Below are 53,267 nucleotides of genomic sequence, written 5' to 3'. Positions count from 1 at the left end.
TGGTCTCGGCGCCCAGCTGGATCAGCTGGCGCACCAGTTCGGGCTTCACGGTCAGGCCGGTCTGCGCGGCGTTGATGTAGTAGTAGAAGGCGCCGCCGAAGACGATGTCGCCGGTGATCTTGCCGAAGCTGGGCGTATCCACTTCGACGTCGCGCTGGTAGATGAAGGCCGGCACGTTGTTGAAGCTCACCTTGCCGGCGCGCTTGCCGTCCCATTCGACGAAGGCTTCGATGAAGCCGGCCGGGGCGTCGAAGCAGATGCGGGTGACCGGCGACACCGGTTCCACGTAACCCATCTCGACCAGCACCTTGCCCAGGGCGATGATGCCGTGGCCGCACATGTCGCTGTAGCCTTCGTTGTGGATGAAGATGACGCCGAAGTCGGCGCCGGCGGTGACCGGCGGCAGCAGGTAGGCGCCGTACATGTCGGCGTGACCGCGCGGCTCGTTCATCAGGAACTGGCGCAGGTCGTCGCGGTTTTCCTTCAACCAGGCGCGCTGCTGCAGGATGTTGCCGGCCGGGATCTTGGGCAGGCCGGATACCAGGATGCGCAGCGGCTCGCCGCCGGTATGGGCATCGATGGTCTGGACGGTGCGGGTATAGCTGAGCATGGACTTCCTTCTACGGGTTGCGGCAGGTGGCGGCGGAGGCAAAAGAGTACCACCTTGCGGCCTTCCATCGCGCGCGGCAAAAACCGGCCCGCCGCAGGCGATGCCGACGGAAACGGGTACTGCGCGAATGGGGAACTGCGGGGAATTGAACCTGATCGGGTGCTTGCCGCCCGCCGCCCCGGCAACTGCCGGCGCGGCGGGATTCAGGCTAAGACAGGCGCGCGGCCGATCAGTAGCTGGTCAGCGGCACCGGCAGGCCGTTCTTGAAACGGTACACGGTCACCGGGGATTGCTTCAGGTCGTGGTTGGCGTCGAAGTCGTACTGGCCGGCCACACCCTTGTAGCTGATCTTGGCCAGCTCGGGGCCGAACTGCTTGGGCTCGACCGAGTTGGCCTTCTTCATCGCTTCGGCGATCAGCATCATGCCGTCGTAGAACGACACGGCGTAGGTTTCCGCAGGACGGCCGAACTTCTTCTGGTAGTCGTCGGCGAAGACCTTGCCTTCCTTGGCCTTGTCCAGCATGGTGCCGCCTTGGGTACAGTAGACGGATTCACCGATGGCGTCGCCGCCCAGGCGGCCCATTTCCGGCGAGCAGATGCCGTCGCCGCCCATCAGCACCACGTCGATGCCCAGCTGCTTCATCTGGCGCTTGATCGGGCCGCCTTGCGGCGCGTAGCCGCCGATGAACACGGCGTCGGGCTTCTTGCCCTTGATGGAGGTCAGGATGGCGGTGAAGTCGGTGGCCTTGTCGTTGGTGAAGTCCTTGCTGACCACTTCCAGGCCGTTGGCCTTGGCGACCTTGCTGAACTCTTCAGCCAGGCCCTGGCCGTAGGCGGTGCGGTCGTCGATCACCGAGACGCGCTTGAGTTTCAGTTCCTTGGCCGCGTACAGGGCCATCTTGCCGCCCAGCTGGCTGTCGCTGGCCGCAACGCGGAACAGGGTGGCAAAGCCTTGCTGGGTGATCTTCGGATTGGAAGCCACGGTGGCCACGACGATGCCGGCGTCATTGAACACGCGCGAAGCGGGGATGGTCACGCCCGAGTTGTAGGGACCGACGATGGCCTTGATGCCCTGGTCGGCCAGCTTTTGCGCGGCGGCCACACCCGACTTCGGATCGGCCTGGTCGTCTTCGGCGATGACTTCGAACTTGATCTTCTTGCCGCCCACGGTGATGGGCTGCGCATTCAGGCGCTCGACGGCCATCATCAGGCCGCCCTGGTTGTCCTTGCCGGCCGATGCCTGCGGACCGGTCAGCGGGCTGGAGAAGCCGATCTTGACCACCTGGGTTTCCTGCGCCATGGCGAAGGCGGGGATCAGCGCCAGCGAGGCGGCGATGATGTTGAGTCCGGAGACGCGCTTGAACATGGGGTGTTTCCTCTCTTCTAGAAAGTCAGACTGCGGTTGGATAAGTTAAAACTTAAAACGCTGGAAAAGCAGGATATGCCGCCGACGACGTCCTTGTGAGACGCCGGCCGCGGTTCCGTCGATGCTGTACTGACTGCGCCTTTGCAGGTACGAACATATGAAACTCGTAAAAGTGGTTCCGGAAAATGCTGCTGCGATCCGCGCAGATGCGCCGCCGTTGGCGCACCGTGCCCGCATTACGTTGTATTTTTTTATGAGGGAGGATTCTATTTTCTCTTTCCTGATATTAGGCGCGTTTATTGCCTTTATAATCAGAATTAAATTCTCTTAAAAATTATTTCGCTGAATAAAATTCAGAAACCATGGCTGCGCTCGACAAGATCAGCAAGAAAATTCTGGCGGAACTCCAAAACGACGGGCGCATCAGCAACGTCGACCTCGCCGCGCGCGTGAACCTGTCGCCCGCGGCCTGCCTGGAACGGGTGCGCAAACTGCAGGAAGCCGGCTACATCCTGGGCTTCGCCGCGCAGTTGAATCCCGAGCTGCTGGACGTGTCGCTGCTGGTGTTCATCGAGGTGGTGCTGGACCGCACCACGCCCGACGTCTTCGCCGAATTCAAGAAGAGCGTGCAGAGCATTCCCGAGATCATGGAGTGCCACATGGTGGCGGGCGGCTTCGACTACCTGGTCAAGTCGCGCGTCAAGGACATGAACGCCTATCGCGAATTCCTCGGCAAGTCGCTGCTGCAATTGAAGGGTGTGCGCGAGACCCACACCTACGCGGTGATGGAAGAAGTGAAGAACACCATCCGCCTGCCGATCCGCTGATCCGCTGCCCCTTCATGCGCCTGGCTCGCCGGCGCGCTGCCGGCGGCGATAGGCGCCCGGCCCCACCCCGCTGTATTTCTTGAACACCCGGTTGAACGCCGCCTCCGACTGGTAGCCGACAGCTTCGCCGATCTCGGCCGTCCCCATCTTGCCGTACCTCAAAAGTTTCGCCGCCTGCGCCATGCGCAGCTGCTGCAGCACCTCGCCCGGCGTGGTTGCGCCGGCCTCGCGGAACTGCCGCGCAAAGGTCGCGCGCGACATGTGGCAGGCCTCGGCCAGGCGCTCCAGCGGCCACTCCTCCTGCGGCGCCTCCAGCATGGCCTGCACCGCGCGCTGCAGGCGCGGATGCGCCAGCAGCGCCAGCAAACCCGGCTGCGGCCCTCCCTGACCCAGCCAGGCGCGAATCGCCAGTCCGAACAGCGCCGCGGCCAATCCGCTCACCACCGCCTGCGCTCCTTCGCGCAACTGCCCGCTGCCGTCGGCGCCGCCGCACTCGTCGCGCAACAGCGTGGCCAGCACGCGCAGGCCGTGGCCGTCCGGCAGTTCGGCGCCGCGCACCAGCACCACGTCGGGCAGCGCCTGCATCAGGGCGTTGGATTGCGGCGACTCGAAATGGAATTGCCCGCACAGGAAATCGGACACCGGTCGTCGGCCGCCGCCGGCCTCGTCGTTGATGTGCAGCCGCAACGAGGCGCCGGGATCGACCACGCGCACCGCCACCGCGTCCTGCGGCGGCGCGGTGTAGATGACGTGCGCCGCGCCGCGGGTAAACAGCACCAGGTCGCCGGGCTGCAATTGCATGGGTTCGCGGCCCTCGACCTCCAGCCGGGCGCGTCCCTCGAGGATGAAATGGTAAGGCGCGACGCCGAAGGCCTGCCCCTCATGCGGCAGGTTCCATGGCTCGCCGAAGCGGCAGCGGATGTCCAGCGCGGCGCGCACCGGGTGCAGGGACAACAGTCGGCTGAGGGCATCCATGGTCTGATCGCTTGAGATTTTTGAGCAATTTTAAGCGATTTAATAGCATTAATAATTTCATCGCATCGACTTACATTACAGCCATGCGCAGGACCGATCAAACGGCAATTCCGCCGCCGACGGATGCCTGCGCAATCCAGCCAAGGAGAAAGTCATGCCCCGTCTCACCACCCAGCCGATCACCGAAGCCAGCGGCCAGGCCGCCCAACTGTTCACCGCCATCAAGGCCGCCGCCGGCATGGTGCCCAACGCTTACGCCAACATGGGCATGCTGAGCCCGGTGGCGCTGGAGTCCGTACTGCACCTGGACGGCGCGCTGCGCAAGAGCAGCCTGTCGGCCCGGGAAATTGAAATCGTCAAGCTGGCGGTCAGCGAAAAGGCCGGCTGCGACTACTGCCTGGCGGCCCACACGCTGATGGGCAAGAAGGCCGGCCTGGACAACCAGGCCATGCTGGGCGCGCGCCACGGCAGCGCCGGCGGCGATGAAAAGCTGGACCTGCTGGCCGAATTCGCCCGCGGCCTGGTCGGCACCCGCGGCACCGTGTCCGCGGCGCTGGTGGAGCGCGTGCGCGCGGTCTACAGCGATGCCCAGATCGTCGACACGCTGCTGGCCATCAGCGCCATCACGCTGACCAACCTGTTCAACCGCGTCAACGACACCGTGGTGGATTTCCCGCCCGCTCCGTGATGGAAGATGACGTCCGCCGGCCGGCTCAGAAGCTGGCCAGCGGCGACAGCTCGCCGCCCTTGAAGCGCAGGATGGTCACGGTCGACTCCTTGAGGTCGCGCTGGGCGTTGAACTCGTAGCTGGCGGTGATGCCCTTGTAGCGCGTGCGCGCCAGCGCCGACATCAGCTGGCTGCCTTCCAGCGAGCCGGTGGATTTGATGGCCTGGGCCAGCAGCATCACGCCGTCGAAATAGGACGCCGCATAGACATCGGGCACGCGCCCGAACTTGCGCTGGAAGCCCGCCGCAAACACCGCGCCGTCGGCCGCCTTGGTCAGCCAGGCGCCGCCCAGCACGCAATAGGTATTGTCCTTCACCGCATCGCCCGCCACCTTCGCCACCGCGGCCGAACACAGCGCGTCGCCGCCCATCACCGGCACATCGATCTTCATCTGCCGCATCAGCTTGATCAGCCGCCCCGACTGCATCGAATAGGCGCCGATGAACACCGCCTGCGCGCCGCCGTCACGGATGCGCTGCAGGGCATCCGCCGCCACCGATTCGGCCGCCTGTTCGGGCACCAGCTCGCGCTGGAGGCTTTGCATGCCCAGCCCCTTGGCGCTCTTCTGGAACGCGTCGATCAGTCCTTGGGCGTAGGGACTGCCATCGTCGATGACGGCCACGCTGCGCAGCTTGAGGTTGCGGGAGGCGTACTGCGCCATCTTGGCGCCGATGTCGCCGTCGCTGGCGACGATGCGAAAGACGTACGGCAGCCCCGCCTGCGTGACCTTGGGATTGGACGCGGCCGTCAGCACCGGCGTCTGGGCGTCGTTGTAGGTCTTGACGACCGCCAGCGCCACGCCCGAATTGACCGGTCCCAGCAGCGCGCTGATGCCGCTGCCGGCCAGCTCGCGGGCGATCTCCAGGCCGCGCTGGGGATCCGACTGGTCGTCGCGCACCACCGTCTCGAAGCGCAGCGACTTGCCGTCGATCTCGATGCCCTGCTGGTTGAGCCGGTCCACCGCGATCTGCATGCCGTTGAGCGCATCGACGCCGATGACGGCGTTGGGGCCCGTCAGCGGACCGCTGAAGCCGATGCGCACGACCTGCACCCGCTCCGGAGCGCTGGTGACGGCGGCGCCGGCCGGCGCCGCGCCAAGCAACATGAAACCGGCCAGCGCGATGCGGCCAAAGAGAATTTTTTGCATGTTTCCGGATGACGGGGCAGGTGGGAATCCAATACTAAACCAAAACCTCAGCCTTGCGAGCGCGTCGCCGGCGCCGCCGCGCCGCCATAAAAAAACCCGGCCGCCTCCGCACGGAAGCAGGCCGGGCAAGCCGCGCTGGCGGGAAGGCAGGCCTTCCCGCTGGCACACGGTAGCGGCGGGTCAGAAGCTGGTGCGCACGCCGAGAATCAGATTGCGTCCGCCCAGCGGCACCGACTCCTTGAGCACCGAGGTGGACAGGCGGATATCCTGGTTCAGCAGGTTGCGCGCCAGCGCGAACCAGGTGAGCTTCACGCCGTTGAGCTTTTGCGTGTACGACAGGTTGGCGTCGAGCTGCGTGTAGGCCGGCGTCTCATAGCTCTCGAAAGAAGCCAGGCGGTCCTGCTTCTGCGCGCGCAGCGCCTTCATGCCGCCGGCCCAGGGGCCGGACTTGTAGCCGAGCTCGATGCCATAGCGCGTGGCCGGCTGCAGCGGCAGGTTGCCCTGGTCGTCCAGCGTGCCGCGCGAGGTGTCGGCGAAGGTACGCGCCGAGAAGCCCTCGCCGTTCCAGTTCCAGGTGAGTTCGGCCTCGGCGCCGCGGATGGTGGCGTCGCCCTGCGACCACAGGCGTTGCGTGAATTCGCCCGACGGATCGGCCGCGCCGCTGTCGTCGACCTGGCCGTTGGTGCGGCCGTAGATGTAGTTCTGCACCTTGTTGCGGAACAGGTTGCCCTTCCAGCGCCACATGCCTTCGGTCTTTTGCAGCGTCAGCTCGATGTTGTGGGAGGTCTCCTTCTTCAGCTGGCTGCTGCCGATGTCGAAGGTGGCGGTCGATTCATGCGGGCCGTTGGAATACAGCTCCTCCACCGTCGGCGCGCGCTGCGCCAGCGAGTAGGTCAGGCCCAGGCCGTAACCGGGCTGGAAGGTCCACAGCGCGCCGGCCGACCACGAGAGCAGGCTGAAGTCGCGTCCCTGCTGACCGCTGGTGCCGTCCGGACGACGACTCACGCTTTCGCCGCGCAGGCCGGCGCTGGCCAGCACCTGGCCGAACTGGCGCTCTTCCACCAGGAAGCCGGCGAAGGATTGCGAACGGGTCGGCGGCGTCAGCTCCGAGGTGCCGCTGGAGGCCGACAGCGCCGAGTAATTGCCCTGCTCGGTCTGCACGCCGAAGGTGCCGTGCCAGCCGGCAAGCGGGGCATGGGTCAGTTCCCAGCGGGTCTGCAGCACGCGGTTCTTGAACACGGTAGCGGGAGTACCGTCTTGCTGCTTTTCGGTGTGGGTGTAATCGGTGTAGCCGAACTTGAAGCGGAACTTCTCGATGCCGGCGAAGGGGTTGTTGACCAGCGTATCGATGTCGTAGCGGCTCTGGTGCAGGTCGATGAAGGACATCTCGGAGGTGGGGATGCCGTAGTGGTCGTCCAGCGTCGACGCCGACAGGCCCACGTAGCCCCAGTTAGCGACATAGGACGCGCCCACGCCGCCGCTGGTCTCGTGCGTGAACGAGTTGGGCAGGCGGCCCGAGGCGCTGGAGGCGTCGCCCTGTTTGGCATTGCCGGGGATCTTGTAGTTGTCGCTGTCGCGGTAGTTGCCGTCCACGTGCAGGCCGATCTGGCCGGCCGAGGTATCCAGCGAGAAGGAGCCGTTCTTCATGCCGTCGACCGTGCCGTAGCGGCCCTCGACGGTGCCGGTGGGCTTGCCGACCAGTTCGGTGGGAATGCGGTCATTGACCACGTTGACCAGCCCGCCGATGGCGCCCGAGCCGTACAGCAACGCCGCCGGACCGCGCAGGATCTCGATCTGGCGCGCGGTGGCGGCCTCGGTGGCGACCGCGTGGTCGTTGGAGACGGTGGAGACGTCGGACACGCCCATGCCGTTTTGCAGGATCATCACGCGCGGGCCTTCCATGCCGCGGATGATGGGACGCGAGGCGCCGGCGCCGAAGGCCGAGGCCGACACGCCCAGTTCGGACGAGAGCGTCTCGCCCAGCGAGTTGCCCAGCTTGTTCTTGAGCTCGTCGCCGGCCAGCACCTTGGCGGGCGTGAGCACCTGCACGTCTTCTTCGGATGCGAACGGGTTGGCGGTGACGACGATGGGTTGCAGCGCGGGCTGCGCCGGGGCGGCGTTGTCGCTGCCGGCGGTTGCGGTCTGGGCCGAGGCGGAGGCGGACCATGCGGCCAGCGCGGAGACGACCGCGGCGGCGATGAGTTGGCGTTGAAGTGCCATGAGAATTCCTTGGTGTGCGCGTGTTGATGCGCGAAGCGCCGCCAGCCTGCGTGGACAGGAGGGATGTCAGGCGGCGCGGGATACGCCGGCCGTCCGGACGTGCCCATGCCGCGGCGGCGCATGCCGGCCTTGAAGGCGGCGCCATGCGCGCGCGGCCGGAAGCACGAGGGACAACCGGCAACGAAAATCAGAAGTCAGGAGGGAGGGAATTCAGCGCGGCGGCGCGCGCGAGGAGAAATGGCAGTTGAGCGGCGCATCCCAGGAGGCGAAGGCCTGCCACAGCGCCAGCACGCGCACCGGCGGCATCAGCGGCAGCGGCGGGAAATCGAAATGCACGCCGGCCGACAGCGTGGCGGCGTCGTAGGCGGCGCAGGAGTGATGCAGGTCGTGCGCATGCTGGCCGGATTGCGGACCGGTCTGCTTTGCGTCGGCGACGGCGTCTTCCTGGGCGTCGCCGTAGTCGAACAGCGACTCGTCGATCAGCGAATGCACCGCGCCCGGCTGCCAGCCGGCGTGCGCGATGCCGTGCACGAAGCCCAGCATCTGCGCGAACAGCACCGACATCGCCAGCAAGGCGATGAAGATGGAGCTACGCATGGAACGCAGGATGGGCATGTGCGGTGTTCTTGTGTCGGAAGCGCCTGGCGGCATGCGCCGGCGTTCCGGAAAATCGGGGTCAAGCGGGTGATGCGGCCATGCAGGCGACCGGATCAGGCCGGGCACTGCAGAAACTGCGCGGCGGCGCCGCAGGCGCCGCCGAAAACGATGCGGTCAGTCGACCCGCGCCGACGGCCACGCTGCCGGCGCTGTTGCCCGGCCGGCCAGCGGCCCGGGCTGTTCCTGCACGGCGGGGATCAGTCGCCGTAAAGCTTTTGCTTCAACTCGCGGCGTTGCTGCGCCTCCAGCGACAGGGTCGCGGTGGGACGCGCCAGCAGACGCGGGATGCCGATGGGTTCACCGGTTTCTTCACACCAGCCGTAGTCGCCGTTGTCGATCGAGACGATGGACTGCTGAACTTTCTTCAGCAGCTTGCGTTCGCGGTCGCGGGTGCGCAGTTCGAGGGCGTGTTCTTCCTCGATCGTGGCGCGGTCGGCGGGATCGGGCACCAGCACGGTTTCGCGCAGGTGTTCGGTGGTTTCATCCGCGTTCTTGAGCAGATCCTTTTCCAGTTGCTGGAGACGGGCCTTGAAGAAAGCGAGCTGCGCTTCGTTCATGTAGTCCTTCTCATCCATCTTGAGGATTTGCTCCTCAGTCAGCAATTGTTGCGCTGCAGGGGTAGTTTTGGGAGTTTTGGTTGCCACTTCGCTTACTTTCAATACTACGGGGTTTTTCAACTAATCCATTTTCCCGGCGGATACTGATACTTCGCTGCCGGAACTGGTCGCTTGTGAATCCACTTCCCTTGCCGCGTTGGCACCTCTTCGCTTGAAGTTCGCGCGGCCGCATCGCCGACGTTGATCTTGCCTGCCGGACCAGGCTGCAGATGGCGCAGCCTTTTTCGCGGTCAAGGATTGTACACCAACGCTTCCGGATGCCAAGAGGCCATCGGGCCGGGGCCGGCGCGCCGGCGCGGGGACAGCCCGCCCTGCCGGACATCGTCGCGGCGGCTTGTAGGCTGGTGCGCTTTGCATGGAGCCGTTCATGAGATCCCCTGTGCGGGCACAGCGTTGGCGGCCGATCGGCTCAAGAATTAGGAATTGTGGTCGTTCCGAGCATCAACCTGGCCGGTTTGCCGCGTGTTTCCGGCGGCAAACCGAGTACAGTTTATACCAGAAGATCGGCCGGAAGTGGAGGCCGCAGGCTTGCCTTCGCGGCAAGGGAGGCCGCCTAGGCGTGCCTTTTCCCGCACACCGGGCAATTGCGGTCGCGCGCCACGGCGATCTGCGTCCATTCCATCTCGCGCGCATCCAGGATCAGCAGGCGCCCGGCCAGTGAACGGCCGATGCCGGCTACCAGCTTGAGCGCTTCGGCCGCCTGCATGGTGCCGATGATGCCCACCAGCGGCGAGAACACGCCCATCACCGAACATTGCACCTCCTCGAACTCGCGCTCGGGCGGGAACAGGCAGGCGTAGCAGGGGGCGTCGTCACGGCGCGTGTCGAACACGCTGACCTGGCCGTCGAAGCGGATCGCCGCGCCCGACACCAGCGGCACCCCGGCCTGGACGCAGGCGAGATTGACGGCGTGGCGGGTGGCAAAGTTGTCGCTGCAGTCCAGCACGACGTCGGCCGAGGCCACCAGCTCCTGCAGGCGCGCGCCTTCGACGCGCTCGGCCAGCGCCGTGACGGCGACGCCCGGATTGATCTGCGCCAGCGCCGCGCGGCCCGATTCGACCTTGGGCTGGCCCACGCGCGCGGTGGTGTGCATGATCTGGCGCTGCAGGTTGGTCAGATCCACCGTATCGTTGTCGACCAGCGTGATGCGGCCGATCCCGGCCGAGGCCAGGTACAGCGCGGCCGGCGAACCCAGGCCGCCGGCGCCGATCACCAGCGCGTGGGCGGCCAGCAGGCGCGACTGGCCTTCGATGTCGATCTCGTCGAGCAGGATGTGGCGCGAATAGCGCAGCAGCTGTTGGTCGTCCATGGCGGGCCTGTCGGGCTGGTTGTGTCGTCCCATGAAAAAGGGCCACTGCTTGCTGGCAGCGGCCCGGGGCGATCTGGTGCGAAGCGATTACTTGGTGTCGATCTTTTCCGGCGGCGCCTTGTTGTCCTTGCGATCGTCCTTCACCGGCGTGTCCTGCTTGCCTTCTTCGTTGCGCACTTCAGGCTTGGCGTTGGAGACCTTCACCGGCAGGCCCTTCAGGTGGTTCAGCGCCTGGGACAACTGGAAATCGTCCTTGCTGCCGAAGTCCAGCGGCTTGCGCTTCTTCTCGGCGGCGATCAGGCGTTCCTCGGCCTGCTCGTCCAGCGTCTGCGCCTTCACTTCGGCCGACTTGTCGGTGTCGTTGGTCAGGTGCTTGGACAGGTCGGCTTCGCGCAGGCGCAGGCCGTTGAGGCCATCGCCGTCCGGATACTCGTCGACCATGATGTCAGGCACGATGCCGCGCGCCTGGATCGAACGACCCTTGGGAGTGAAGTAGCGGGCGGTGGTGAGCTTGACGGCGGTGTTCTTTTCCGGCGGCAATGCGATCACCGACTGCACCGAACCCTTGCCGAAGGACTGCGTGCCCATGATGGTGGCGCGCTTGTAATCCTGCAGCGCGCCGGCCACGATTTCGGAAGCGGAGGCCGAGCCGCTGTTGATCAGCACCACCATCGGCACCTTCTTGATGGCGTCCGGCAGGCGCGACAGCGGGTCGTTCAGCGGGTTGGTGGCGTAGAACTCGCGCTTGGCGTAGAAGGTCTGCTTGGAGCTGGGGATCTGGCCGTTGGTCGAGACCACCACCGCGTCCTTGGGCAGGAAGGCGGCCGACACGCCGATGGCGCCGGGCAGCACGCCGCCCGGGTCATTGCGCAGGTCCAGCACGATGCCCTTCAGGTTCGGCTCCTGGGCGTAGATGGCGGCCAGTTTCTTGGCCATGTCGTCCACCGTCGGCTCCTGGAACTGGGTCACGCGCAGCCAGGCGTAGCCCGGTTCGATGACCTTGGACTTGACGCTCTGCACGCGGATTTCCTGGCGCGTGATGGTCAGGATGATGGGCTTGTCTTCTTCCTTGCGGGCGATGGTCAGCGTGATCTTGGTGTTGGGCTCGCCGCGCATCTTCTTGACCGCCTCGTCCAGGGTCAGGCCCTTGACCGGGGTGCTGTCCAGGCGGGTGATCAGGTCGCCGGCCTTGATGCCGGCCTTGAACGCCGGGGAATCCTCGATCGGCGAGATCACCTTGACGTAGCCGTCTTCCATGCCGACCTCGATGCCCAGGCCGACGAACTTGCCCATGGTGCCTTCACGCAGCTCCTTGTAGGCCTTCTTGTCCAGATAGGCCGAGTGCGGGTCGAGCGAGGCGACCATGCCGGAAATGGCCTCGGTCAGCAGCTTCTTGTCGTCGACCTGTTCGACGTAGTCCGACTTGATCAGGCCGAACACGTCGGCCATCTGGCGCAGCTCTTCCAGGGGCAGCGAAGCCGTCGCATTCTTCTGCGCGATGGCGTCGAACTGGATCATTGCGGTGGCGCCTGCCACCATGCCCAAACCGATCAGACTGATATTCTTGAGTTTGCTGCCCATGTGTCACCTAGTAGTTACCCACCCTTGTGGGTCGAATGCGCGGCCCTGATGCCGCATTTCAAAGTATAAACCCGATTGCTCGTTGCCGCCGCTGTTACCCGCGGTGGCGATGGCTTCGCCCGCTTTGACCACATCGCCGGCGCGCTTGAGCACCGACTGGTTGTTGCCGTAGATCGTCATGTACTGGCTGCCGTGGTCGACGATGATCAGGTTGCCGAAACCGCGCAACCAGTCCGCGAACACCACCCGTCCGGCCGCCACCGCGCGCACTTCGGCGCCTTCCGAGGCGCGGATGAACATGCCGCGCGAGGTCGGCCCGTCGCCGTGGCGGCTGCCGAATTTCGAGGTCAGGTCGCCCTTGACCGGCAGGCGCAACTGCCCGCGCAGGCTGGCGAAGGGCTTGCCGAAGTTGTCCGACTGCAGCTCCGGCAGCGTATCGTTGCGGCCCAGCGAGGCGGCCTGCGGCGGTTCGTCGTCATCGATGGCGTCGGCCGGGTCCGGCATCTTGGGCGCCGGCTTGCCGGCCTTGGCCGCCTCGGCGGCGCGCGCAGCGGCGCGGGCGCGCTGTTCAGCCAGACGCTTCTCGCGTTCGGCACGGGCTTTGGCCAATTGTTCCTGGCGCTTCTTCTCGCGCGCCTCGGCTTCCGCCTTTTTCTGCTGCTCGATGATCTGGGCCAGCTTGTCGACCAGGCTGGAGAGGCGCTGCTGGTCCTGCTCGATGCGGCCGACTTCCTTGCGCTGCGCATTGAGCTTGGTGGACAGCTGCGACAGCAGCGTCGAGCGGCGCGCCTTTTCCTTCTCCAGCACCTTCTTCTGTTCGGTTTCTTCCTGGGCGATCTCTTCCAGCTCGAACTTGGCGTTCTGGGTATCGGCCTTGTTGGCGCGGATGGCCTGCTGGTTGGCGCGCAAGGTCTCGATCAGCCGGGCCTGCGCCTGCGAGACGTAGCCCATGTACTGCAGCTCGCGGTTGATGCGGTTGGGATTGTCGCCGGAGAGCAGCAGCTTGATGCGGTCCTCGTTGCCGGCCACGTACTGCTCGCGCAGCAGCCGCGAGAGCTGCGCCTGCTGGGCGTTGACCAGGGCGGTGAGCTCGTTGAGCTGCTTGACCAGCTGCGCCAGCCGGTTCTCGGTGTCCTGCTGCTCCTGTGCCAGGTCGCGCAGCGAGCGGTTGGCCTTGGAGATCGCCTGCTCGGACACGGCCAGCGCATCGGCGGCATTGTCCTTGGCGGTTTCGGTCTGGTCGATGTCGCGCTTGAGGGTGGAGAGGCGCTGTTGCAGGTCGGCGCGCTCCTTCTCGGCGGCCTGCTTCTGCTTGGTGCGTTCGGTGATGGCCTGCGCCTGCGACCAGGCCGGCCACAGCGCCATGGCCACGCAAGCGACGAGCGCCGCCAGCAGCGGCGCCGACGCGACCGGGCGAATGCGCCCGTCCCGCGCGCCGGACAAGGATCCGGTACGCGCAAGCCGTTCGCATTCGCCTGGGAATGACAGCGGCGGCGCCATGGCCGCCTGGCGGGAGAAACGCAGTTTTATTTCGACTTCCCTTGGTTGGCCACCGCCTTCAGCGCGGCTTCGATGGCCGACTGGTCGCCCAGGTAGTAGCTCTTGATCGGCTTGAGGTCGGCGTCCAGCTCATACACCAGCGGCTGGCCGTTGGGGATGTTCAGGCCGACGATGTCGTTGTCGCTGATGCCGTCCAGGTACTTGATCAGGGCGCGCAGGCTGTTGCCGTGGGCCGAGACGATGATCTGCTTGCCGGCGCGGATGGCCGGGGCGATGGAGTCGTTCCAGGCCGGCAGCACGCGCGCCACGGTGTCCTTCAGGCATTCGGTCAGCGGCACCTGCTCGCGCGACAGGCCGGCGTAGCGGGCGTCGCCGAAGGCGTCGCGCTCGTCGCCCACCGGCAGCGGGTTGGGCGGGGTGTCGTAGCTACGGCGCCAGACCAGCACCTGCTCGTCGCCGTACTGGGCGGCGGTCTCGGCCTTGTTCAGGCCTTGCAGCGCGCCGTAGTGGCGCTCGTTCAGGCGCCAGTCGTTCTTCACCGGGACATACATCTGGTCCATCTCGTCCAGCGTGGTCCACAGGGTGCGGATGGCGCGCTTCAACACCGAGGTGTAGGCCAGGTCGAACTTGAAGCCGGCTTCCTTCAACAGCTTGCCGGCCTGGCGGGCTTCGGCCACGCCCTTCTCGGTCAGGTCGACGTCGACCCAGCCGGTGAAGCGGTTGGCCAGGTTCCAGGTCGATTCGCCGTGGCGCATGAATACGATCTTGTACATAGTGGGACTTTTCTGATGATGGATAAAGCGGGGCGCGGGCGGCGCAAACGCCAGGGCCGCGGCGGCTTCCGGACCCTTGCAGGGCAGGCGATGGCAATAATGCAAACCGCGAATGCTTCTATTTTATAATGCCGGGATTCAGTAAACTCATTGGACAGCCGTGAAATTCATCATCGACAATATTTTCCTGATCGCTCTGGCCTTGGTCTCCGGCGGCGCCCTGCTGGTTCCTTACATCCAGCAGCGCGGCAATAAGCTCACGCTGCTGCAGGCCACGCAGATGCTCAACCAGGGCAAGACCCTGGTGCTGGACGTGCGCGACGCCGACCAGTTCGCCGCCGGCCACCTGCGCGACGCCCGCAACATCCCGTTGAAGGAGTTGCCGCAACGCATCTCCGAGCTGGACAAGCTCAAGGGCCGCCCGGTGATCGTGGTCTGCCAGAACGGCACCCAGGCCAACCGCGCCGAAGCCACGCTGAAGAAGGCCGGCTTCACCGAAGTCTACGGCCTGAACGGCGGCATCGCCGCCTGGACCGGCCAGGGCCTGCCGCTGACCACCAAGGACGCAAAATGAGCGCCCCGGTCGTCATGTACTGCACCGCCGTGTGCCCGTACTGCGTGATGGCCGAGCGCCTGCTCACCAGCAAGGGCGTGGCGCAGATCGAGAAAATCCGCGTCGACCTCGAACCTCAGCAGCGCGAGCTGATGATGCAGAAAACCGGCCGCCGCACCGTGCCCCAGATCTACATCGGCGACACCCATGTCGGCGGTTTCGACGATCTGAGCGCACTGGACCGCGCCGGCAAGCTGGACCCGCTGCTGCAAGCCTGACGCCACGGCAGCAACTACAATCAACGTTTCACCGAACCTGAAAGAGATCCATGTCGGAACAGAACCAACAAGAGCAGCAACCCGTTTTCCAGATCCAGCGCGTCTACCTGAAGGACCTGTCGCTGGAACAGCCGAACTCCCCGGCCATCTTCCTGGAACAGGAAGCCCCGGCCATCGAGGTGTCGGTGGACGTCGGCGCCGAAGCGCTGGCTGAAGGCGTGTTCGAGTCGACCGTGACCATCACCGTGACCGCCAAGGTCAAGGACAAGGTGGCCTTCCTGGTCGAGGGCAAGCAAGCCGGCATCTTCGAGATCCGCAACGTGCCGGCCGAACAGCTGGACCCGCTCCTGGGCATCGGCTGCCCCAACATCATCTACCCGTACCTGCGCGCCAACATCGCCGACGCCATCACCCGCGCCGGTTTCCCGCCGGTGCACCTGGCCGAGATCAACTTCGAAGTGTTCTACCAGCAGCGCCTGCAGGCGCTGGCCGAGCAGCAAGGCGCCACCCTGGTCAACAACGGCTCGACCGCCGTCAACTGATCGCCCGCCGCATGCCTGCCGGGATGCGGGCCTGATCCGAACAGTCGGTGACAGGCCAGCCGCCCGGCGCGCGGACATCCCGCCGCGGCCCGCGCTTTGCGCGTGTGCCGCGGCGCATCCCCTCCTGCGGAGAATCCAACGATGAAACGCCTGTCCCTGATCCTTTCCGCAACCCTGTTCTGCGCCTTCATGGCCAAGGACGCCATGGCCCTCGACTTCAAGTCGGTCGGCGCCTCGCCCGTGATCATGTACGACGCACCCTCCGAGAAGGGTCGCCGCGTCTATGTCGCCCCGCGCGGCATGCCGGTGGAAGTGGTGCTGACCTACGGCGAATGGAGCAAGGTACGCGATGCCGCCGGCACGCTGTCGTGGATGCAGTCCAAGGCGCTCACGCCCAAGCGCATGCTGGTCGTGTCGGCCGCCAATGCGCGCATCTTCAACGGCGCCGATGAAAACAGCCCGGTGGTCTTCTCCGCCGACAAGAACGTGCTGCTGGAAATGCTGGAAAGCCCCAACAACGGCTGGGTGAAGGTCCGCCATCGCGACGGCCAGACCGGCTTCGCCAAGGTCGGCGACGTCTGGGGCGACTAAGCCCGCGCCGCCATCCGCATCCATCTCAGCGATCGACGCCATCCAATGAAAATCACCATCCTGGGCGCCGGCGCGTGGGGCACCGCCCTCGCCATTCCGCTGGCGCGCAAGCACGACGTCATCCTCTGGGGCCGCAACGCCGAGGCCATGCAGCAGGCCTCGCAGCAGCGCGAAAACCAGCTTTACCTGCCCGGCTTTCCGCTGCCCGCCGAACTGGCGGTGAGCGCCGACTTCGAGGCCGCGGTAGGCCACGTATGCGCCGATCCCGGCGATTCGCTGCTGATCGCGGCGTCGTCCGTGTCCGGCCTGCGCGACCTGGCGGGCCATCTCAAGGCGTATCCGATTCCGAATCTGGTCTGGCTGTGCAAGGGGCTGGAAGAAGGCACGCGCCTGCTGCCGCACCAGATCGTGCAGCAGGTGCTGGGCGCGGAGCTGCCGGCCGGCGCGCTGTCGGGCCCCTCGTTCGCCCAGGAAGTGGCGCGCGGCCTGCCGTGCGCGCTGACCATCGCCGGCGCCGACGCCACGCTGTGCGAGCGGGTGGTGGCGGCGGTCCACGGCAACAACATCCGCATCTATTCCAGCGACGACCTGGTGGGCGTAGAGATCGGCGGCGCCGTCAAGAACATCCTGGCGATCGCCACCGGCGTGGCCGACGGCCTGCAGCTGGGACTGAACGCGCGCGCCGCGCTGATCACCCGCGGCCTGGCCGAGATCACCCGACTGGGCGTGGCCCTGGGCGGCCGGCCGGAAACCTTCATGGGCCTCTCGGGCGTGGGCGACCTCATCCTGACCTGCACGGGCGATCTTTCGCGCAACCGGCGCGTGGGCCTGGGCCTGGCCAAGAACAAGAAGCTGGACGACATCGTGGCCGAGCTGGGCCATGTCGCCGAAGGGGTGCGCTGCGCCAAGGCGGTACGCGAACTGGCGCAGGAAAAGGGCATCGACATGCCGATCACCGATGCGGTGGCGGCAGCCTTGTTTGAAGGGGTGACGGTGCAGGAAATGGTATCCCGGCTGCTGTCCCGGGACCCGCGCGAAGAAACGGTCTGAGCGCCGAACCCTGCGCGCCGGCTTGCCCCGCCGGCAAGCCGATCAGAGCGATTAAAGAAATGCCGCCGTGCCCGTTGCCGGGTACGGCGGCATTGTTGCATCAGCGGGCGATGATGTCGCTTTCCATCTTGGGGCGCTTGAAGCGCTGCGGCGAACCGCCCTCGACGATGTCGTCCATCTGCTTGGAGATCTTGTCGTAACGCGAATTGCAGTCGTCATCCTGGGGCGCGGCGTCGGCGCCCTTGAGGCGCTTGGCCAGACGGGAAGCGCGCGCCTCCCCGCCCATGACGTATTGTTGGGCGGCGCGGCCGGCGTGGTTATTATTGGCGGTCTTGTTGCGTTGAATAGCTTGCATCGTATTTCCTCTTACGTCGCTTGACGCTTAAAGTCCTTCGTTCCTGAGGCGAAGAACCGGCAGCATCCCGGCACAAATGCTTAACTCCGGGCAACTGCTCCAGATACAGAAGCGTCCTTCTAAACGGACGCTTTAAGTATGTAACGCGCCAATCGCGATTTGGAATACGTGAAAAGTCAGTATTTTGTCAGCCAATTTCGAATTATTTTGATGCAGGATTTTTACGCTGCTGCGCAAAAATGGCGCAAACCCCCGCCAACACTGGCTGACAGCGCTGTCAGCAAACCCATGTTTGTGCACGTTTTCGGAACAAAATAAAAACGAAACAATTGTTGCCAAACGTATCGATCAGGCGAAATGGCGCAGAAAAACGACGCCTGGGACGAAGAATTTCTTGTTGGAAATTGCGAGAAAGTAAAAAACCGCCTCAGGCGGCCGCCGGCACCGACAGGCCGAGATCGGACGGCACCAGCGAAAACACCTTGGCGTCGCGCGGCTCGCCGTGGAACACCAGCCGGTTGCGGGCCAGGCATTCCAGCGTGGCGCCGGTCTTCTCGGCCACCCGCTGGCTGCGCAGGTTGCCGGCCTGGGCCACGATTTCCAGCCGGGTCAGCCCGGTCTTGGCGAAGGCGAAGCCCGCCGCCGCCCGCGCGGCCGTGACCGCGATGCCGCGCCCGGTGTAACCCTCGCGCACCCAGTAACCGAGGTTGGCGAGCTGGTTCAGCTGGCTGATCTGGTTCACCGCCACCGATCCCACGATGAGTCCGGTGGAGCGCTCGATCACATTGAAGTCGTAGGCGGCGTTGACGCTCCACTGCTCGATACTGCGCTGCAAGAACTGCTTGGCGTCGGCCAGCGAATAATCCTGCGTGCACCAGGCCTCCCATTCGCTGATTGCGCGCTTGGAGCGATGCACGGCGTCATACAGGGCGGCCGCCTCGCGCAGGCCCAGCGGACGCACCTCGATGTGGCGGTCGCAGTAAATGATTTGGCGGTCGCGGTCTATGTGACGGTTCATGCTCGATGGGCAGGTTGGTAGGCGCTTGCCTTCGATCTTACCTAAATTCGCCGGCCTTGGATCCGGCACGTGGCCGAATCAGGCCAGGTGCGGATGCAGCTGGGCCAGGCGCGCGATGACGGAGACGCCGTCAGGCATCTCCGGATGCACGCCGTGCTCCTGCAGCGCGATCACCTTCATGCCGGCCGCCAGGCCTGCCTGCACGCCGGGCAGGCTGTCCTCCACCACGGCGCAGCGCGAGGGCGCCACGCCCAGGCTGTCGGCGGCGAACAGGAACAGCGCCGGATCCGGCTTCCAGCGCTGCACGTCGTAGGCGCTGTAGATGCGGCCGGCGAAATACGGCAGCAGGCCGGTCACGCGCAGGCAGAGTTCGATCTTGTGATGCGGCGCGTTGGACGCCAGCGCATAGGGCACGGCCAGCGCCTGCACCATTTCCAGCGCGCCGGCGATGGGCTGCAGGCGCTGCTCCAGCATCACGGCCATGAGCGCGCGCAGCTCGGCCTCGAAACTGGCCGGCAGCGGCTTGCCGTGCAGCTCTTCGATGCGGGCCAGGCACAGCTTCATGCTCACGCCGCGAAATTGCGCCAGCGCCTGCTGCGCGGTGAGGTCGACGCCATAGGCGGCGACGTGCTCGGACCAGGCCTGGGCCGCCACCACTTCGCTGTCGACCAGGGTTCCGTCGCAATCGAAGATGACCAGGTCGATCGCGTTGCCGGGGTCTTTCATGTGTTTTCCTCTCTCAGAATGGCGCCTGCCATCCTGATGAAGGATAGGCAAGCGCGCTCAAAGTTCGCCGTAGGAATGCAGGCCGGAAAGGAACATGTTCACGCCCAGGAAGGCGAAGGTCGTCACCAGCAGGCCGACCAGCGCCCACCATGCGGCGACCTGCCCGCGCAGGCCCTTCATCAGGCGCATGTGCAGCCAGGCCGCGTAATTGAGCCAGACGATCAGCGCCCAGGTTTCCTTCGGGTCCCACGACCAGTAGCCGCCCCAGGCCTCGGCCGCCCACAGGGCGCCGAGAATGGTGGCGATGGTGAAGAAGGCGAAGCCCACGGCGATCGCCTTGTACATCACGTCGTCCAGCACTTCCAGCGAAGGCAGGCGGTCGGCCAGGATGCCCTTTTCTTTCAGCAGGTAGGCCACCGCCACCATGGCCGCCAGCGCGAAGGTGCCATAGCCGATGAAGTTGGCCGGCACGTGGATCTTCATCCACCAGCTCTGCAGCGCGGGCACCAGCGGCTGGATCTCGGCCGCATCCCGCGAGACGGTATACCACATCAGGAAACCGACCGCCGCCGAGATCACTGTCAGCACGAAGGCGCCCAGCTGGCGGGTGGCGTAGCGCTCTTCGTAATACAGGTAGAACAGCGCCGTGATCATGCAGAACAGGATGAAGACTTCGTACAGGTTGGAGATGGGGATGTGGCCGACGTCGGGGCCGATCAGGTAGGACTCGTACCAGCGCACCATCATGCCGGTGAAGCCCAGCAGCACCGCCGCCCAGCACAGGCGCGAACCGATCGCGGAGCCGGTGCCGGCGCGCGTGGCCAGGCCGCCCCAGTAGAACAGGGTGGAGAGGAAGAACAGCGCGCTCATCCACAGGATCGCCGACTGGCTGGAGAGCATGTACTTGAGGAAGAACTTCTTGTCGGCCATCTCCAGCGCGCCGCCGTACATGGCGATGGCGCCCAGCGAGAAGATCGCGATCAGCGCCATCAGCAGGCGCGCCGACTTCCAGTGCCAGCCCAGCCAGGCGAAGGTGGGCGCGGCCAGCAGCAGCACCGCCTTCTCGTAGTAGTCCATGAAGTCGCCGAAACGCGCGAACGCGTACAGCGAGCCGGCGACCAGCGCCGCCGCGTAAATCCAGTCCACCGCGCTCAGGCGGCGAAAGAAGCCCTGCTCCTGGGTATAACCTTGGGTTGCTTCCGTCAATTCCATTCCGTTCTCCACTGCGCTCCTGCTGCCATGCTAGCGGCGGCGCCGCCAGCCCATATATGCGCAGGATGATAACCGCCATATGCCGGCGGCACGGTCTCCGTCATGTATATCGATTGCCGGCTTATCGTATATTGCCGCGCCGGCTCTTGCCCGTTCAGGATGAAGCGCCGGCGGTGCCCGCCAGCCTTGCCTTCATCTGCTCGAATTCCTTGTCGAAGTCCAGCGTCTTGCGCTGGGTGCTCATGGCCATCAGCGCGCGGCTGCCGGCGCCGGCTTCGCCCGGCTTGATCCAGATCCACAGGCGGCGTTCGCGGATGTAGAGCATCGCGAACACGCCCAGCACCAGGAACAGGCAGCCAAGATAGACCACTTTCTTGCCCGGCGAACGCGTCACCTGCAGCACCGATGCCTTGATCTCCTGGAAGCTTGAGAGCTGCAGGAACACCGGCGCCGGATAGAAGGCCGAGTCGGCCAGCGCATTGATCGCCAGCTGCAGGTACTTGCCGTGCGCCTCGTCGCTCTTGACCGGCTCCAGTCCGTCCTTGACGCGCGCGGCCTGCCACAGCTCCCACATGCTGCCGTTGAGTATCTTCATGAAGATGTCGGCCGCCTTCTCCTGCTCGGCTGCGGGCAGCTTCTCGAGGAAGCGCGTCACCGCGATGAAGCCGGACACCTTGCCGTCGCCGGCGAAGATGTCCAGCCCGCGCTGGGCCGACTGCTGCAGTTGCTCGCGCAGCGCGGCCGGCGCTTCGCGGCCGCCGGCGATCGCCTGGCGCGCGTAGCGGCGCGCCGCTTCCTCGCGCAAGGCCGGATTGGCCAGCGCCGCGCGCAGGCGCATCCACTCGGCCACGCTGTCGTTGTCGTCGGCCGGAATGCGCAGGTAGCGGAACGGCTGGTCGGGTTGCTCGCGCATGCCGGCCAGGAACACGTAGGCGCCGTCGATCTGCAGCGACTGCATGTAGTTGAAGTATTCGCGCGCCTGGCCGGTCTTGTCGCGCAGCTTGTACTGCACGCTCGGGCCGACGTTCTTGAAGTCCTTGCTGTTGACGCTCTTGGCGCTGGAGCCGAGGTGCTTGTCGAGGTCGCCCATGAAGCCGCGGTTGACGGTCTTGCCGACGTTGACCGCGCGCGCGTCGCCTGCGTTGGAGGCCGCGCCGCTGCCGGCCGCGTTCATGTTCTCCACGTTGAAGGGGCGGAAGCCGCTCCACTCCACCGTGTAGTCGCCCATGCCCGGCGGCAGCGGCGTGCTGCCGCTGACTTCGCCGGCGATGTCGAAGCGGCCGTTGTCGCCGCCGCGCATCGGGTAGCCGACCAGCTTCAACTTGCTGCCGCCGTCTTCGAAGCTGGACTGGTAGATCGCCACGTTCTTGTAGATCAGCGGCTCGTTGACCTTGATGGTGGCAGCGGTTTCCTTGCCGGTTTCATGGTCGCGCACCACCACCTCGCTGGCGAACAGCTTGGGCATGCCGGTCGAGTAGAAGTCGATGATGAAGCGCTTCAGATGGATGGTGAACGGCAGGTCCTGGATCATCACGCCGTCTTGCTGCGGGATGATCGCGGTGCTGCTGGCCGAGCCCTCCGGAATCATGGTGTTGCCGCGGAAGGTCGGGTTGCCGATGCCCAGGCGATAGCGGTCGGGAATCTGCGAGATGATGCCGTTGCCGGCGAACGCGGCCTTGCCGTAGAACCATTGCTGGAAGCGGATCGGCAGGTCGGAGTCGAGCAGGCCGCCCAGGCAGATGATGACGATGGCCGCGTGCGCGAAGATGTAGCCGAACTTGTTGGCCGCGCCCTGCTTGGCCGTCAGCAGCGTGCCGCCGTCCTTGTCCAGCAGCCTGACCTTGTAGCCCTTCGCGCCCACCTGTTTGGCCAGCCGCGCGGCGGCCTGCGGCGGCGCCTCGGCGAGGCTCCATTCGAGCTTGTGGTGGAAGTTGCGCAGCGACTGCTCGCGCACGTTGTCGCGCCAGCTCTTGACGTCGCGCAGCATCTTGGGCGCGTTGCGCGCGATGCACAGCGAGGTCGACAGCACCAGGAAGCCCATGATCAGCAGGAACCACCAGGCCGAATACACCGCGTACAGCCCCAGCTTGTTGAACACCTCGAACCAGAACGGGCCGAACTGGTTCACGTAGTTGGGCATCGGCTCGTTCTGCTTCATCACCGTGCCGATCACCGAAGCGATGGCGATCAGCGTCAAGAGGCTGATGGCGAAACGCATCGATGACACCAGTTCCACCGCGTCGCCGACCCAGCGCTGCCTGGTCCTGATCTGAATCCCTTGGGTACTGCTGCCCGTCGTCATAAATCCTGCCTTATTCCTGCCTGAGCGGAGCCTGCGCGGCGCCGCTGTATGGGTTCGCCTTGCCGGTCGGCAAAGCATGGTCAACCCGGGATTTTACCGTCCCCGGCGAAAGTCCGTGATACGCGGCTGCGTAGTCGCGATATGCGCAAACGCTTATCTGGCGCGGGAGACGCGCCCAAAACGCGAACCGGGAATATTTTCGCCGGGCCATCGGCGCCCGGCCCGGTTCGGATGCCCGGCGCATTCGCCGCCCATGGTGATGCGAGCAGCGATGTCGCGCCAGGAGCTGCATCAAGCCCGGGCGAAAAATCGGCGAGGAAATCCCGGACCGGGACGCGGACGAAAAAAGAGGCGGCACGATGGCCGCCTCCCGTTGCCGGATCCGCACGCGTCCTTTTACTTCAGGCCGGCGATGTAGTCCGCCACCGCCTTGATTTCCTTGTCCGACAGGCGCTCGGCGATGGTCACCATCTGCGGGCTGTTGGCGCGGCCGCCGCCACGGAAATTGGTCAGCTGGGCCACCGTGTAATCCTGGTGCTGGCCGGCCAGGCGCGGATACTGGGCCGGAATGCCGGCGCCGTTCGGGCTGTGGCAGCCGGCGCAGGCGGGCACGTTCTTGGCCGCGATGCCGCCGCGCCAGATCTGCTTGCCCAGGTCGATGGTGTCCTTGTTCTTGGCCGCGCCCGGCTTGGGCGCCTGCGTCGCCAGGTAGGCCGCGACGTTCTTGATGTCTTCATCAGAGAGCGCCTTGGCCAGCGGCGACATCACCGGGTTGTTGCGCTCCGGCGTGCGGAAGTTCATCAGCTGCTTGGCGATGTAGGCCTCATGCTGGCCGGCCAGCCTGGGGTTCTGGGTAATGGTCGAGTTGCCGGCCGCGCCGTGGCAAGATACGCAGGCCACGATGTTGCGGGCGTTGTCGCCGTTGGTATAGAGGGTTTCACCTTTGGCCGGATCGGCCTTGGCTACTGCTTTTTTTTCTTCAGCTGCGCTTGCCAGTGTCGATACTGCCAGCAATGCAACAAACACGGTATGCAAGAGCGGGGAAAAGGCACGGTTCATTCGTCACCCTAATACTTATTGTGGAATTGGAAGATTTTGCCCGTTTGGCGGCTGGCTGCCCCCATACCAAATGCCGGTCTTTTGACCTGTCTCCAATGGCCGCCATATTTTTTGATTGCTTGGCGTCAACACGGCAATGGGTATCGGGCCATTGTACAATAGCTTTTCCGCGTTTTTCGTCCCCTCTTTCGGATTTCCCCCCACCATGTCGCAACTTTGGCAAGCCCGCTTTTTCACCACCGTCAATCACCTGCGGGACCTGCCCAAGACCACCGTGCCCGAGATCGCCTTTGCCGGCCGCTCCAACGCCGGCAAGTCCACGGCAATCAACATCCTGTGCAACCAGAAGCGCCTGGCCTTCGCCTCGAAGACCCCGGGCCGCACGCAGCACATCAATTACTTCTCGGTCGGCGGCGCCCACGTGGGCCAGCACCGCAACGACGAGGCGCGTCCGGATGAGATCCGCGCCATGGTGGTCGACCTGCCCGGCTACGGCTATGCCGAGGTATCCGGCGGCGCCAAGCACCACTGGCAGGCGCTGTTGGGCGACTATGTGCGCCACCGCCCGCAGCTGGCGGGCCTGGTGATGATCGTCGATTCGCGCCGGCCCTTCACCGACCTGGATATCCAGATGATCGAGTGGTTCGCCCCCACCGGCAAACCCATCCATTGCATCCTGAGCAAGGCCGACAAGCTCAACCGCAACGACGCCACCAATGCGCTGCGCCAGGCGCGCACCTTCCTGGCCAGCTATGTGGACGACAACGGCGAGCCCTTCCCCTTCACGGCCCAGCTGTTCTCCGCGCTCAAGCGCATCGGCCTGGACGAAGCAAACGAACGCATCCTGCAGATGGCAGGCCTGGACAAGGATCCGGTCGACACGGACGCAGAAGTCCCCGCCGACGACAACGGAGAATGACCGGGAGCAAAGCGGGAAAGCCGGAAAAAGGGTAAAACGGAGCGGCCAGAAAAAAGGCCCCGGAGAAAGGGGAACAATCTCCGGAGCCGAACGCCTTTCGCTTGCGCGATCAGCCCCGCTCAGGGAGGGAAGGGGAAGCGGGGGGCAACGAATTGCCCGAACGTAAGATAGAGTATCCCCACGGAAAGTTGCAGGCCCCTCCTCCGATATCTGCAATTTTCAGAACTTAGTGACGTTTACATAGAATTTATTCTAAGTTGACGCCAATTAGCGACACTTTGAACTGAAAGATTCTGATGCCAGTTTCCGATTCCCGCCAACACGCTTCCGCCGCCTATCCCGCCATCCGCATGCGCCGCATGCGCCGCGACGCTTTCTCGCGCGCCCTGATGGCCGAAAACGTCATCACCAGCGCCGACCTGATCTACCCGGTCTTCGTCCAGGAAGGCCAGAACCTGCGCACCGCCGTGCCTTCGCTGCCGGGCGTGGAGCGCCTGTCGCTGGACACGCTGCTGCCGGTGGCCGAGGAATGCGTGAAGCTGGGCGTGCCGGTGCTGGCGCTGTTCCCGGTGATCGATCCCAAGCTGAAGACCCCCGACGGCATCGAAGCCACCAACCCGGACGGCCTCATCCCGCGCGTGGTGCGCGCCCTGAAGGAACGCTTCCCCGAGCTGGGCGTGCTGTGCGATGTCGCGCTGGATCCCTACACCAGCCACGGCCAGGACGGCGTGCTGGACGACACCGGCTACATCCTGAACGACGAAACCATCGCACTGCTGGTCAGGCAGGCGCAAACCCAGGCCGACGCCGGCGTCGACGTGGTCGCCCCGTCCGACATGATGGACGGCCGCATCGCCGCCATCCGCGCCATGCTCGAACAGCAGGGCCACATCTACACCCGCATCATGGCCTACTCGGCCAAGTACGCCTCGGCCTTCTACGGCCCCTTCCGCGACGCGGTCGGCTCGGCCGCCAACCTGGGCAAGGGCAGCAAATCCACCTACCAGATGGATCCGGCCAACAGTGACGAAGCCCTGCGCGAAGTGGCGCTGGACCTGCAGGAAGGCGCCGACATGGTGATGGTCAAGCCGGGCATGCCGTATCTGGACATCGTGCGCCGCGTGAAGGACGAGTTCCGCGTGCCGACCTTCGCCTACCAGGTCAGCGGCGAATACGCCATGATCAAGGCCGCCGCCCAGAACGGCTGGCTGGACCACGACAAGACCATGATGGAAGCCATGATGGCCTTCAAGCGCGCCGGCGCCGACGGCGTGCTGACCTACTTCGCGCTGGACATCGCGCGCAAGCTCAAGCAGGCCTGATCCCCTGCGGCCAGCCATGAGCGCCAGCGCGCATACCGACGCCACCGACATTTTCACGCGCCACCGGCCGCGCCTGTTCGGCGTGGCCTACCGCATGCTCGGTTCGCGCAGCGATGCCGATGACGTGCTGCAGGACGCGTGGCTGCGCTGGCACGGCCAGGACGCGCAAGCGCTGGAGTCGGCCGAAGCCTGGCTGGTCACCGTGGTGACGCGCCTGTGCATCGACCGCCTGCGCCAGGCGCAGCAGGAGCGCCAGTCCTACGTCGGCCACTGGCTGCCCGAACCGCTGGTGGACCTGGCCGACACCGCGCCCGACATCGACCTGTTCGGCCACGCCCTGCTGGCGCCCTCGCCCGAGGCGCTGCTGGAGCAGCACAGCGACGTCTCGTTTGCCTACCTGCTGCTGCTCGAACGCTTGAAGCCCGAGGAGCGCGCCGCCTTCCTGCTGCGCGAGGTGTTCGACAACGACTATCCCGACATCGCCGCCATCCTGCAAAAAAGCGAAGCCGGCTGCCGCCAGCTGGTGCATCGCGCGCGCGAGCGCCTGGCCAGGCTGGAGCAATCCGACCAGCGCGGCGCCGCCCCGCGCAAACCCTTGCCGGCGGCGTCCTCCACCGTCTCGCGCGAGGCCCACGACACCCTGCTGCAGAAATTCATGCAGGCGGTGCAAAGCGGCGAACGCGAAGCCATGCTCGGCCTGCTGGCCGAAGACGCCCGCCTGATCGGCGACGGCGGCGGCAAGGTCGCCTCCTTCCCGCATCCGCTGTTCTCGGGCCAGCGCATTTCCTGGCTGTACTACGCCAACATCCGCCGCTTCGGCGAGCGCATCGCCTACCGCCCGGCATGGATCAACGGCAGCCCCGGCCTGTTGCGTTATGTGGATGGCAAGCTGGAATCGGCCCAGGTGCTGGAGACCGAGAACGGCCTCATCGCCGAGATCTACGTGGTGCGCAATCCGGACAAGCTGGCCGCGATCGCGCGCCAGACCCTGCCGCCGGCCTGAAAAAGTTTTTTTCGGTTTTTTCAGAAAACCTGTCACAAGCCGACATGGCGCTCCGTCTTATGGATGTACACCGGCCAATCGCGCCGGCGTCATCCAAACCCATAGGAGAATTGCCATGTCCGACTTCAAGCAACGCCTGCCCCACGCCAAACTGGCCGCCCCCGCCTTCAACGCCCTGCTCAAGACCAGCGAGGCCATCCACACCAGCGGCGTCGATCCCAAGCTGCTGGAACTGATCTTCCTGCGCGTGTCGCAGATCAACGGCTGCGCCTTCTGCGTGGACATGCACTCGCACGACCTGCTCAAGTCCGGCGAAGACCAGCAGCGCCTGAACACGCTGGCCGCCTGGCGCGAGATTGCCTTCTTCACCGAACAGGAACGCGCCGCGCTGAACTGGGCCGAGCGCTTCACCGACCTGCAGAAGCAGGACGGCGAAAAGGAAGACGCCGCCTTCGCCCTGATGAAGGAGCACTTCAGCGAATCCGAGATCGCCAACATCACCTTCGCGGTGGCCATCATCAACGCCTGGAACCGCCTGGGCGTGTCGATGCGGCCGCAGGTGGCGCGCCGCGCCTGAGTACCGTCCCGGCTTGATCGGGGCGCGAAGAACGACCTAAGAACGACGCCGGGTCCCGGCCTGCGCCGGGACGACAAGAAGGCGGGAACTCGAACCGATTGTGGTTCAGGTTTTCTCCTCAGCGTCGTCCCGGCGCAGGCCCGGACCCAGTGTCGTTGAGCTACCGTCAAACACCGGAAAAGGCCGTCAAGTCCTCCGCAGTAGAACGCATCAATTGCCAACGACGAACAGACGAAAAAAAAACGCACCCCGGTCACCCGGGATGCGCTGAACATGGTCCGATCCACATCAGACTTGGTGCTCAAAATCTTGCGGGCGATCGCATGTCGACCACCCGTCTTGTCGCTTCACCTGCGCATCACTTCCACAGCGCGCATTTCGATTCCGCCTTGGTCATGTACGCCTGCTCGCCGGGGATGGTCTGCACCAGCTTGTAGTAGTCCCAGGGACGCTTGGATTCGGACGGCTTCTTCACTTCCATCAGGTACATGTCGTGCACCATGCGGCCGTCCGGGCGGACCACGCCGTTGCTGGTGAAGAAGTCGTTGATCTTGTTCTTGCGCAGGTAGTCCATGACCTTGTCGGCGTCGGTGCTGCCGATCGCCTTGACCGCCTTCAGGTACTGGCCCACGGCCGAGGCGTCGCCGGCCTGGAACATGGTCGGCATCTTCTTCATCTTGCCGAAGTAGCGGTTGCCCCAGGCGCGGGTCTGGTCGTTCATGTCCCAGTACCAGCCGTCGGTCAGGTACATGCCTTGCGTGACCTGCAGGCCCAGCGCGTGGGTGTCGGTGATGAAGATCAGCAGGCCCGCCAGCTTCATCGACTTGTTCACGCCGAACTCGTTGGCCGCCTTGATGGCGTTGATGATGTCGCCGCCCGCCACCGCCAGGCCCAGGATCTGCGCCTTGGAGGATTGCGCCTGCAGCAGGAAGGACGAGAAGTCCGAAGTCGCCAGCGGCGCACGCACCTGGCCGACCACGGTGCCGCCGCCGGCCTTCACGACATCGCTGGTGTCTTTTTCAAGCGAGGTGCCGAAGGCATAGTCGGCCGTCACGAAGAACCACGACTTGCCGCCCTGCTTGGTGATGGCGGCGCCCGTGCCGCGCGCCAGCGCGGTGGTGTCGTAGGCGTACTGGATGGTGTAGGCGTTGCACTCCTCGTTGGTCTGGCGCGTGGTGCCGGCGCCGACCGAGATGAAGACCTTCTTCTTCTCGCCCGCGACCTTGCCCATGGCCAGGCTGGCGGCCGAGTTCACGCCGCCGACCAGCATGTCGACGCCGTCGCGGTCGAACCATTCGCGCGCCTTGTTGGCGGCGATGTCAGCCTTGTTCTGGTGATCGGCGAAGACGAACTCGATCTTCTTGCCGTTGATGCTGCCGCCGGCGTCGGCAATGGCCATCTTGATGGCCTCGATGCCGCCCTGGCCGTCCATGTCGGCGTAGGTGCCGGACAGGTCGGTGATGAAACCGATCTTGATGGTGTCGCCCGCGGCCTGTGCGGGCAGGGATGCGCCGAACGCGGCGCAGACGGCGGCCGACAACGCCACGCGTTTGATGATGTTCTTCAACAAGGTCTCCTCCTGTAGATGAAAGCCGCGGCATGTACCGCCAGCCCGTTTCGATTTCTTGTGGTGTTCTTGTTCGACGCCGCAATCGAGTGCGGCGAAGCTGCTGCAAGTGCTGCGTAGTCTGTTGCGGTGTTGCCGGCATGCGTCCCGGCTTTACTGCCTTGCCAGACGCATGCCTTGTTGCTTCTTCTATGTCGCCGATCAGCCGATGACGGCGCGCGTCTGTTCGCCGTCCACCAGGCGCATCAGGCCCAGCGGGTTGGCGTTCTTCAGCGGCGCCGGCAGCATCTGGTCCGGGTAGTTCTGGTAGCACACCGGGCGCAGGAAGCGCTCGATGGCCAGCGTGCCCACCGAGGTGCCGCGCGCGTCCGAGGTGGCCGGATACGGGCCGCCGTGGACCATCGCATCGCACACCTCGACGCCGGTCGGGTAGCCGTTCAACAGCAGGCGGCCGGCCTTCTGTTCCAGGATCGCGATCAGGTCTTCATTGCCCTGCAGGTCGCCGATCTCGGCTTGCAGCGTGGCGGTCAGCTGGCCGTGCATGTTGGCGGCGAAGTCCAGCAGCTGCTCGCGGCTTTCCAGTTCGACGATCACGGTCGAGGGGCCGAACACTTCTTCTTCCAGCGGCGCTTCTTTCGAGAACAGCAGCGAGGCGTCGGCCTTGAACAGGTGCGGCACCGCCTGGGTGTAGCTGCTGCCGCCGGTGGAGATCACCTTCACGCCGGGCAGCTGGGTCAGGCGCGCCACGCCGCTGTTGTAGTGCGACAGGCCGCCGCTGTTCAACATGGTGGCCGGATTGGTGCCGCCGAAGGCCGCCGACAGTTGCTCGATGAAGGCGGACAGCTCGGGCGACTTCACGCCCATCAAGAGGCCTGGGCTGGTGCACAGCTGGCCGACGCCGACCGTGACCGAGCCGGCCAGGTCCTTGGCGATCGCCTCGCCGCGCACCTTCAGCGCTTCGGGCATCAGGATGATGGGGTTGATGCTCGACATTTCGGCGAACACCGGGATCGGCTGCGGACGCGCCGCCGCCATGTCGCACAGCGCGCGGCCGCCGCGCAGCGAACCGGTGAAGCCGACCGCCTGGATGCCGGCGCTCTTGACCAGCTGGGCGCCGACGCGGTCGCCGTAGATCATGTTGAAGGTACCGGCCGGCATGCCGGTCTTTTTCACTGCGCGCTCGATGGCGTCGGCCACCAGTTCGGAAGTCACCAGGTGGCCGGTGTGGGCCTTGAACACCACCGGGCAGCCGGCGGCCAGCGCGGCTGCGGTATCGCCGCCAGCCACCGAGAAGGCCAGCGGGAAGTTGCTGGCGCCGAACACGGCCACCGGGCCCACGCCGATCTTGTACTGGCGCACGTCCGGACGCGGCAGCGGCTTGCGTTCCGGCAGCGCGGTGTCGATGCGTGCGCCGTAGAAATCGCCGCGGCGCAGGACCTTGGCGAACAGGCGCATCTGGCCGCTGGTGCGGGCGCGCTCGCCGGACAGGCGAGGCGTGGCCGGCAGCGCGGTCTCGCGCGAGACGGCGGCGAGGAAGTCGTCACCCAGCGCGTCGATCTCGTCGGCGATGGCTTCCAGGAAGGCGGCGCGCTGCTCCGAGGTGGTGGCGCGGTAGGCCGGGTATGCCTTTTCCGCGGCGTGCACGGCGGCGGCCACTTCCTTTTCGGTCGCGGTCAGGAAGGGGATGTCGAACAGGGCGCCGGTGGCGGCGTCGACGCTGTGCAATTGGTCGCTGCCTTCGCCGCTGCGCTGGCCGCCGATGTAGTTGTGTCCGAGGATCTTGAAGCTCACGGTGTTCTCCTGCTGTGTTCGTTGGCGCCGTCCTTGCGGATCATGCGCGAATGGCCGCGCCCGCAAAGCGGGAACGGCCGGTCTGGTCGATCAAGCTGTTGCGCGCATCGCTGCGCGCACGCCCTCATTGTGTGCCATCACATGGACTGCTGCAGCATGCGCTCGTAGTCCGCTTCCGACGCCACGCGCGGATTGGTCTTGTGGCTGTGGTCGGCCAGGGCGCCCTTGATGATCCTGGGGAACAGGTCGGTGGTCACGCCCAGCTCGCCCAGCCCGGCCGGCAGGCCCAGGCGCTTGCTCATGGCCTTGATCGCGAGGCCGATCTCGGCGCCGCTCTGCAGGCCCATGGCATGCGCCATGCGCGCCATCTTGTTGTCCTTGACCATGGTCTCGGCGCTCTCGTTGAAGGCGATGATGGCCGGCAGGAAGATCGCGTTCAGGGTGCCGTGGTGCAGCTTGGGATTGATGCCGCCCAGCGAGTGCGACAGGCTGTGCACGCAACCCAGGCCCTTCTGGAACGCCAGCGCGCCCTGCATCGAGGCGCTCATCATGTTCAGGCGCGCTTCGCGGTCGCCCGGCTCCTTGGTGGCGCGTTCGATATGGCCCCAGGCGCGCCACAGGCCGTCCAGTGCAATGCCGTCGGCCGGCGGGTTGAACGACGGCGCCATGAAGGTTTCCAGGCAGTGGGCGATGGCGTCCATGCCGGTGGCGGCGGTCATCAGCGGCGGCAGGCCCAGCGTCAACTCCGGATCGCAGATGGCGACCTTGGGCACGATGAACGGCGAGAGCACGCCGACCTTGCGGCCGTCGTCCAGGATCAGGATGGCGCCGCGGCCGACTTCGCTGCCGGTGCCGGCGGTGGTCGGGATGGCGATCACCGGCGCAGTCTTGGCGGTGATGTTGGACAGGCCGCCTTCGATCAGCGCGAAGGATTTCAGCGGACCGTCGTGCGTGCCGCATACCGCCACGCCCTTGGCCAGGTCGATCGAAGAGCCGCCGCCGACGGCCACGATGCCGTCGCAGCCGGCTTCGCGGAACATCGCCACGGCGCCGCGCACGGCGTTTTCGTTCGGGTTCGGGGGAGTCTGGTCGTAGACGGGCACGGCGGCGCCGTCTTTCAGCTGGCCCAGGACCTTGTCCAGGAGGCCGGCGTTGCGGATGCCCATGTCGGTGACCACCAGCGGCTTCTTGATGCCGATGCGTTCGCATTCCTGCTGCAGCAAGGACAGCGCGCCGTAGTCGAACTGGACCTGGGTAATGTAATTGATGAGTGCCATCACATAGCCTTGATTTATAGATGTCACCAAAGTCGGCTGCTGACGGCGGGATCCTCACGGGATCCCGCCGGCGCCGCTCTTCCCTCTGGTGTCCTGCTTTTGAAAGCCAGACTCTAAGCCAAGGCGAGGCGCTTGGCTAATGAGAGCTGTTGATATGGGTATAACCAACGGTCATACTTGAGCCTTTCCCACGGAAAGCCCGCCATGCAAGCCACCCTGCCCTCGCTCGCCTCCATCACTTCCAGGTTGCACCTGCGGCAACTACGCCTGCTGATCGCGCTGTCGGACCACGGCTCGCTGCTGAAGGCGGCCGAGCAGGTGGCGCTGACCCAGCCCGGCGCCAGCAAGGCCTTGCAGGAGATCGAAAGCACCCTGGGCGCGCAGCTGTTCACCCGCACCAACCGTGGGCTGGAGCCGACCGACCTGGGCCATTGCGTGATCCGCTACGCGCGGCTGATCCAGACCGACCTGACCCACCTGCGCGAGGAAATGCTGTCGATCATGCAAGGCAATGGCGGGCGCCTGGCGGTGGGCACCATCATGGGCGCGGTGCCGCTGCTGACCGACGCCCTGACCCGGCTGCTGGAGAAGCGCCCCTCGCTGTCGGTGGAGATCGTGGAAGACACCAGCGCGCGCCTGCTGCGCCTGCTCGACCAGGGCCGGCTGGACATGGCGATCTGCCGCACCAGCATCAGCCAGCGCCCGCATCTCTACGACGCCTTCAACATCCACGACGAGGAGCTGGCGGTGGTGGCCAGCGTGAACCATCCGCTGGCGCATGCCGATGAGCTGCAACTGTCCGACCTGGCCGATTCGCGCTGGGTGGTGTACTCGGCCAACATGCCGATGCGGGTGTCGCTGGAGCGCGAATTCCACGATGCCGACCTGCGCTTCCCGCTGCACCTGATGGAAACCACCTCGGCCTTCACCACGCTCTCGCTGCTGCAGAAGAACCCGCATTTCGTGGCCTTGCTGTCGGTGGACGTGGCGCAGTTCTGCACCCGCTTCGGCATGACCTGCATCCTGCCGCTGCAGCTGCATACGCGCAGCGAACCCTACCAGCTGGTGACGCGCCACGGCACCCAGCTCTCGCCGGTGGCGCGCCTGTTCATCGAAGAGTTCGCCCGGGATCTTGCATCCCAATAATTCGATATGTGTTACGGCAATTGACATGCCACTTGTCACCGCCTTGTACGGCTGACACGATCAGACACGATTGCAGAACATCGTTGTGCACTCAGCGTAGCCGTCCGCTGTCGTCGGCCCGTTTCATCTTCCAGGAGAAGTTGATGTCGAAAAATAGCAATCGTACCGGCCCTCAGATCGTTCGCCTGGCCAGCTCCACCCTGCGCAGCACCCGTGCCTCAGCCGCCGACAAGAGCCTGGCCGCAAGCGCCCTGGCCCAAGCAAGCTCAGTCAAATCCACCGGAAAGGTCATGGAAACCAAGGCCTCATCTGTACTCAAGGACAAAACTGCCAGCAAGACCTCCAAATCGCTGGCGGCGTCGCTGCTGTCGCAGTCCAACCGTATCCCTTGAGCCTTGCCAGCGAAGCTGGGCTGAAACTGCGACAAAGAAAAAGCGCTCCCGGGGGAGCGCTTTTTTCATGGCGGAAAACCGCGGCTTACTTGTTCGGCTGCGGCGTGATGCGCAGGTACGGACGCGGCGACTTGTAGCCCTTCGGATATTTCTGCTTGATCACTTCCTCGTCCTTGACCGACAGCGGGATGATCACGTCGTCGCCGTCCTTCCAGTTGCCCGGGGTGGCCACGGTGTAGCCGTCGGTCAGCTGCAGGGCGTCGATCACGCGCAGCACTTCGTCGAAGTTGCGGCCGGTGCTCATCGGATAGGTGATGATCAGGCGCACCTTCTTCTTCGGGTCGATCACGAACAGCGAACGCACGGTGGCGGTCTCGGACTGGTTCGGATGGATCATGTCGTACAGGCCGGCGACCTTCTTGTCGACGTCGGCCACGATGGGGAAACCGACCACGGTCTGCTGGGTTTCCTCGATGTCCTTGATCCACTGGTTGTGGGCTTCGGCGCCGTCCACCGACAGGGCGATGGCCTTGACGTTGCGCTTGTCGAATTCCGGCTTGAGCTTGGCGGTCAGGCCCAGCTCGGTGGTGCAGACCGGCGTGAAGTCGGCCGGGTGCGAGAACAGCACGACCCAGGAGTCGCCTGCCCAGTCGTGGAATTTGATCTTGCCGATGGAGGATTCTTGTTCAAAATCAGGTGCGGTATCGCCCAGGCGCAGCGTCATGACGGTCTCCTTGTTCGAGGGTGGAAGGAAAGGGAACGCAGACTATAACTTGCGCGACCTTTTCGTCCAACAATTATTAAAGCGTAACCAAATAACGCCATGCCATGAGGCGACACGCCGGGCCGGTTCCATACTCGTGGCGGAGGGTACTGCCCCAGCGCGGGCGCAACGTCGCGAGGTCCATCATGCGCAAACTCTCCGCAGCTCCCTTCGTCCCCATCCTCTTTGCCCTCTCACTTTCTCTTGCGGCAACACCGGCGCCGTCCCATGCGGGCGATGCCGGTACACAAGAGATCCTGCTCGGCCAATCGCTTTCGCTGTCCGGCCGCTGGTCGCGCAATGCGACGCTGTACCGCCAGGGCGCCCTGCTCTATTTCGACGACATCAACGCCGCCGGCGGCATCCACGGCCGCAGGATCCGGCTGCTGACGCTGGACGACCGCAGCAACAGCCAGCTGGTCCGCAGCAACACCGCGCAGCTGATCGCCGCCGGCAAGATCCTGGCGCTGTTCGGCTACTCCGGGACGGCGCCCAGCCTGGCGGCGTTGCCGCTGGCGATGCGGGCCGGCGTTCCCTTCTTTGCGCCGCGCGCCGGCAGCCCGCTGCTGCACAAGCGCGGCGGACGCATGCTGTTCACCGTGCGCGCCGGCCACCGGCGCGAGCTGGATTTTCTCCTGCGCCAGATCGCCGGCATGGGACTGGACCGCGTTGCCTTGCTGCACCCCGACGATGCCCAGGGTTACGCCGATGTCTCGCTGGCGGCGGAACTGCTCTACCTGTACGGCGGCAACCTGGTCGCCGGCGTGCCCTCGGCCGGCCCGTTCGCGGAAACCTTTGAGCTGGAGGAGATCGCCGACGCCCTGCTGCGCAGCGCGCCGAAGGCGATCCTGATCAATGGCGATGTCGTCTCCAGCGCGGCCATCATCCGCACCTTGCGTGCACGGCGGTATGCCGGGGTGATGTATGCCATGTCGCAGGCCGGCGGCAAGGCGCTGGCCGAACAGCTTGGCGAGATGGGAAAAGGCGTCGCAGTGACGCAGACCGTGCCCTTCCCGTGGCGCGGCAGCGCCCGCATCGCCGTGGAGTATCGGGAGGCGGCCAAGGCCGCCGGCGGCTTGCCCAGCTTCGTCGGGCTGGAGGGCTATATCGCGGCCAAGGTTCTGTGCGAGGGATTGCGCCGCAGCGGTCGCCAGCCGACCCGCGAAAAGCTTGTGCAGGCGCTGGAAAGCATCAACGACCGCAACTATGACGTGGGCGGCTTCAGCATCAATTTCTCGGCGTCCAGCCACGACGGCAGCCAGTATGTCGACACCAGCGCCATCTCCCACAGCGGCGCCTTCGTCAACTGAGGGAGGCGGGCTTTACAGGCCGCGCAGGCTTTCCAGGAAGCGGCTTGCCGCCTGGTAGCCGATCACGCGGCGGGAGGCCTGCTCGCGGCCGTCGGCATCGAAGAACATGATGCCCGGCGGCCCGAACAGGTTGAAGCGCTTGAGCATGGCGCGGTCGTCGGCGTTGTTGGCGGTGACGTCGATCTGCAGCAGCAGCATGCGGTCGAGCTGCTGTTTCACCGCCGCGTCGGTAAAGGTGAAACGCTCCATTTCCTTGCAGGACACGCACCAGTCGGCGTAGAAGTCCAGCATGACGGCGCGCCGCTCGCCCCTGGCGTTTTGCGCCAGCGCGGAATCGAGCTCGGCGCTGGAGCGGATGCGCACGAAATCGGTCTGCGCGGCGGCGGCTGCACCCGCGCCCTGTGCCGACAAATGCGATAGGGGCGCCAGCGCGTCGCGCCCGCCGGTGGCCACGCTCACCAGCTGCAACAGGCCCAGCGCGGCGAACACCAGGCCGAAGGCGCGGGCGATCCAGCCGGCCGGTGTCGACCACAGCAAAAATGCGCCGTAGCCGATGCCCAGCGCCGCCCAGCCGGCAAGCTGCAGCCAGGCAGGAATCACCGGCGACACCATCCACAGCGCCGTGCCCAGCATCAGTACGCCGAAGAAGCGTTTGACCGCATCCATCCATGCGCCGGCGCGCGGCAACAGCGCGCCGGCGGAAGCGCCCACCAGCAGCAGGGGCACGCTCATGCCCGCAGCCATGGCGAACAGCGCGCTGCCGCCGAGCACCACGTCGCGCGTCTGGCTGATGTAGAGCAGGGCGCCGGCCAGCGGCGCGGCCACGCAAGGACCGACGATCAGGGCCGAGATCGCGCCCATCGCGAACACGCCGATCCAGGTGCCGCTGCCGCCGCCGGATGCCGTGGACAGGCGCGACTGGATGGCAGCCGGCACCTGCAGCTGATAAAGGTCGAACATCGACAAGGCAAGGCCCGCCATGAGCAAGGCGAACGCCGCCAGCACCCAGGGATTTTGCAGATAGGCCGACAGGCCCTCGCCCAGCATGCCGGCGGCCACGCCCAGCGCGGTGTAGACCAGCGCCATACCGATCGAATACGTCAGCGACAGCAGGAAGCTGCGCGCGCGCGCGCCCTGCCCGGCCGCGGCACCAGCCTTGCCTTGCTGGCCGACGATGATGGACGACAGAATAGGCAGCATGGGCAGCACGCAGGGCGTGAAGGCCAGGCCGATGCCGAGCACGAAGAACAGCGACAGGATGCTCCACAGCTTGCCGCCCTGCAGCACCCGGGCGATGCCGGCGATATCGCCATCGCCGGCAGGCGCACCCGCACCCTCGACGCCGGAGGCGCGCACCACCTGCCCGACCGCTTGCGGGGACAGGACTACTGTAAGGGTCATCGGCGGATAGCACAGGCCCTTGTCGGCGCAGCCCTGCGAGACGGCATTGACGGTGAAGGCGCCGCCGGCGCCCGAGACGGCAACGCGGGCGCTCACGGCCTGGTGGTAGGTCTCGACTTCCTTCTGGAAATTCTCGTCGTACTTGCGCACGCCCGCCGGAAACTGCGGCTCGCCCAGGACCGCGCCGTCGGCGCTGAAATGGAAGCGGTCGCGGTACATGTAGTAGCCGTCGGCGATCTTGTAATTCAGTTCGACGGTGTGCTCGTCGAGCATGCGCGCGCTGAGCTGGAAGGCCTGCTCGGGCGCGAGGTAGTCATCGGCCGCGCGCGCGGCTTGCGTCCACAGCATCAGCGGCAGCAGTACGGCGAACAGCAGCGCCGTCAGGCGCCGGGCGGAAACGATGAGGGAGGTCTTCAGATTGCGGTTCATGCGTCTTGGATGCGATTGTTCGCTTCAGGTTTGCAGCGGCTTGCGGGTTTCTTCGTCCATCCATCGCAGGTAGGCCGGCAGGCCGGCGCTGACGGGGATGGCGACGATTTCGGGCACATCGTAGGGGTGGGCGGCGACGATGGCCTGCTCGACCTCCGGGTAGCGCGCCTGGGTGGTCTTGACCAGCAGCGGCACCTCCACCGCCTGCTCGATGGCGCCCTGCCAGTGATAGACCGACGCCACCGGCGCCAGCACATTCACGCACGCCGCCAGTCCGCCCTCCACCAATGAGCGCGCCAGCGACCGCGCCAACTCTTCATCGGGGACGTTGGTCAGGACCAGCAGCGGCTGGTTCAGGGACTGCAGGGAAGATGATGTCATGCGGCGGCTCCGGCTTCATGCGCCAGGGCTGATGGCGGCCATGGCGTGCGCGTATGGCGCAGACCGTATTCAACCATATCCGCGCCCCGCGCGCCGCCGGACAAGCGCAAGACAAGGCGCATTTGCGTGCGGCATCTGCATCCGCATGCCGGTCGTCGATGCGCGCCGGGCGGCTCGGCATAAACGGCGCAGGATAAAAAAAAGCCAGGCTAGGCCTGGCTTTCTTTTCTTGACGCCCGAATTACTCGGCGGTCGAAACAGCAGCTTCGTCGGTGACTTCCGGACGATCCACCAGTTCGACGAATGCCATCGGCGCGTTGTCGCCTTGACGGAAACCCATCTTCAGGATACGCAGGTAGCCGCCGTTACGGGCAGCGTAGCGCGGGCCCAGTTCGGAGAACAGCTTGCCCACGATTTCGCGATCGCGCAGGCGGTTGAAGGCCAGGCGCTTGTTGGCCAGGGTGTCGGTCTTGCCCAGGGTCAGGATCGGCTCGACGACGCGGCGCAGTTCCTTGGCCTTGGGCAGGGTGGTCTTGATGGCTTCGTGCTTCAGCAGCGAAACGGTCATGTTGCGCAACATGGCCAGACGGTGGGACGAAGTACGATTCAGTTTGCGGAGACCGTGACGGTGACGCATGGTAATTTCCTTTCAGATGACAGTTTTGATCCAGTTCTTCGATCGGACGGGCTTGCAGCCTTGCCTGTCCGCGGACCGGTTATGCGATGTAAGAACTACGTTACTTCAGTACGACTTTGGTGCTGCATTCCTGCCGGTACGGCCGGAAGGGCTTTCGCCCATCCCGGCCATGCCGCCAAAATTACTTCTCCAGGCCGGCGGGCGGCCAGTTTTCCAGCTTCATGCCCAGGGTCAGGCCACGCGAAGCCAGGACTTCCTTAATTTCGTTCAACGACTTGCGACCCAGGTTCGGGGTCTTCAGCAGTTCGTTTTCGCTGCGCTGGATCAGGTCGCCGATGTAGTAGATGTTCTCGGCCTTCAGGCAGTTTGCCGAACGCACGGTCAGTTCCAGGTCGTCGACCGGACGCAGCAGGATCGGATCGACCTGCGGTGCGCGCGACGGTGCTTCCGCGGTCGCTTCGGTGCCTTCCAGGGCGGCGAACACGTTCAGCTGGTCAACCAGCACGCGGGCCGATTGGCGGATCGCTTCTTCCGGGGTGATGACGCCGTTGGTCTCGATGTTCATGACCAGCTTGTCCAGGTCGGTACGCTGTTCCACACGCGCCGATTCGACGGCGTAGGAAACGCGGCGCACGGGCGAGAACGAGGCGTCCAGGATGATGCGGCCGATGGTCTTGTTGGTGTCTTCCGACAGACGACGGACGTTACCCGGCACATAGCCGCGGCCCTTTTCGACCTTGATCTGCATGTCCAGCTTGCCGCCACCGGTCAGGTTGGCGATCACGTGATCCGGATTGATCAGCTCGACGTCGTGCGGCAGATCGATATCGGATGCCAGGACGACGCCTTCGCCTTCCTTCTTCAGGGTCAGCGTGACTTCGTCACGGTTGTGCAGCTTGAAAACCACGCCCTTCAGGTTCAGCAGGATGTCGACCACGTCTTCCTGCACGCCGTCCAGCGAGGAGTACTCGTGCACGACGCCGGCGATGGTGACTTCGGTCGGAGCGTAGCCGGTCATGGTCGACAGCAGGACGCGACGCAGCGCGTTGCCCAGGGTGTGACCGTAACCGCGCTCGAACGGCTCCATCACGACCTTGGCGTGACCGGGAGCCAGTGCTTCCACTTCGATGATGCGGGGCTTCAACAAACTGTTTTGCATGAAATGTCCTTTTCAATACCCTCGGCTCGTTACACCGATAAGGCTGATGGCTTTCGGAAAAATGCCCACCGGGTGGTGGGCACGGGTGATGCTGTACTACGGATTAACGCGAATACAGTTCGACGATCAGCGATTCGTTGACGTCGTTGGCGATTTCGCTGCGGTCCGGAGCCGACTTGAAGGTGCCTTCCAGCTTCTTGGCGTCAACGGCAACCCACGACGGGAAACCGCCCGACTCAGCCAGCGACAGGGCTTCGGCGATACGCACTTGCTTCTTGGCCTTTTCGCGCACGGCAACCACGTCACCGGCCTTGACCAGGTAGGAAGCGATGTTCACGACTTGACCGTTCACGGTCAGGGCCTTGTGGGACACCAGCTGACGCGCTTCAGCGCGGGTCGAGCCGAAGCCCATGCGGTAGACGACGTTGTCCAGGCGGGCTTCCAGCAGCTTCAGCAGGTTTTCGCCGGTGTTGCCCTTGCGGCGGTCGGCTTCAGCGAAGTAGCGGCGGAACTGGCGCTCGAGGACGCCGTACATGCGCTTGACCTTCTGCTTTTCACGCAGCTGGTTGCCGTAGTCGGAGGTGCGGGCGCCCGAGGTGCGGCCGTGCTGACCCGGCTTGGAGTCCAGCTTGCACTTGGAGTCCAGCGAGCGGCGTGCGCTCTTCAGGAACAGGTCGGTGCCTTCGCGGCGGGAGAGTTTTGCTTTCGGTCCGATATAACGTGCCACAGTATTTCCTTTGATTAAATGACGTCCCGTACAGCCGGACGCTAGTCTGACCTGCTTGCAGTCAGACAGTGGTCTTAAGAACAAAACCCGCCAAGGTCGTTGGCGGGTGATTTCCGGCGCTTTGCGGTGGCCTTTCAGGCCAAATCACGCGAAGCGCAAGATTATACTACAGATTAGATGCGACGGCGCTTCGGCGGACGGCAGCCGTTGTGCGGGACCGGGGTCACGTCCTGGATCTGGGTGATCTTGATGCCCAGGTTGTTCAGAGCGCGCACTGCGGATTCACGGCCAGGGCCCGGGCCCTTGATACGCACTTCCAGGTTCTTGATGCCGCATTCGATCGCGACCTTGCCGGCAGTTTCAGCTGCGACCTGGGCTGCGAACGGAGTCGACTTGCGCGAGCCCTTGAAGCCAGCACCACCCGAAGTCGCCCACGACAGAGCGTTGCCCTGACGGTCGGTGATCGTGATGATGGTGTTGTTGAACGAAGCGTGAACGTGCGCGATGCCTTCAGCAACGTTCTTCTTAACTTTCTTACGAACACGCGATGCTGCTGCGTTGTTGGGGGACTTTGCCATAATTTCTTCCTTGAATCCGACCAGTGACTAGCGCTGCCGGGATTATTTCTTCAGCGATTGAGCGGCCTTGCGCGGACCCTTGCGAGTACGGGCGTTGGTGCGGGTACGTTGACCACGAACCGGCAGGCCACGACGGTGACGCAGGCCACGGTAGCAGCCCAGGTCCATCAAACGCTTGATGTTCATGGACAGCTCACGACGCAGGTCGCCTTCGACGACGAACTTGGCGATCTCATCGCGCAGCTTTTCCAGCTCGCTATCGTCCAGGTCCTTGACCTTCTTGTTGGTCGGAACGCCGGTAGCTGCGCAGATGTCTTCCGCGCGCGGACGGCCAATACCATAGATGGCGGTCAGGCCGATCACGGTGTGCTGATGGTTGGGGATGTTGACCCCTGCAATACGTGCCATTCGTTATTCCTCGATCAATAACGTTAATTAACCCTGGCGCTGCTTATGACGAGGTTCGGTGCAGATCACACGAACGACGCCATTGCGCTTGATGATTTTGCAGTTGCGGCAGATCCGCTTGACTGATGCGAGCACTTTCATTGTGGCCCTCTTTCTTTCAATGTTTCACTGTTACTTGGTTCGGAACACGATACGTGCCCGGCTCAAATCGTAAGGCGTCAGTTCCACCGTTACCTTATCGCCTGGCAAGATACGGATGTAATTCATGCGCATCTTGCCGGAAATATGGCCGAGTACAACGTGACCGTTTTCCAACTTAACCCTGAATGTCGCGTTGGGCAGATTTTCAAGAATCTCGCCCTGCATCTGAATAACGTCGTCTTTTGCCATTCCGTGTCGTCTTCCTCTGGGGCAGAATCGCTCAACGCGGGTTCATACCACCCTTGAAATTAGCTTTGCGGAGCAACGATTCATACTGCTGCGACATCACATAGTTCTGCACCTGGGCCATGAAATCCATCGTCACGACCACAATGATCAAGAGCGATGTGCCGCCGAAGTAGAACGGCACCTTCCAGCGCGCGATCAGGAATTCCGGCAACAGACACACCAGCGTGATGTACACGGCGCCGGCCAGGGTCAGGCGCATCAGGATCTTGTCGATATAACGCGCCGTCTGTTCACCCGGACGAATACCCGGAACAAACGCACCACTCTTCTTCAGGTTATCCGCCGTTTCCTTGCTGTTGAACACCAGTGCGGTGTAGAAGAAGCAGAAGAAAACGATGGCTACCGCATACAACAGCGCGTGAATCGGTTCACCCGGCGCCATCGAAGCCGCCAGATCCTTCAGGAAACGAATGAAGGGATTCGACGTGTCGCCCGACGTAAACCAGCTGGTGATCGTCGCCGGGAACAGGATGATCGACGACGCGAAGATCGGCGGAATCACGCCTGCCATGTTCAGCTTCAGCGGCAGGTGGCTGCTTTGACCACCGTAGATCTTGTTGCCGACCTGACGCTTGGCGTAGTTCACCAGGATCTTGCGCTGGCCGCGTTCGATGAACACCACCAGGAAGGTCACCAGCGCCACGATCACGCAGATCAGGATTGCCGACAGTGCGTTCATCGAGCCGGTACGAACCAGTTCGAACAAGCCGCCCAGAGCATTCGGCAGACCTGCAGCGATACCCGCGAAGATGATGATCGAGATACCGTTGCCCAGACCACGTTCGGTGATCTGCTCACCCAGCCACATCAGGAACATCGTGCCGGTGATCAGCGTCACCACCGTCGTCAGACGGAAGGCCAGACCCGGATCCAGCACCAGACCTGCCTGCGATTCCAGCGCCACAGCGATACCCAGCGCCTGGAACGTCGCCAGCACCAGGGTGCCGTAGCGGGTGTACTGGGTAATCTTGCGACGCCCGGCCTCGCCCTCTTTCTTCAACGCCTCCAGCTGCGGAGAAACCACCGACAGCAGCTGCATGATGATCGATGCCGAGATATACGGCATGATCCCCAGTGCGAAGATCGTGAAGCGCGACAGAGCACCACCGGAGAACATGTTGAACATGCCCAGGATGCCGCCCTGATTCTGCTTGAACAGCTGCGCCAATTGCGTCGGATCAATACCCGGAACCGGGATATGTGCACCGATGCGATATACGATCAACGCCCCCAGCAGGAACCACAAACGCCCCCAGGGGAAGCCTTTTGCAGCGCCTTTCGCTAATTGAGGAGTAGTTGCCAATTAATGCTCCGGGACCGGATCACTCAGCGACGGAACCGCCGGCTGCTTCAATAGCAGCCTTGGCACCGGCAGTTGCGATCAGACCCTTGACGGTCACTTTCTTGGTCAGCTCGCCGGCCTTGATGATGCGCACGACACGAGCCAGTTCCGGCACCAGGCCGGCTTGCTTCAGTGCCAGCACGTCGATGTCGGCGACGGGCAGCTTTTCCAGGTCGGACAGGCGCACTTCAGCCTTGTACGGCGTTGCCAGCGACTTGAAACCGCGCTTGGGCAGACGACGTTGCAGGGGCATCTGGCCGCCTTCGAAGCCGACCTTGTGGAAACCGCCCGAACGCGACTTCTGACCCTTGTGACCACGACCTGCGGTCTTGCCCAGGCCAGAGCCGATACCACGACCGACGCGACGCTTAGCGTGCTTGGCGCCGTCTGCGGGTTGGATAGTGTTTAATTGCATGATTCGCTCCGTTCGCAAGCAACCGCTTACGACACAACTTTCACAAGATAGGACACTTTGTTGATCATGCCGCGCACCGACGGGGTGTCTTGCAGTTCCGACACCGAGTTGACGCGACGCAGACCCAGGCCGCGCACGGTGGCGCGGTGATCCTGACGTGTACCGATCAGACCCTTGACCAGCTTGACTTTGATTGTGTTAGCCATCTGAATCACCTTAGCCCAGGATTTCTTCGACCGACTTGCCGCGCTTGGCAGCAACTTCAGCCGGAGTGTTCATCTTCGACAGACCGTTGAGGGTGGCACGGACCATGTTGTAGGGGTTAGTCGAACCAGTCGACTTCGCCACCACGTCGGTCACGCCCATCACTTCAAAGATCGCGCGCATCGGACCGCCGGCGATCACGCCGGTACCATCCTTGGCGGGCGAGATCATGACCGACGAAGCGCCGTGCTTGCCGATGACGGTGTGCTGCACGGTACCGTTCTTCAGCGTGACCTTGATCAGCTTGCGGCGAGCTTCTTCCATCGCCTTCTGCACGGCCACAGGCACTTCCTTCGACTTGCCCTTGCCCATGCCGATGCGGCCATCGCCGTCACCAACCACTGCCAGAGCTGCGAAACCCATGATACGGCCGCCCTTCACCACTTTGGTGACACGGTTGACCGCGATCATTTTTTCGCGCATGCCGTCATCAGGCTTGTCGCTTTGCGTTTTCGATTGCATTTTTGCCATGATCGATATTCCTTAGAACTTCAGGCCGGCTTCACGCGCAGCCTCAGCCAGCGCCTTGACGCGACCGTGATAACGGAAACCCGAGCGGTCGAATGCGACTTCAGTCACACCGGCCTTCAGTGCCTTCTCCGCAACGCGCTTGCCGATCAGGGCGGCAGCGGCGGTGTTGCCGCCCTTGCCGGTTTGACCAGCCAGCTCGGCGCGCACTTCTGCTTCCAGGGTGGAAGCGGAGGCCAGCACGTTTGCATCGGGGCCGATGACGGTAGCGTAGATGTGCGTGTTGGTACGGTGCACAGCCAGGCGAACCGCCTTCAGTTCTGCGATCTTGGCGCGAGTCTGAGTCGCACGGCGCAGGCGAGATTGTTTCTTATCCATCGTCAACCCCTATTACTTCTTCTTGGTTTCTTTGAGCGTCACCACTTCGTCGCTGTAGCGCACGCCCTTGCCCTTATAGGGTTCGGGTTCGCGGTAAGCACGAATTTCTGCGGCGACCTGGCCGACCACCTGGCGATCGATACCCTTGATCAGGATTTCGGTCTGGGTCGGGGTCTCAACCTTGATGCCGGCGGGCATCTGGTGAACGATGGGGTGCGAGAAGCCCAGCGACAGGTTCAGCTTGTCGCCTTGTGCTTGTGCACGGAAACCCACGCCAACCAGGTTCAGCTTCTTTTCGAAGCCCTTGGTGACGCCGTTGACCATGTTGTTGACCAGGGCACGCAGGGTGCCCGACATCGCGTTTGCTTCGCGGCTGTCGTCAGCCACTTCGAAGCTCAGCGAGCCATTGTTGTTTGCAACCTTGACCTTGGAGGTCAGGGGCTGCGTCAACGAGCCCAGCGGGCCCTTGACGGTGATCTGCGCTGCAGTGATGGTCGCTTCCGCGCCAGCCGGCAGTGCAATTGGCATTTTACCTACACGGGACATCTTGCACTCCTTAGGCCACGTAGCAAATCACTTCGCCACCGACACCGGTTGCGCGTGCTTTGCGGTCAGTCATCACGCCGCGCGGGGTGGACACGATCGCCACGCCCAAGCCGTTCATGACGTTCGGGATATCATCCTTGCCCTTGTAGATGCGCAGACCCGGACGGGACACGCGCTCCAGGCGCTCGATGACCGGACGGCCAGCGTAATACTTCAAACCGATTTTCAATTCAGCCTTGCCTTCGGCGGCAACCACGGCGAAATCTTCGATATAGCCCTCGTCCTTCAGGACGTTGGCAATGGCGACCTTCACTTTGGAAGACGGCATGACGACGGTAGTCTTGTTCACGCCTTGCGCATTGCGGATACGGGTCAGCATATCGGCGATAGGATCGCTCATACTCATTGCTTCTTCTCCTATTACCAGCTAGCTTTGGTCAAACCCGGGATTTCGCCGCGCATGGCGATTTCACGGACCTTGATACGGCCCAATCCGAACTTGCGGAAAGTACCACGGGGACGGCCAGTCAGCGCGCAACGGTTGCGCTGGCGGGTCGGAGCAGAGTTACGCGGCAGCGCCTGCAGCTTCAGGCGGGCTTCGTAACGCTCTTCTTCCGACTTCGATTGGTCGTCGATAATAGCCTTCAACTCGGCGCGCTTGGCGGCATACTTCTTCACCATTGCTGCGCGCTTCTGTTCACGGTTAATCAGTGCCAGTTTTGCCATGGCATCCTCAGTTTCTGAACGGGAATTTAAATGCGGCGAGAAGCGCCTTCGCTTCGTCGTCGGTCTTTGCAGTGGTGGTGATGCTGATGTTCATGCCACGCAGTGCATCGATCTTGTCGTACTCGATTTCGGGGAAGATGATCTGCTCTTTCACACCGATGTTGTAGTTGCCGCGACCGTCAAAAGCACGACCCGACACACCACGGAAGTCACGCACGCGCGGCAGGGCCACGGTGATCAGACGATCCAGGAATTCGTACATGCGGGCGCCACGCAGGGTCACCATGCAGCCGATCGGATAGCCTTCACGGATCTTGAAACCCGCGATAGCCTTACGTGCCTTGGTCACCACCGGCTTTTGGCCAGCGATCTTGGTCAGATCGCCAACGGCGTGCTCGATGATCTTCTTGTCCGCAACCGCTTCCGACAGACCCATGTTCAGGGTGATCTTCAGGATGCGCGGAACTTCCATCACCGACTTGTACGAATACTTCGTAGTCAGATCGGCGACGACCTTATCTTTATAAAACTGTTGAAGACGTGCCATGATGTTTAAACCTTAACGACTTCGCCGCTGGACTTGTAAGCGCGGACCTTCTTGCCGTCCACTTCCTTGTAAGCCACGCGATCTGCCTTGCCGGTCGCTGCGTTGAACAACGCAACGTTCGACACATGAATTGGCATCAGCTTATCGACGATGCCGCCAGTTGCACCAGTCATCGGGTTCGGGCGAGTTGCCTTCTTGGCGACGTTCACACCTTCCACGACAACATAATCGGTGCCGACGCGAGCAGTCACGACGCCGCGCTTGCCCTTGTCTTTACCGGTCAACACGATGACTTCATCGTTTTTACGAATCTTTGCCATGACCACTCCTTACAGAACTTCAGGCGCCAGGGAGACGATCTTCATGAAGCGCTCTGTACGCAGCTCACGAGTCACCGGCCCAAAGATACGGGTGCCGATAGGCTCCAGCTTGGCGTTCAGCAGGACGGCTGCATTACCATCGAACTTGACCAGCGAACCATCCTGACGACGCACGCCCTTGGCGGTACGAACGACGACAGCGTTATAAATTTCACCCTTCTTGACGCGACCACGTGGCGCAGCGCTCTTGACCGTAACCTTGATCACGTCGCCAATGCCTGCGTAGCGGCGCTTGGAACCACCCAAGACCTTGATGCACAGCACTTCACGCGCACCGGTGTTGTCGGCTACTTCGAGCCGGCTTTCAGTTTGAATCATGATATTTTCTTTCCCAACTTAATCCGCTTCGCACGATGCGCTGGCGGTCAGTCTTGGTCCTGTTAGCAAGCGAACTCGCTAGTTAGGGGACGAATAGAGCTACTTTTTTTGCCTCTCTTTGCAGGCAGGACGCAGCAAAGAAAGAGCTCGATATTATGGCAGCATAATATCGAGCGTGCAAGAACAACTTACAGAACCTGTGCCACCTGTACAACGCGGGTCACAGTCCAAGCCTTGGTCTTGGAGATCGGACGGGTTTCCTGGATTTCCACCAGGTCGCCGGCCTTTGCCGTATTTTGTTCATCATGCGCGTGGTACTTCTTGGTGCGCTTGATGATCTTGCCGTACAGCGGGTGCTTCATTTGACGCTCGATTTCGACAGTGACGGTCTTATCCATCTTGTCCGACACAACTTTGCCAATCAGCGTGCGCTGGAGCGCTTGTTTCACTTGATCGTTCATTGTTGGCCATCCTTCGAGTTGATCACAGTTTTCACACGTGCGATGTCGCGACGTACCTTCTTCAGCTGTGCGGTATTGTTCAGTTGCTGAGTTGCAATTTGCATACGCAGGCTGAACTGGGCTTTCAACAACTCGCTCAGTTCTTTTTCCAGCGCAGCATTGTCCTTACCGCGGAGTTCAGATGCTTTCATTTTCCGCTCCTAATTATTGACCGACTTGACGAACAACGAAAGTCGTCGCCAGCGGCAATTTGGCAGCAGCCAAACGGAACGCCTCGCGCGCCAGGGTTTCGTCCACACCGTCCATCTCGTACAGTACCTTGCCCGGCTGAATTTCAGCCACGTAGTACTCCGGATTACCCTTACCGTTACCCATACGCACTTCTGCAGGCTTCTGGGAAATTGGCTTGTCCGGGAAAACGCGGATCCAGATACGACCACCGCGCTTGATGTGACGGGTCATCGCACGACGAGCTGCTTCGATCTGACGAGCAGTGATACGGCCACGGCCGACTGCCTTCAGACCAAAATCGCCGAACGAGACAGCGGTACCGCGGGTATGCGAAATACCGGTGTTACGACCTTTTTGTTCTTTACGATATTTTCTACGTGCTGGTTGCAGCATGATTATTCTCCTGCTTTCTCAGCCGACACACCGGCATCGGCAGCTTGAGGACGACCACCGCCGCGCTTGGCGCCAGCGCCGGCACCACCAGGTGCGCCAGTGCGCGAACGCGGACGTGCGCCCGGCTTGCCGTCGTCACGACGCGGACCACGACGCTTCTTGTCGTCTTCCGGTTCACCGACCAGCACCGGAGCTTCGCCGTTTGCCAGGCGATCGCCCTTGTAGACCCACACCTTCACGCCGATGATGCCGTAGGTGGTTTCAGCTTCGCCGAAGCCGTAATCGATATCGGCGCGCAGGGTGTGCAGGGGCACACGGCCTTCACGGTACCATTCGGTACGTGCGATTTCGATGCCGTTCAGACGACCCGACGACATGATCTTGATGCCTTGAGCGCCCAGACGCATTGCGTTCTGCATCGCACGCTTCATGGCGCGACGGAACATGATGCGCTTTTCGAGCTGCTGGCAGATCGAATCGGCGATCAGCTGAGCATCGGCTTCCGGCTTGCGGATTTCTTCGATGTTGACGTGCACGGGCACGCCCATCAGCTTGCCCAGCGCTGCCTTCAGCACTTCGATGTCTTCGCCCTTCTTGCCGATCACAACGCCCGGACGGGAGCTGTAAATGGTGATGCGGGCGTTCTTGGCCGGACGCTCGATCACGACGCGACCCACCGAAGCGTTCTTCAGCTTCTTCTTCAGGTAAGCACGGACCTTCAGGTCCTCGTTGAGCATGTCGGCAAAGTTGTTATTGCCTGCATACCAACGCGAGCCCCAGTTACGTGTAACCGCCAGACGGAAACCGGTTGGATGAATCTTCTGTCCCATCGTGACTCCTTAGTTTCCGACGGTCACGTAGATGTGACACGATTGCTTGGAAATACGATCACCACGGCCCTTCGCACGCGCTGTGAAGCGCTTCAGGACCGCACCCTTTTCCACATAAATGGTCTTGACTTTCAGCTCGTCAATGTCGGCGCCATCGTTGTGCTCGGCGTTCGCGATTGCGGACTCCAGAACCTTTTTGATGATCGCCGCGCCCTTCTTGGGGCTGAAGGCCAAGATATTCAGTGCCTGATCAACTTTTTTACCGCGGATCAGGTCTGCAACCAGGCGACCCTTTTGGGCCGACAGGTGCACACCGCGCAGGTTAGCTTTAGTTTCCATCATAGGACCTTATTTCTTAGCCTTCTTATCGGCAGCGTGACCCTTGAACGTACGGGTCAGCGCGAATTCGCCGAGCTTGTGACCAACCATGTTTTCCGACACATAGACCGGCACGTGCTGCTTGCCGTTATGCACCGCGATCGTCAGGCCGATGAAGTCCGGCATGATCGTCGAACGACGCGACCAGGTCTTGATGGGCTTCTTGTCCTTGGTTGCCTGAGCAGCCTCAACCTTTTTTACCAGGTGGGCGTCGCAGAAAGGACCTTTTTTCAATGAACGTGTCATGTTTTATCCTTTATTTCTTACCGCGACGCGAGACAATCATCGAAGTCGTACGCTTGTTGCTACGAGTCTTCTTGCCCTTGGTCTGCTGGCCCCACGGCGACACCGGGTGACGGCCTGCCGCAGTCTTACCTTCACCACCACCGTGCGGGTGGTCGACCGGGTTCATGACCACGCCACGAACGGTCGGGCGCACACCACGCCAGCGCATTGCACCGGCCTTGCCGATCTTGCGCAGGTTGTGCTCGCCGTTGCCGACTTCGCCGATGGTTGCACGGCATTCGATGTGAATGCGGCGCACTTCGCCGGAGCGCAGACGAACCTGGGCGTAGGTGCCTTCACGTGCCATCAGCACCACAGCGGCGCCGGCGGTACGTGCGATCTGGGCACCCTTGCCCGGCAGCATTTCCACGCAGTGGATGGTGGTACCCACCGGGATGTTGCGGATCGGCAGGGTGTTGCCCGACTTGATCGGTGCTTCAGCGCCGCTGATCAGCGAATCACCCACGGTCAGACCCTTGGGAGCGATGATGTACTTGCGCTCGCCGTCCGCGTAGCACAGCAGTGCGATGTGCGCGGTACGGTTCGGGTCGTATTCGATACGCTCAACCTTGGCGGGAATGCCATCCTTGTTGCGACGGAAGTCGACAACGCGGTAGTGATGCTTGTGACCACCGCCGATGTGGCGGGTGGTGATGTGGCCGTTATTGTTACGGCCGGCGGTCTTGGACTTCTTTTCGACCAGAGCTGCCAGTGGACGGCCCTTGTACAGGTCGGCATTGACGACCTTGACCATGCCGCGCCGACCGGGCGAGGTCGGCTTCACTTTTACGAGTGCCATTATTTAGCCTCCTCGGTGAAGTTGATTTCTTGACCCGGCTTCAGGCTGACGAATGCACGGCGGGTGTGGTTGCGGCGGCCCATACCGTTGCGCGAGCGCTTCTGCTTGCCCTGACGGTTGGCGACTTGCACCGATTCCACTTCCACCTTGAACAGCAGTTCGACGGCGGCCTTGACTTCCAGCTTGGTTGCATCCTTGGCGACCAGGAAGACGACTTGCTCGTTCTTCTCAGCCACGAAGGTTGCCTTTTCGGAGATGACCGGTGCCAGCAGCACCTTCATCAGGCGCTCTTCGCTATGTTTCACGATTGCGTTCATGCCAGCAACTCCTCAATCTTTGCCAGTGCGGGCTTGGTGATCAAGACGTTCTTGAAGTACACCAGCGACACGGGATCAGCTTGACGCGGCTCAACCACCAGCACGCCCGGCAGATTGCGCGAGGCGAGCAGCAGGTTTTCGTCCAGGCTGTCGGTAATAACCAGCACCGAATCCAGACCCATGCCCTTCAGCTTCTGGGCCAGCAGCTTGGTCTTCGGAGCCTCAACGGCGAATTCTTCCACGACCGACAGGCGGCCTTCACGTGCCAACTGGGACAGAATCGAGCAGACACCTGCGCGATACATCTTCTTGTTGACCTTGTGGGTGAAGTTTTCGTCAGGCGAGTTCGGGAAGATACGACCACCACCGCGCCACAGAGGCGACGAGGACATACCGGCGCGAGCGCGGCCAGTACCCTTTTGACGCCACGGCTTCTTCGTGGTGTGGCTGACTTCTTCACGGTCTTTTTGCTTGCGGTTGCCGCTGCGAGCGTTTGCTTGATAGGCAACCACGACCTGGTGGATCAGGGCTTCGTTGTAGTCACGACCGAAAATGGTATCCGGTGCGGCGACGTTCGAAGCAGCTTGACCTTGGTCATTCAGGAGCTTCAGTTCCATTGATTAGGCTCCCTTCTTCGCTTTGACTTTGACTGCCGGCGAGACAATCACTTGACCGTTCTTGGCACCAGGAACAGCACCCTTGACCATCAGCAGGGAACGCTCAGCGTCGACGCGAGCGATTTCCAGATTCTGAACGGTGGTGGTGACGTCACCCAGGTGACCGGTCATGCGCTTGCCCGGGAACACGCGACCCGGATCCTGCGCCATACCGATGGAGCCAGGAACGTTGTGGGAACGGGAGTTACCGTGGGTCGCACGACCCGACGAGAAGTTGTAACGCTTGATGGTACCGGCGTAGCCCTTACCGATCGACACGCCTTGCACGTCGACCTTCTGGCCGGCTTCAAACAGGGCGATACCGACGGCGTCGCCTGCCTTGAACTCGGCAGCCTTGGCGGCGTCAACACGGAATTCTTTGAGAACGGTACCAGCTTCAACGCCAGCTTTGGCGTAGTGGCCGGCAGCGGCTTTGGTCACGCGGGAAGCGCGACGTTGACCGAAGGTCACCTGAACAGCGGAATAACCATCCACTTCAGGCGTTTTGATTTGTGTCACGCGGTTGTTGGACACGTCCAGCACGGTCACAGGGATCGAATCCCCATCTTCCGTGAAGATGCGCATCATACCAACCTTGCGACCAACAAGGCCCAGGCTCATTGTTTTCTCCATTCCCGCCTGCGATTGGGCGGGGCTGATGTTCGTACTACCAATAATTGCGGGCCTTGCAGACGCAAAACCCACATCGAAGCCGAGCATTATAGCCCGGAAAAAAAAAGCGCACAACCAGTGGTTGTGCGCTTTTCCAACACATTGCCTGCTTTTATTGCAGCTTGATTTCTACGTCAACGCCAGCGGGCAGGTCCAGCTTCATCAATGCGTCAACCGTCTTGTCGGTCGGATCGACGATATCCATCAGGCGCTGATGGGTACGGATTTCGAACTGGTCGCGCGAAGTCTTGTTGACGTGCGGCGAACGCAGGACGTCAAAACGCTGGATGCGGGTCGGCAGGGGAACCGGGCCCTTGACGACAGCGCCGGTACGCTTGGCGGTGTCGACGATTTCCAGTGCAGACTGGTCGATCAGACGATAGTCGAATGCTTTCAGACGGATACGGATTTTTTGGCTAGGAACCGACATGATTTTCCTTTAAAGAACGAACCGGGGATGGGGATCACCCCCGGCGATGGTAAAAAATGCTGCTTGTTACGATTACTCGAAGATCTTGGCAACGACGCCGGCGCCGACGGTACGACCGCCTTCACGGATAGCGAAACGCAGGCCTTCTTCCATCGCGATCGGGTTGATCAGCTTGACGGTGATCGACACGTTGTCGCCC

At 63.4% G+C, this 53,267-nt stretch carries 68 protein-coding genes (1 of these 68 running past the window's edge); 15 read left to right on the top strand and 53 right to left on the bottom strand.

Annotated features, from left to right (window positions below):
- On the bottom strand, positions 1-610 hold the 5' portion of the coding sequence (locus tag CEJ42_RS23935; protein WP_088752773.1) for a proline racemase family protein. 401 nt of this gene lie to the left of the window's left edge; only the first 610 of its 1,011 coding nucleotides appear in the window; the start codon lies at positions 608-610; its stop codon lies beyond the left edge, outside the window.
- 229 nt (positions 611-839) lie between these two features.
- Complete coding sequence (locus tag CEJ42_RS23930; RefSeq protein WP_088752772.1) at positions 840-1,976, bottom strand: branched-chain amino acid ABC transporter substrate-binding protein; 1,137 nt, start codon at positions 1,974-1,976, stop codon at positions 840-842.
- A gap of 157 nt (positions 1,977-2,133) precedes the next feature.
- On the opposite strand from CEJ42_RS23930, the gene CEJ42_RS25115 reads away from it, so the two are divergent.
- Both CEJ42_RS25115 and CEJ42_RS23925 read left to right on the top strand, forming a co-directional pair.
- On the top strand, positions 2,134-2,307 hold the full coding sequence (locus CEJ42_RS25115) for a hypothetical protein (protein ID WP_165774497.1): 174 nt from the start codon (positions 2,134-2,136) through the stop codon (positions 2,305-2,307).
- A gap of 31 nt (positions 2,308-2,338) precedes the next feature.
- Complete coding sequence (locus CEJ42_RS23925; protein ID WP_050470298.1) at positions 2,339-2,803, top strand: Lrp/AsnC ligand binding domain-containing protein; 465 nt, start codon at positions 2,339-2,341, stop codon at positions 2,801-2,803.
- Positions 2,804-2,815: 12 nt separating this feature from the next.
- On the opposite strand, the gene CEJ42_RS23920 is transcribed toward CEJ42_RS23925, so the two are convergent.
- Positions 2,816-3,778, bottom strand: coding sequence for a cupin domain-containing protein (locus tag CEJ42_RS23920; RefSeq protein WP_088752771.1), 963 nt, complete (start codon positions 3,776-3,778; stop codon positions 2,816-2,818).
- Between the two features lie 154 nt (positions 3,779-3,932).
- Here CEJ42_RS23920 and CEJ42_RS23915 point away from each other — a divergent pair, with 154 nt between their 5' ends.
- Positions 3,933-4,466, top strand: coding sequence for a carboxymuconolactone decarboxylase family protein (locus tag CEJ42_RS23915; RefSeq protein ID WP_079217232.1), 534 nt, complete (start codon positions 3,933-3,935; stop codon positions 4,464-4,466).
- A gap of 25 nt (positions 4,467-4,491) precedes the next feature.
- Here CEJ42_RS23915 and CEJ42_RS23910 read toward each other — a convergent pair whose 3' ends face one another.
- The 8 genes from CEJ42_RS23910 to gpmA all read right to left on the bottom strand — a co-directional run bounded on the left by CEJ42_RS23910 (position 4,492) and on the right by gpmA (position 14,309).
- Entirely contained in the window at positions 4,492-5,652 is a 1,161-nt protein-coding gene (locus CEJ42_RS23910) for a branched-chain amino acid ABC transporter substrate-binding protein (protein WP_088752770.1), read from the bottom strand.
- 180 nt (positions 5,653-5,832) lie between these two features.
- On the bottom strand, positions 5,833-7,872 hold the full coding sequence (locus CEJ42_RS23905) for a TonB-dependent receptor (protein ID WP_088752769.1): 2,040 nt from the start codon (positions 7,870-7,872) through the stop codon (positions 5,833-5,835).
- A gap of 210 nt (positions 7,873-8,082) precedes the next feature.
- Positions 8,083-8,487, bottom strand: coding sequence for a hypothetical protein (locus tag CEJ42_RS23900; protein ID WP_088752768.1), 405 nt, complete (start codon positions 8,485-8,487; stop codon positions 8,083-8,085).
- A 239-nt stretch (positions 8,488-8,726) separates the two neighbouring features.
- The gene (gene dksA / locus CEJ42_RS23895; protein ID WP_079217236.1) at positions 8,727-9,131 is read right to left on the bottom strand and encodes an RNA polymerase-binding protein DksA; all 405 of its coding nucleotides are present in this window, start codon (positions 9,129-9,131) and stop codon (positions 8,727-8,729) included.
- Between the two features lie 568 nt (positions 9,132-9,699).
- A complete protein-coding gene (locus CEJ42_RS23890) occupies positions 9,700-10,455 on the bottom strand; it encodes a HesA/MoeB/ThiF family protein (protein WP_088752767.1) in 756 nt (251 codons plus the stop codon).
- Positions 10,456-10,542: 87 nt separating this feature from the next.
- On the bottom strand, positions 10,543-12,036 hold the full coding sequence (locus CEJ42_RS23885; protein WP_079217238.1) for a S41 family peptidase: 1,494 nt from the start codon (positions 12,034-12,036) through the stop codon (positions 10,543-10,545).
- A gap of 3 nt (positions 12,037-12,039) precedes the next feature.
- Positions 12,040-13,401 carry a murein hydrolase activator EnvC family protein gene (locus CEJ42_RS23880; protein WP_079219234.1) on the bottom strand — a complete coding sequence of 454 codons (1,362 nt, stop codon included), beginning with the start codon at positions 13,399-13,401 and terminating at the stop codon, positions 12,040-12,042.
- A gap of 161 nt (positions 13,402-13,562) precedes the next feature.
- Complete coding sequence (gene gpmA, locus CEJ42_RS23875) at positions 13,563-14,309, bottom strand: 2,3-diphosphoglycerate-dependent phosphoglycerate mutase (RefSeq protein ID WP_079217239.1); 747 nt, start codon at positions 14,307-14,309, stop codon at positions 13,563-13,565.
- Between the two features lie 160 nt (positions 14,310-14,469).
- Between gpmA and CEJ42_RS23870 the strand changes: the two genes are divergently transcribed.
- The 5 genes from CEJ42_RS23870 (at position 14,470) to CEJ42_RS23850 (ending at position 17,323) form a co-directional block, all read left to right on the top strand.
- A complete protein-coding gene (locus CEJ42_RS23870; RefSeq protein ID WP_079217240.1) occupies positions 14,470-14,883 on the top strand; it encodes a rhodanese-like domain-containing protein in 414 nt (137 codons plus the stop codon).
- On the top strand, positions 14,880-15,140 hold the full coding sequence (gene grxC, locus CEJ42_RS23865; RefSeq protein ID WP_079217241.1) for a glutaredoxin 3: 261 nt from the start codon (positions 14,880-14,882) through the stop codon (positions 15,138-15,140). Before CEJ42_RS23870 ends, grxC begins: the two co-directional genes overlap by 4 nt.
- Positions 15,141-15,190: 50 nt before the next feature.
- Positions 15,191-15,682 (top strand): protein-export chaperone SecB, encoded by a 492-nt coding sequence (gene secB, locus CEJ42_RS23860; RefSeq protein WP_079217242.1) that lies wholly within the window; start codon positions 15,191-15,193, stop codon positions 15,680-15,682.
- Between the two features lie 141 nt (positions 15,683-15,823).
- Complete coding sequence (locus tag CEJ42_RS23855; RefSeq protein ID WP_088752765.1) at positions 15,824-16,273, top strand: SH3 domain-containing protein; 450 nt, start codon at positions 15,824-15,826, stop codon at positions 16,271-16,273.
- A 45-nt stretch (positions 16,274-16,318) separates the two neighbouring features.
- Positions 16,319-17,323 carry an NAD(P)H-dependent glycerol-3-phosphate dehydrogenase gene (locus CEJ42_RS23850; RefSeq protein WP_079217244.1) on the top strand — a complete coding sequence of 335 codons (1,005 nt, stop codon included), beginning with the start codon at positions 16,319-16,321 and terminating at the stop codon, positions 17,321-17,323.
- A gap of 100 nt (positions 17,324-17,423) precedes the next feature.
- Here CEJ42_RS23850 and CEJ42_RS23845 read toward each other — a convergent pair whose 3' ends face one another.
- From CEJ42_RS23845 to CEJ42_RS23820, 6 genes are all read right to left on the bottom strand, one after another.
- A complete protein-coding gene (locus tag CEJ42_RS23845; RefSeq protein WP_079217245.1) occupies positions 17,424-17,678 on the bottom strand; it encodes a hypothetical protein in 255 nt (84 codons plus the stop codon).
- 427 nt (positions 17,679-18,105) lie between these two features.
- Entirely contained in the window at positions 18,106-18,696 is a 591-nt protein-coding gene (locus tag CEJ42_RS23840) for a GNAT family N-acetyltransferase (protein ID WP_079217246.1), read from the bottom strand.
- A 78-nt stretch (positions 18,697-18,774) separates the two neighbouring features.
- Positions 18,775-19,422: an HAD family hydrolase gene (locus CEJ42_RS23835; protein ID WP_088752764.1), complete on the bottom strand. Its 648-nt coding sequence runs from the start codon at positions 19,420-19,422 to the stop codon at positions 18,775-18,777.
- A gap of 57 nt (positions 19,423-19,479) precedes the next feature.
- Positions 19,480-20,634: a c-type cytochrome biogenesis protein CcsB gene (ccsB, locus tag CEJ42_RS23830; protein ID WP_088752763.1), complete on the bottom strand. Its 1,155-nt coding sequence runs from the start codon at positions 20,632-20,634 to the stop codon at positions 19,480-19,482.
- Positions 20,635-20,788: 154 nt separating this feature from the next.
- The gene (locus tag CEJ42_RS23825; protein ID WP_088752762.1) at positions 20,789-22,936 is read right to left on the bottom strand and encodes a cytochrome c biogenesis protein ResB; all 2,148 of its coding nucleotides are present in this window, start codon (positions 22,934-22,936) and stop codon (positions 20,789-20,791) included.
- A 396-nt stretch (positions 22,937-23,332) separates the two neighbouring features.
- On the bottom strand, positions 23,333-23,995 hold the full coding sequence (locus CEJ42_RS23820; RefSeq protein WP_079217250.1) for a c-type cytochrome: 663 nt from the start codon (positions 23,993-23,995) through the stop codon (positions 23,333-23,335).
- Between the two features lie 205 nt (positions 23,996-24,200).
- Between CEJ42_RS23820 and yihA the strand changes: the two genes are divergently transcribed.
- The 4 genes from yihA to CEJ42_RS23800 all read left to right on the top strand — a co-directional run bounded on the left by yihA (position 24,201) and on the right by CEJ42_RS23800 (position 27,816).
- Positions 24,201-24,914: a ribosome biogenesis GTP-binding protein YihA/YsxC gene (gene yihA / locus CEJ42_RS23815; protein WP_079217251.1), complete on the top strand. Its 714-nt coding sequence runs from the start codon at positions 24,201-24,203 to the stop codon at positions 24,912-24,914.
- 296 nt (positions 24,915-25,210) lie between these two features.
- The gene (gene hemB / locus CEJ42_RS23810) at positions 25,211-26,236 is read left to right on the top strand and encodes a porphobilinogen synthase (protein ID WP_088752761.1); all 1,026 of its coding nucleotides are present in this window, start codon (positions 25,211-25,213) and stop codon (positions 26,234-26,236) included.
- Between the two features lie 16 nt (positions 26,237-26,252).
- The gene (gene sigJ / locus CEJ42_RS23805; protein ID WP_088752760.1) at positions 26,253-27,239 is read left to right on the top strand and encodes an RNA polymerase sigma factor SigJ; all 987 of its coding nucleotides are present in this window, start codon (positions 26,253-26,255) and stop codon (positions 27,237-27,239) included.
- Positions 27,240-27,354: 115 nt separating this feature from the next.
- Complete coding sequence (locus tag CEJ42_RS23800) at positions 27,355-27,816, top strand: carboxymuconolactone decarboxylase family protein (protein ID WP_079217254.1); 462 nt, start codon at positions 27,355-27,357, stop codon at positions 27,814-27,816.
- A 358-nt stretch (positions 27,817-28,174) separates the two neighbouring features.
- Here the strand turns inward: CEJ42_RS23800 and CEJ42_RS23795 are convergent, their stop codons facing one another.
- The 3 genes from CEJ42_RS23795 to CEJ42_RS23785 all read right to left on the bottom strand — a co-directional run bounded on the left by CEJ42_RS23795 (position 28,175) and on the right by CEJ42_RS23785 (position 32,451).
- On the bottom strand, positions 28,175-29,383 hold the full coding sequence (locus CEJ42_RS23795; RefSeq protein ID WP_079217255.1) for an ABC transporter substrate-binding protein: 1,209 nt from the start codon (positions 29,381-29,383) through the stop codon (positions 28,175-28,177).
- Between the two features lie 201 nt (positions 29,384-29,584).
- Positions 29,585-31,174 (bottom strand): aldehyde dehydrogenase (NADP(+)), encoded by a 1,590-nt coding sequence (locus CEJ42_RS23790; RefSeq protein ID WP_088752759.1) that lies wholly within the window; start codon positions 31,172-31,174, stop codon positions 29,585-29,587.
- A 137-nt stretch (positions 31,175-31,311) separates the two neighbouring features.
- Positions 31,312-32,451, bottom strand: a complete 1,140-nt coding sequence (locus tag CEJ42_RS23785; RefSeq protein ID WP_088752758.1) for an iron-containing alcohol dehydrogenase — start codon at positions 32,449-32,451, stop codon at positions 31,312-31,314.
- Between the two features lie 204 nt (positions 32,452-32,655).
- On the opposite strand from CEJ42_RS23785, the gene CEJ42_RS23780 reads away from it, so the two are divergent.
- Positions 32,656-33,597 (top strand): LysR family transcriptional regulator, encoded by a 942-nt coding sequence (locus CEJ42_RS23780; protein ID WP_088752757.1) that lies wholly within the window; start codon positions 32,656-32,658, stop codon positions 33,595-33,597.
- 143 nt (positions 33,598-33,740) lie between these two features.
- Positions 33,741-33,989, top strand: a complete 249-nt coding sequence (locus CEJ42_RS23775; protein WP_088752756.1) for a hypothetical protein — start codon at positions 33,741-33,743, stop codon at positions 33,987-33,989.
- Positions 33,990-34,074: 85 nt separating this feature from the next.
- On the opposite strand, the gene CEJ42_RS23770 is transcribed toward CEJ42_RS23775, so the two are convergent.
- Positions 34,075-34,713: a peroxiredoxin gene (locus tag CEJ42_RS23770; protein ID WP_006464905.1), complete on the bottom strand. Its 639-nt coding sequence runs from the start codon at positions 34,711-34,713 to the stop codon at positions 34,075-34,077.
- A 185-nt stretch (positions 34,714-34,898) separates the two neighbouring features.
- Between CEJ42_RS23770 and CEJ42_RS23765 the strand changes: the two genes are divergently transcribed.
- Entirely contained in the window at positions 34,899-36,062 is a 1,164-nt protein-coding gene (locus CEJ42_RS23765) for an ABC transporter substrate-binding protein (RefSeq protein WP_165774498.1), read from the top strand.
- A 12-nt stretch (positions 36,063-36,074) separates the two neighbouring features.
- Here the strand turns inward: CEJ42_RS23765 and dsbD are convergent, their stop codons facing one another.
- The 32 genes from dsbD to CEJ42_RS23605 all read right to left on the bottom strand — a co-directional run.
- Positions 36,075-37,892 carry a protein-disulfide reductase DsbD gene (dsbD, locus tag CEJ42_RS23760; protein WP_088752754.1) on the bottom strand — a complete coding sequence of 606 codons (1,818 nt, stop codon included), beginning with the start codon at positions 37,890-37,892 and terminating at the stop codon, positions 36,075-36,077.
- A gap of 24 nt (positions 37,893-37,916) precedes the next feature.
- Positions 37,917-38,273, bottom strand: a complete 357-nt coding sequence (gene cutA / locus CEJ42_RS23755) for a divalent-cation tolerance protein CutA (RefSeq protein WP_088752753.1) — start codon at positions 38,271-38,273, stop codon at positions 37,917-37,919.
- A 241-nt stretch (positions 38,274-38,514) separates the two neighbouring features.
- Positions 38,515-38,910 carry a 50S ribosomal protein L17 gene (rplQ, locus tag CEJ42_RS23750; RefSeq protein WP_088752752.1) on the bottom strand — a complete coding sequence of 132 codons (396 nt, stop codon included), beginning with the start codon at positions 38,908-38,910 and terminating at the stop codon, positions 38,515-38,517.
- 181 nt (positions 38,911-39,091) lie between these two features.
- Positions 39,092-40,069, bottom strand: a complete 978-nt coding sequence (locus CEJ42_RS23745) for a DNA-directed RNA polymerase subunit alpha (RefSeq protein WP_079217263.1) — start codon at positions 40,067-40,069, stop codon at positions 39,092-39,094.
- 103 nt (positions 40,070-40,172) lie between these two features.
- A complete protein-coding gene (gene rpsD / locus CEJ42_RS23740) occupies positions 40,173-40,796 on the bottom strand; it encodes a 30S ribosomal protein S4 (protein WP_079217264.1) in 624 nt (207 codons plus the stop codon).
- Positions 40,797-40,969: 173 nt separating this feature from the next.
- Positions 40,970-41,374, bottom strand: a complete 405-nt coding sequence (gene rpsK, locus CEJ42_RS23735) for a 30S ribosomal protein S11 (protein WP_050469922.1) — start codon at positions 41,372-41,374, stop codon at positions 40,970-40,972.
- A 42-nt stretch (positions 41,375-41,416) separates the two neighbouring features.
- Entirely contained in the window at positions 41,417-41,782 is a 366-nt protein-coding gene (gene rpsM, locus CEJ42_RS23730) for a 30S ribosomal protein S13 (protein ID WP_079217265.1), read from the bottom strand.
- A 27-nt stretch (positions 41,783-41,809) separates the two neighbouring features.
- Positions 41,810-41,923, bottom strand: a complete 114-nt coding sequence (gene rpmJ, locus CEJ42_RS23725) for a 50S ribosomal protein L36 (protein ID WP_006464913.1) — start codon at positions 41,921-41,923, stop codon at positions 41,810-41,812.
- Positions 41,924-41,953: 30 nt separating this feature from the next.
- Complete coding sequence (infA, locus tag CEJ42_RS23720) at positions 41,954-42,172, bottom strand: translation initiation factor IF-1 (RefSeq protein WP_005663428.1); 219 nt, start codon at positions 42,170-42,172, stop codon at positions 41,954-41,956.
- Positions 42,173-42,203: 31 nt separating this feature from the next.
- Positions 42,204-43,535: a preprotein translocase subunit SecY gene (secY, locus tag CEJ42_RS23715; protein WP_079217266.1), complete on the bottom strand. Its 1,332-nt coding sequence runs from the start codon at positions 43,533-43,535 to the stop codon at positions 42,204-42,206.
- 19 nt (positions 43,536-43,554) lie between these two features.
- Positions 43,555-43,989 (bottom strand): 50S ribosomal protein L15, encoded by a 435-nt coding sequence (gene rplO / locus CEJ42_RS23710; protein ID WP_079217267.1) that lies wholly within the window; start codon positions 43,987-43,989, stop codon positions 43,555-43,557.
- A gap of 26 nt (positions 43,990-44,015) precedes the next feature.
- Positions 44,016-44,195, bottom strand: a complete 180-nt coding sequence (gene rpmD / locus CEJ42_RS23705; protein ID WP_057289740.1) for a 50S ribosomal protein L30 — start codon at positions 44,193-44,195, stop codon at positions 44,016-44,018.
- A gap of 10 nt (positions 44,196-44,205) precedes the next feature.
- Positions 44,206-44,724 (bottom strand): 30S ribosomal protein S5, encoded by a 519-nt coding sequence (rpsE, locus tag CEJ42_RS23700; RefSeq protein WP_079217269.1) that lies wholly within the window; start codon positions 44,722-44,724, stop codon positions 44,206-44,208.
- A gap of 12 nt (positions 44,725-44,736) precedes the next feature.
- Positions 44,737-45,099, bottom strand: coding sequence for a 50S ribosomal protein L18 (gene rplR / locus CEJ42_RS23695; RefSeq protein ID WP_079217270.1), 363 nt, complete (start codon positions 45,097-45,099; stop codon positions 44,737-44,739).
- A 12-nt stretch (positions 45,100-45,111) separates the two neighbouring features.
- Complete coding sequence (gene rplF, locus CEJ42_RS23690; protein ID WP_079217271.1) at positions 45,112-45,645, bottom strand: 50S ribosomal protein L6; 534 nt, start codon at positions 45,643-45,645, stop codon at positions 45,112-45,114.
- Between the two features lie 10 nt (positions 45,646-45,655).
- Positions 45,656-46,051, bottom strand: a complete 396-nt coding sequence (rpsH, locus tag CEJ42_RS23685) for a 30S ribosomal protein S8 (protein ID WP_079217272.1) — start codon at positions 46,049-46,051, stop codon at positions 45,656-45,658.
- A gap of 14 nt (positions 46,052-46,065) precedes the next feature.
- Positions 46,066-46,371, bottom strand: a complete 306-nt coding sequence (rpsN, locus tag CEJ42_RS23680) for a 30S ribosomal protein S14 (protein WP_079217273.1) — start codon at positions 46,369-46,371, stop codon at positions 46,066-46,068.
- 7 nt (positions 46,372-46,378) lie between these two features.
- Positions 46,379-46,918 carry a 50S ribosomal protein L5 gene (gene rplE / locus CEJ42_RS23675; RefSeq protein ID WP_006464922.1) on the bottom strand — a complete coding sequence of 180 codons (540 nt, stop codon included), beginning with the start codon at positions 46,916-46,918 and terminating at the stop codon, positions 46,379-46,381.
- Positions 46,919-46,923: 5 nt separating this feature from the next.
- Entirely contained in the window at positions 46,924-47,238 is a 315-nt protein-coding gene (gene rplX / locus CEJ42_RS23670) for a 50S ribosomal protein L24 (RefSeq protein WP_079217274.1), read from the bottom strand.
- 9 nt (positions 47,239-47,247) lie between these two features.
- On the bottom strand, positions 47,248-47,616 hold the full coding sequence (gene rplN, locus CEJ42_RS23665) for a 50S ribosomal protein L14 (protein WP_006464924.1): 369 nt from the start codon (positions 47,614-47,616) through the stop codon (positions 47,248-47,250).
- A 188-nt stretch (positions 47,617-47,804) separates the two neighbouring features.
- On the bottom strand, positions 47,805-48,077 hold the full coding sequence (gene rpsQ / locus CEJ42_RS23660; RefSeq protein WP_079217275.1) for a 30S ribosomal protein S17: 273 nt from the start codon (positions 48,075-48,077) through the stop codon (positions 47,805-47,807).
- Complete coding sequence (rpmC, locus tag CEJ42_RS23655) at positions 48,074-48,268, bottom strand: 50S ribosomal protein L29 (RefSeq protein WP_079217276.1); 195 nt, start codon at positions 48,266-48,268, stop codon at positions 48,074-48,076. Before rpmC ends, rpsQ begins: the two co-directional genes overlap by 4 nt.
- Positions 48,269-48,281: 13 nt before the next feature.
- On the bottom strand, positions 48,282-48,701 hold the full coding sequence (gene rplP, locus CEJ42_RS23650; RefSeq protein WP_006464927.1) for a 50S ribosomal protein L16: 420 nt from the start codon (positions 48,699-48,701) through the stop codon (positions 48,282-48,284).
- 2 nt (positions 48,702-48,703) lie between these two features.
- Complete coding sequence (gene rpsC, locus CEJ42_RS23645; RefSeq protein WP_079217277.1) at positions 48,704-49,531, bottom strand: 30S ribosomal protein S3; 828 nt, start codon at positions 49,529-49,531, stop codon at positions 48,704-48,706.
- 9 nt (positions 49,532-49,540) lie between these two features.
- Positions 49,541-49,873: a 50S ribosomal protein L22 gene (rplV, locus tag CEJ42_RS23640; RefSeq protein ID WP_175354815.1), complete on the bottom strand. Its 333-nt coding sequence runs from the start codon at positions 49,871-49,873 to the stop codon at positions 49,541-49,543.
- Positions 49,874-49,879: 6 nt separating this feature from the next.
- A complete protein-coding gene (gene rpsS, locus CEJ42_RS23635) occupies positions 49,880-50,155 on the bottom strand; it encodes a 30S ribosomal protein S19 (protein ID WP_007875308.1) in 276 nt (91 codons plus the stop codon).
- A gap of 10 nt (positions 50,156-50,165) precedes the next feature.
- Positions 50,166-50,993 carry a 50S ribosomal protein L2 gene (gene rplB / locus CEJ42_RS23630; protein ID WP_079217278.1) on the bottom strand — a complete coding sequence of 276 codons (828 nt, stop codon included), beginning with the start codon at positions 50,991-50,993 and terminating at the stop codon, positions 50,166-50,168.
- Positions 50,993-51,310, bottom strand: coding sequence for a 50S ribosomal protein L23 (rplW, locus tag CEJ42_RS23625; protein WP_006464932.1), 318 nt, complete (start codon positions 51,308-51,310; stop codon positions 50,993-50,995). Before rplW ends, rplB begins: the two co-directional genes overlap by 1 nt.
- Entirely contained in the window at positions 51,307-51,927 is a 621-nt protein-coding gene (gene rplD, locus CEJ42_RS23620; RefSeq protein ID WP_079217279.1) for a 50S ribosomal protein L4, read from the bottom strand. The genes rplW and rplD overlap by 4 nt, the downstream gene beginning before the upstream one ends.
- Before the next feature lie 3 nt (positions 51,928-51,930).
- Positions 51,931-52,587: a 50S ribosomal protein L3 gene (gene rplC, locus CEJ42_RS23615; protein WP_079217280.1), complete on the bottom strand. Its 657-nt coding sequence runs from the start codon at positions 52,585-52,587 to the stop codon at positions 51,931-51,933.
- A gap of 163 nt (positions 52,588-52,750) precedes the next feature.
- Positions 52,751-53,068, bottom strand: coding sequence for a 30S ribosomal protein S10 (gene rpsJ, locus CEJ42_RS23610; protein ID WP_006464935.1), 318 nt, complete (start codon positions 53,066-53,068; stop codon positions 52,751-52,753).
- A gap of 72 nt (positions 53,069-53,140) precedes the next feature.
- A partial coding sequence (locus CEJ42_RS23605; RefSeq protein WP_476729727.1) for an EF-Tu C-terminal domain-related protein occupies positions 53,141-53,267 on the bottom strand: 127 nt, incomplete at its 5' end.

Source organism: Herbaspirillum robiniae, assembly GCF_002213415.1.
Lineage (GTDB): Bacteria > Pseudomonadota > Gammaproteobacteria > Burkholderiales > Burkholderiaceae_D > Herbaspirillum > Herbaspirillum robiniae.
The sequence above is the reverse complement of the archived record's forward strand: the minus strand, read 5'-3'. Positions and strand labels throughout refer to the sequence as shown.

Bases quoted from the DNA above. Each gene is read 5' to 3' on its own strand.
- CEJ42_RS23905 (WP_088752769.1), bottom strand. From the start codon at position 7,872: ATGGCACTTCAACGCCAACTCATCGCCGCCGCGGTCGTCTCCGCGCTG.
- CEJ42_RS23775 (WP_088752756.1), top strand. From the start codon at position 33,741: ATGTCGAAAAATAGCAATCGTACCGGCCCTCAGATCGTTCGCCTGGCC.
- rplP (WP_006464927.1), bottom strand. From the start codon at position 48,701: ATGCTGCAACCAGCACGTAGAAAATATCGTAAAGAACAAAAAGGTCGT.
- rplC (WP_079217280.1), bottom strand. From the start codon at position 52,587: ATGAGCCTGGGCCTTGTTGGTCGCAAGGTTGGTATGATGCGCATCTTC.
- rpsE (WP_079217269.1), bottom strand. From the start codon at position 44,724: ATGGCAAAAATGCAATCGAAAACGCAAAGCGACAAGCCTGATGACGGC.
- CEJ42_RS23890 (WP_088752767.1), bottom strand. From the start codon at position 10,455: ATGGACGACCAACAGCTGCTGCGCTATTCGCGCCACATCCTGCTCGAC.
- rplX (WP_079217274.1), bottom strand. From the start codon at position 47,238: ATGGCAAAGATTCGTAAAAACGATGAAGTCATCGTGTTGACCGGTAAA.
- rplR (WP_079217270.1), bottom strand. From the start codon at position 45,099: ATGGATAAGAAACAATCTCGCCTGCGCCGTGCGACTCAGACTCGCGCC.
- dsbD (WP_088752754.1), bottom strand. From the start codon at position 37,892: ATGAACCGCAATCTGAAGACCTCCCTCATCGTTTCCGCCCGGCGCCTG.
- CEJ42_RS23820 (WP_079217250.1), bottom strand. From the start codon at position 23,995: ATGAACCGTGCCTTTTCCCCGCTCTTGCATACCGTGTTTGTTGCATTG.
- CEJ42_RS23850 (WP_079217244.1), top strand. From the start codon at position 16,319: ATGAAAATCACCATCCTGGGCGCCGGCGCGTGGGGCACCGCCCTCGCC.
- CEJ42_RS23880 (WP_079219234.1), bottom strand. From the start codon at position 13,401: ATGGCGCTGTGGCCGGCCTGGTCGCAGGCGCAGGCCATCACCGAACGC.
- rplE (WP_006464922.1), bottom strand. From the start codon at position 46,918: ATGGCACGTCTTCAACAGTTTTATAAAGATAAGGTCGTCGCCGATCTG.
- infA (WP_005663428.1), bottom strand. From the start codon at position 42,172: ATGGCAAAAGACGACGTTATTCAGATGCAGGGCGAGATTCTTGAAAAT.
- CEJ42_RS23745 (WP_079217263.1), bottom strand. From the start codon at position 40,069: ATGCAAAACAGTTTGTTGAAGCCCCGCATCATCGAAGTGGAAGCACTG.
- CEJ42_RS23845 (WP_079217245.1), bottom strand. From the start codon at position 17,678: ATGCAAGCTATTCAACGCAACAAGACCGCCAATAATAACCACGCCGGC.
- CEJ42_RS23835 (WP_088752764.1), bottom strand. From the start codon at position 19,422: ATGAAAGACCCCGGCAACGCGATCGACCTGGTCATCTTCGATTGCGAC.
- rpsQ (WP_079217275.1), bottom strand. From the start codon at position 48,077: ATGAACGATCAAGTGAAACAAGCGCTCCAGCGCACGCTGATTGGCAAA.
- rplD (WP_079217279.1), bottom strand. From the start codon at position 51,927: ATGGAACTGAAGCTCCTGAATGACCAAGGTCAAGCTGCTTCGAACGTC.
- CEJ42_RS23770 (WP_006464905.1), bottom strand. From the start codon at position 34,713: ATGACGCTGCGCCTGGGCGATACCGCACCTGATTTTGAACAAGAATCC.
- sigJ (WP_088752760.1), top strand. From the start codon at position 26,253: ATGAGCGCCAGCGCGCATACCGACGCCACCGACATTTTCACGCGCCAC.
- CEJ42_RS23910 (WP_088752770.1), bottom strand. From the start codon at position 5,652: ATGCAAAAAATTCTCTTTGGCCGCATCGCGCTGGCCGGTTTCATGTTG.
- rpsM (WP_079217265.1), bottom strand. From the start codon at position 41,782: ATGGCACGTATTGCAGGGGTCAACATCCCCAACCATCAGCACACCGTG.
- CEJ42_RS23765 (WP_165774498.1), top strand. From the start codon at position 34,899: ATGCGCAAACTCTCCGCAGCTCCCTTCGTCCCCATCCTCTTTGCCCTC.
- CEJ42_RS23800 (WP_079217254.1), top strand. From the start codon at position 27,355: ATGTCCGACTTCAAGCAACGCCTGCCCCACGCCAAACTGGCCGCCCCC.
- rplW (WP_006464932.1), bottom strand. From the start codon at position 51,310: ATGAACGCAATCGTGAAACATAGCGAAGAGCGCCTGATGAAGGTGCTG.
- CEJ42_RS23920 (WP_088752771.1), bottom strand. From the start codon at position 3,778: ATGGATGCCCTCAGCCGACTGTTGTCCCTGCACCCGGTGCGCGCCGCG.
- CEJ42_RS25115 (WP_165774497.1), top strand. From the start codon at position 2,134: ATGAAACTCGTAAAAGTGGTTCCGGAAAATGCTGCTGCGATCCGCGCA.
- CEJ42_RS23915 (WP_079217232.1), top strand. From the start codon at position 3,933: ATGCCCCGTCTCACCACCCAGCCGATCACCGAAGCCAGCGGCCAGGCC.
- rpmJ (WP_006464913.1), bottom strand. From the start codon at position 41,923: ATGAAAGTGCTCGCATCAGTCAAGCGGATCTGCCGCAACTGCAAAATC.
- rpsC (WP_079217277.1), bottom strand. From the start codon at position 49,531: ATGGGACAGAAGATTCATCCAACCGGTTTCCGTCTGGCGGTTACACGT.
- secB (WP_079217242.1), top strand. From the start codon at position 15,191: ATGTCGGAACAGAACCAACAAGAGCAGCAACCCGTTTTCCAGATCCAG.
- rpsH (WP_079217272.1), bottom strand. From the start codon at position 46,051: ATGAGTATGAGCGATCCTATCGCCGATATGCTGACCCGTATCCGCAAT.
- rplN (WP_006464924.1), bottom strand. From the start codon at position 47,616: ATGATTCAAACTGAAAGCCGGCTCGAAGTAGCCGACAACACCGGTGCG.
- rplF (WP_079217271.1), bottom strand. From the start codon at position 45,645: ATGTCCCGTGTAGGTAAAATGCCAATTGCACTGCCGGCTGGCGCGGAA.
- rpsN (WP_079217273.1), bottom strand. From the start codon at position 46,371: ATGGCAAAACTGGCACTGATTAACCGTGAACAGAAGCGCGCAGCAATG.
- cutA (WP_088752753.1), bottom strand. From the start codon at position 38,273: ATGACATCATCTTCCCTGCAGTCCCTGAACCAGCCGCTGCTGGTCCTG.
- rpmD (WP_057289740.1), bottom strand. From the start codon at position 44,195: ATGGCTAACACAATCAAAGTCAAGCTGGTCAAGGGTCTGATCGGTACA.
- rplQ (WP_088752752.1), bottom strand. From the start codon at position 38,910: ATGCGTCACCGTCACGGTCTCCGCAAACTGAATCGTACTTCGTCCCAC.
- CEJ42_RS23855 (WP_088752765.1), top strand. From the start codon at position 15,824: ATGAAACGCCTGTCCCTGATCCTTTCCGCAACCCTGTTCTGCGCCTTC.
- yihA (WP_079217251.1), top strand. From the start codon at position 24,201: ATGTCGCAACTTTGGCAAGCCCGCTTTTTCACCACCGTCAATCACCTG.
- ccsB (WP_088752763.1), bottom strand. From the start codon at position 20,634: ATGGAATTGACGGAAGCAACCCAAGGTTATACCCAGGAGCAGGGCTTC.
- CEJ42_RS23785 (WP_088752758.1), bottom strand. From the start codon at position 32,451: ATGGCACTCATCAATTACATTACCCAGGTCCAGTTCGACTACGGCGCG.
- CEJ42_RS23780 (WP_088752757.1), top strand. From the start codon at position 32,656: ATGCAAGCCACCCTGCCCTCGCTCGCCTCCATCACTTCCAGGTTGCAC.
- gpmA (WP_079217239.1), bottom strand. From the start codon at position 14,309: ATGTACAAGATCGTATTCATGCGCCACGGCGAATCGACCTGGAACCTG.
- rpsS (WP_007875308.1), bottom strand. From the start codon at position 50,155: ATGACACGTTCATTGAAAAAAGGTCCTTTCTGCGACGCCCACCTGGTA.
- rplV (WP_175354815.1), bottom strand. From the start codon at position 49,873: ATGATGGAAACTAAAGCTAACCTGCGCGGTGTGCACCTGTCGGCCCAA.
- rpsJ (WP_006464935.1), bottom strand. From the start codon at position 53,068: ATGTCGGTTCCTAGCCAAAAAATCCGTATCCGTCTGAAAGCATTCGAC.
- CEJ42_RS23900 (WP_088752768.1), bottom strand. From the start codon at position 8,487: ATGCCCATCCTGCGTTCCATGCGTAGCTCCATCTTCATCGCCTTGCTG.
- CEJ42_RS23825 (WP_088752762.1), bottom strand. From the start codon at position 22,936: ATGACGACGGGCAGCAGTACCCAAGGGATTCAGATCAGGACCAGGCAG.
- grxC (WP_079217241.1), top strand. From the start codon at position 14,880: ATGAGCGCCCCGGTCGTCATGTACTGCACCGCCGTGTGCCCGTACTGC.
- CEJ42_RS23925 (WP_050470298.1), top strand. From the start codon at position 2,339: ATGGCTGCGCTCGACAAGATCAGCAAGAAAATTCTGGCGGAACTCCAA.
- rpsK (WP_050469922.1), bottom strand. From the start codon at position 41,374: ATGGCAAAGTCCCCCAACAACGCAGCAGCATCGCGTGTTCGTAAGAAA.
- rplB (WP_079217278.1), bottom strand. From the start codon at position 50,993: ATGGCACTCGTAAAAGTGAAGCCGACCTCGCCCGGTCGGCGCGGCATG.
- hemB (WP_088752761.1), top strand. From the start codon at position 25,211: ATGCCAGTTTCCGATTCCCGCCAACACGCTTCCGCCGCCTATCCCGCC.
- CEJ42_RS23930 (WP_088752772.1), bottom strand. From the start codon at position 1,976: ATGTTCAAGCGCGTCTCCGGACTCAACATCATCGCCGCCTCGCTGGCG.
- CEJ42_RS23885 (WP_079217238.1), bottom strand. From the start codon at position 12,036: ATGGGCAGCAAACTCAAGAATATCAGTCTGATCGGTTTGGGCATGGTG.
- rpmC (WP_079217276.1), bottom strand. From the start codon at position 48,268: ATGAAAGCATCTGAACTCCGCGGTAAGGACAATGCTGCGCTGGAAAAA.
- CEJ42_RS23840 (WP_079217246.1), bottom strand. From the start codon at position 18,696: ATGAACCGTCACATAGACCGCGACCGCCAAATCATTTACTGCGACCGC.
- rplO (WP_079217267.1), bottom strand. From the start codon at position 43,989: ATGCAATTAAACACTATCCAACCCGCAGACGGCGCCAAGCACGCTAAG.